This window comes from Serratia sp. HNCC26DJ244 (assembly GCF_057180565.1).
Window position 1 is genome coordinate 1 of sequence record NZ_JBXUGO010000025.1, and the last position, 57,671, is coordinate 57,671.

Below are 57,671 nucleotides of genomic sequence, written 5' to 3' on the forward strand. Positions count from 1 at the left end.
CGTCTGTAGCAGCCGGCCGTGATGCGAAGTGATGTAGTGAAGGGAGTCGCGCAGCGACCGACTGATTTGGCAAAGGCGCGGGTTATCAGGGGCCACGCCTTTGGCCCCTGATTCGGTCGCAAGCGCAATAAGTTTATAAGATGGAAAACGTAAGGCGACCGAAATTTGACACAGTAAATGCAAGATAATGAATTTTTTTTCTATTTTTATGCATTTTTCTTAAAGAATATGTTGTGGGGATTCCTCAGGTCAGGAACCGATTTGAACAGCGCTTTCGCTGATCCACAGAGTGAACCTCGTGGAAGATGTTTATTAATTTCTACGAGACATAGCCCACGATGTGACTAAGATGAGTGAGGGCAGCCCAACCCTACTGCTTGAAGGGTGACGGGAAGATGCCAAATGAGGCCAACAACCGTGTGGCAATGACTGTCGGACAATAACTGTGTGAGAGTAACTAACAGGAGCAACTATGTATAAGCAGGTATTGGATTTTTGGTTTGAAGAGATTGACCCGCGCATGTGGTTTAAGAAAGATGATGAGTTTGATCGCTTGTTGCATCAGCGCTTCGGCCAGTTGTGGCACGCGGCAGCGCAGGGGGAACTGGCCCATTGGCGTGAGACGATTACTGGGCGATTGGCAGAAATTATTGTCCTTGACCAATTTAGTCGGAATTTGTTTCGCAACACGCCACGCTCCTTTTCCTGTGACGCTATGGCGTTGGTGCTGGCACAAGAAGCGATCTCCAGCGGATTAGACACCACGTTGCCTGATGTACAACGCGGTTTTCTCTATTTGCCGTTTATGCACTCTGAATCTGCGCTGATTCACCAGCAGGCTTTATTGCTCTTTCGCCAATTAAATAATGCTAATCAGTTGGAGTATGAGATACGCCACAAAGCGATCATTGACCGCTTTGGTCGTTACCCCCACCGCAACGCGATATTAGGCCGTGAATCAACGCCTGAGGAACTGGAATTTCTACGCCAACCGGGGTCGGGTTTTTAACGGTTTTTTCAAGGAGGATAAACGGCTAGAGGTGTTGGTGCTACAGCGCCTAACCAGGTTGACTGCTTATTAACAGACTGATAATACGTTGTTTTTATTCTATTCAGTTATTTCAATGCACAAAAAATTCTAAGTAGACTCATTTTAACCCTTGCTGACAAGTTTGTGCTTTACATCCCTTGCCGCGCTAAATATAGTCGAAAAACGGCGAATAATTATTATCTCCCTGTTTCTCATAGGGCATTTAACCTGGCCATGGCGTTCACGACCAACGCGTTGGCGCTCTCATTGATATACATGTAATGGGTACCTACCACTGAACGTTTATCGGGAAAGGGACATGACCGACACCGTTATTTTACCATTGGGCACCAGCGAACTGATATTACCGCCACAGCGCGTGTTAGCAGTGAGTCATCTTGGGGTGCAATTTCGTCAGGAAGATCAAATCGTCGAGGCGGTTCATGATCTCTCTTTTGAGGTTGACCGTGGGGAGACCTTGGCGATTGTCGGTGAATCGGGATCCGGCAAGTCGGTCACTTCCCTGGCATTAATGCGCTTGGTGGAGCAGGGTGGCGGTGAGTTAACCCAAGGGAGTCTCTATTTCCGCCGTCGTAACGGGCAGGTGCTGGATCTGGCCAAGGCAAAACAAGGCACTTTGCGGACGTTACGTGGTGCTGATATGGCGATGATCTTTCAGGAACCGATGACGTCACTTAATCCGGTATTTCCGGTTGGCGAGCAGATCGCGGAATCCATACGTTTACATCAGGGAATGAATCACCGTAGCGCCCGGCAAGAAGCATTGCATATGCTTGACCTGGTGCGTATTCCTGAAGCAAAAAATGTACTGGATCGTTACCCACATCAGCTATCTGGCGGCATGCGTCAACGGGTGATGATCGCCATGGCATTATCGTGCAAACCGGTATTGTTGATTGCTGATGAATCCACCACGGCGCTGGATGTCACTATTCAGGCACAAATTCTGCAGTTAATCCGCGTATTACAGCAAGAAATGCAGATGGGGGTGATCTTCATTACCCATGATATGGGGGTGGTGGCGGAAATTGCTGATCGCGTCCTGGTGATGCGTCAGGGGCAGAAGGTGGAACAAGGGAATGTCGGTTCGCTGTTTGCTGCACCACAGCAACGCTATACCCGTGAATTGCTGGCGGCGGTACCTCGTTTAGGGGCGATGGCGCAGAAAGACTTTCCGGAAAAATTCCCTTTACTGGGGGACCAACAGGCAGAGCAGCCGCAAGATACCATACCGGCTGGCGCTACGCCGATCCTGCAGGTAAAAGCGTTAAGCACGCATTTCGATTTACGTAGCGGCATCTTCAACCGTGTTACACGCCGTGTCCATGCGGTGGAGAATGTCAGTTTTGATCTCTACCCTGGCGAAACCCTGGGGTTGGTGGGGGAGTCGGGTTGTGGTAAATCCACCACCGGCCGTTCATTACTCAAGTTAGTTGAGAGTCAGCACGGCACTATTATTTTCAATGGTCAGCAGATCAATCAATTGCAAGGTTCGGCCTTGCAGCATCTGCGGCGTGATATTCAGTTTATTTTCCAAGACCCTTACGCTTCCCTTGATCCGCGTTTGACGGTGGGCTTCTCGATTATGGAACCGTTGTTGGTGCATAACGTTGCTCGGGGGGAGAGTGCAGAAAAACGCGTCGCCTGGTTATTGGAGCGTGTCGGATTGAAACCTGAACATGCGCGGCGTTACCCGCACGAGTTTTCCGGCGGGCAGCGCCAGCGTATCTGCATTGCCCGAGCGTTGGCGCTTAATCCGAAAGTGGTGATTGCCGATGAAGCGGTGTCAGCATTGGATGTTTCCATACAGGCACAAATCGCCAATTTACTGCTCGATTTGCAGCGTGAACTGGGGATTGCCTTTCTGTTTATTTCCCATGATATGGCAGTGGTAGAGCGTATTTGCCACCGCGTGGCGGTGATGTATCTGGGGCAGATAGTTGAGATTGGCCCACGTCGTGCGGTGTTTGATAACCCACAACACGCCTATACCCGTAAGTTGATGGCGGCGGTGCCGGTGGCTGATCCGGCTTATGAACGTCAACCCCAGCCACTGCTGGTGGATGAAATACCCAGCCCGATCCGCGCGCTGGGGGATGAACCCGTTACTGCACCGTTAGTGCAGGTGGGGCCCGGGCACTTTGTGGCTCGGCACCCTATCGCCGGTGCATTTTAGCCTTGCTCAAGAGGAAGAGCCTTATGAATAAGCAAAAACTCCAGCGTCATCTTCTGGCCACGGTACTGTTGGCGATGACTGCGGGCCCAGCCTGGGCCGCCAAAGATGCGGTCATTGCTGTGGCGTCCAACTTCACCACCCTCGATCCCTACGATGCTAACGATACTTTGTCGCAGGCAGTAGCCAAATCCTTCTATCAGGGGCTGTTTGGCTTTGATAAAGACATGAAACTGGTGAATGTGCTGGCAGACAGCTATCAGGTGAGCAGCGATGGCTTGACCTACACCGTCAAGTTGCATCCCGGGGTGAAATTCCATGATGGCAGTGCTTTCGATGCCGCCGCAGTGAAAGTGAATCTCGATCGCGCCAGTAATCCTGATAACCACCTTAAGCGCTACAATCTGTTCAAAATGATTGATAAAACCGAAGTGGTGGACCCCAGCACGGTGAACATCGTGTTGAAAACACCATTTTCTGCCTTTATCAACAACCTGGCACACCCGGCAGCAGTGATGATTTCACCTGCTGCCCTTCAGCAGTATGGTAAAGAGATCGGTTTCCACCCGGTGGGTACCGGGCCATACCAGTTTGAAACCTGGAACCAGACCGATTTTGTCAAAGTGAAAAAGTTTGATGGCTATTGGCAAGCTGGCTTGCCGAAGCTCGATAGCATCACCTGGCGTCCGGTGGTGGATAACAACACCCGAGCGGCGATGCTGCAAACCGGTGAAGCCACCTTTGCTTTCCCGATTCCTTATGAGCAGGCCAAGGTGCTGGAGAAAAACGACAAGTTGGATCTGGTGGCCGCGCCCTCCATCCTGCAACGTTATATCAGCCTGAATGTGACGCAGAAACCGTTCGATAACCCGAAAGTACGTCAGGCGCTGAATTATGCCATCAATAAAGATGCGCTGATTAAAGTGGCTTTTTCAGGCTATGCGGTACCAGCAGAAGGGCCAGTGCCACCGGCCATCGATTTTGCTACCCGCTATCAGCCTTGGCCATACGACCCAGCCAAAGCGCGTGAACTATTAAAAGAGGCCGGTTATCCCGATGGCTTTACCACCACACTGTGGTCCTCCCATAACCACAGTACCGCGCAGAAAGTGCTGCAGTTTGCCCAGCAACAATTGGCGCAGGTGGGGGTGAAAGTGAGCGTTACGGCGATGGATGCTGGGCAGCGCGCAGCACAGGTGGAAAGCGTGGGGGTGAAGGATACCGGGGTGCGGATGTTCTATACCGGTTGGTCGGCTTCCACCGGTGAGGCGGATTGGGCACTTTCGCCACTGTTCTCTACCCAAGCGGCACCACCCAAACAGTTCAACACCGCTTTCTACAGTAACCCACAGGTAGATAAAGATTTGGCTGATGCCTTGGCCACCACCGATCGCACGCAAAAACAGGCGCTGTATAAAGATGCGCAGGACCATATCTGGGCAGATGCCCCATGGATATTCCTGGCCACTGAACGTTTGCTCTCGGCCAATAACAAGCAGTTGAGCGGTTTCTACGTGATGCCAGATACCTCATTCAACTTTGATCAGGCAGATATGAAATAGCGCAGGGCACTCCCTGTTGGGCTGGAAAGCCCAGAGGGAGTGATGGCCTGAATCTGGATATGCGTAATGCTTAATTATTTTATAAAACGCCTGCTGGGCTTGATCCCAACACTGTTGATCGTAGCGGTGTTGGTGTTTTTGTTTGTGCATCTGCTGCCGGGGGATCCGGCACGCTTGGTGGCGGGGCAAGATGCCGATGAAACCGTGGTCCAATTGGTGCGTCAGGATTTAGGGCTGGATAAGCCATTGCCCCAGCAGTTTGTGCATTTCCTGGCCAATATAGTGCGAGGGGATTTTGGTACCTCGATGGTTTCCAAGCGCCCAGTAAGTGAAGAGATTGCTTCGCGTTTTATGCCAACCTTCTGGCTCACGCTGGCCAGCATGATGTGGGCGGTTATCCTGGGTATGGCGATTGGTATCGTTTCTGCGGTATGGCGTAACCGTTGGCCAGATCGCTTGGGGATGACACTGGCCGTTTCTGGCATCTCTTTTCCGGCTTTTGCTTTGGGCATGCTGTTGATGCAGGTGTTTTCGGTTAATCTCGGTTGGCTGCCTGCCGTGGGGGCCGATAGCTGGCGACATTATATTTTACCCTCTATCACCCTGGGTGCGGCGGTGGCGGCAGTGATGGCCCGGTTTACCCGTGCTTCGTTTGTGGAAGTGATGCAGGAAGATTATATGCGTACCGCTCGTGCCAAAGGGGTGCGAGAGTCGTTGGTGATCGTCAAACATGGGCTGCGTAACGCCATGATCCCGGTGGTCACCATGATGGGGTTGCAGTTTGGTTTTCTGCTTGGTGGCTCGATTGTTGTCGAAAAAGTATTTAACTGGCCGGGGCTAGGGCGTTTACTGGTGGACTCGGTGGAAATGCGTGATTATCCGGTGATTCAGGCGGAGGTATTACTGTTTTCGCTGGAGTTTATTTTGATCAATCTGTTGGTGGATATGCTGTATGCGGCAATCAACCCTTCAATTCGCTATCAATAGGCAGGCCGCATGATGAAGTATTGGCGGCGTAATGCTGCACTTAAGGCCATGCCGACTATCAACCCTGATAGGGTGCGTACACCGTGGCACGAATTCTGGCGTCGTTTTCAGCGCCAGCCGCTGGCCATGTCGGCGGGGGTGTTTGTACTGTTAATGATTGTTGCTGCCTTGTTGGCACCTTATCTGGCCCCTTACGATGCGGAAAACTACTTCGATTATGACCGGCTCAACGAAGGCCCTTCGCTGGCCCATTGGTTAGGGGTTGATTCATTGGGGCGGGATATTTTCAGCCGCATCCTGATGGGGGCACGAATTTCCTTAACTGCCGGTATCTTCTCGGTATTGCTGGGGGGCGTGATCGGTACCGTGCTCGGCTTGTTGGCGGGTTATTACGAAGGCTGGTGGGATCGCATCGTGATGCGCATTAGCGATGTACTGTTTGCCTTCCCGGGTATTTTGCTGGCCATCGGTGTGGTGGCAATTATGGGGAGCGGCATGGCAAATGTGATTGTCGCGGTGGCTATCTTTAGTATCCCGGCGTTTGCCCGCTTGGTGCGTGGTAATACCTTGGTGTTGAAGCACCTGACCTATATTGAATCTGCCCGCAGTATTGGTGCTTCTGACTGGACCATTATGTTGCGGCATATTTTGCCCGGTACCATTTCGTCAATTGTGGTTTACTTTTCCATGCGTATCGGTACGTCGATTATCACTGCGGCCAGTTTGTCGTTTCTTGGGCTGGGGGCTCAGCCACCGACCCCGGAATGGGGTGCCATGCTTAATGAGGCGCGGGCAGATATGGTGATTGCTCCGCATGTGGCGATTTTCCCAAGCTTGGCAATTTTCCTTACCGTGTTGGCGTTCAACTTGTTGGGTGATGGCTTGCGAGATGCGTTGGATCCTAAATTGAAAGGGTGAGCCATTTGTTGTATTTCCCCTCTTTGCAGAGGGGAAACGCCATCATTTGATCAGATGCTCGGCATGAAAGCGCAGATGATCCTCGATAAAAGTGGCGATGGTGAAGTAGCTGTGATCATACCCAGGTTGCATGCGTAGCGTTAATGGCCAGTCAAGCTGCTGGGCCAGTTTAACCAGCGTGGCGGGTTGCAGTTGTTCGGCAAGAAACGGGTCGGCATCGCCTTGGTCGATCAGCACCGGTAGTTTCTCCGCACCATTGGCCAGCAGATGGCAACTGTCGTACTGCAACCACTGGCTTTCATCATCACCCAGATAAGCCGCCAATGCCTTGCGGCCCCAGGGCACCTGACAGGGATTGACGATTGGGGCGAAAGCGGACACGGAATGGAAACGTTGCGGATGGCGAAAGGCTATCATCAGCGCCCCATGTCCCCCCATCGAATGACCGGCAATCGACCGCCGATCACTGACGTTGAAATGCTGCTTAATCAACGCCGGCAGTTCGTCACTGATGTAGTCATACATGTGGAAATGCCGATCCCACGGAGCTTGGGTGGCATTGAGATAGAACCCCGCGCCTTGGCCCAGATCGTAGTTCTCATCATTGGGTACGTCATCACCACGTGGGCTGGTGTCTGGCATCACCAGGATCAATCCTAACTCGGCGGCAATACGTTGGGCACCGGCCTTCAGCGTAAAGTTTTCATCATTGCAGGTCAGCCCAGAAAGCCAGTACAGCACTGGCGCTGGGCTATTATCATACTGTGGCGGCAGATAGAGGCTGAAGTTCATATGACAATTCAGACTCTGCGCTGTATGACGGTAACGTCGTTGCCAGCCACCGAACAGTCGGTGCTCTTCAAGAAGTTCTAGTGACGTGTTCACCCTCAGCCTCCTGGCTTATTTATCGAAATGGCTTATTCATCGAAATGGATCACTGAACGGATCGATTTGCCTTCATGCATCAGCTCGAACGCGTGGTTAATTTCATCCAGCCCCATGGTGTGAGTAATGAAATCATTTAGCGCGAACTCACCGTCCAGATAACGTTGCACGATACCCGGCAACTGGCTACGGCCTTTCACACCGCCAAATGCGGAACCGCGCCACACGCGCCCGGTGACCAGTTGGAATGGGCGGGTAGCGATCTCTTCGCCCGCCCCGGCGACACCGATAATCACCGATTCACCCCATCCCTTGTGGCAGCACTCCAACGCGGAACGCATCACATTGACGTTGCCGATACACTCAAATGAGAAATCGACGCCACCGTCGGTCAGTTCTACGATCACTTCCTGAATCGGCTTAGGGTAATCGTTCGGGTTGATCAGGTCGGTGGCACCCAGTTTACGAGCCAAATCGAACTTACTGGTGTTGATGTCAATGCCAATGATGCGGCTGGCACCGGCCATTTGAGCACCGATGATCGCCGAAAGCCCAATGCCACCCAAACCGAAAATGGCCACCGTATCGCCTGCTTTTACCTTGGCGGTGTTGAGCACTGCGCCCATCCCGGTGGTGACCCCACAACCCAGCAGACAGACCTCTTCCAACGGGGCTGCTTTGCTGATTTTTGCCAGTGAGATTTCAGAGACTACCGTGCGTTCAGCGAAGGTTGAGGTGCCCATATAGTGGAAAATGGGTTTGCCATCTTTAAAGAAGCGGGTAGTGCCATCGGGCATCAATCCCTTGCCTTGAGTGGCACGGATCGCTTGGCAAAGGTTGGTTTTGCCGGATTTACAGAATTTGCACTCGCCACACTCCGGTGTATACAGCGGGATAACATGATCACCCACAGCGACGCTGGTGACCCCTTCACCAATCGCCTCGACGATACCAGCACCCTCATGCCCGAGGATCGCCGGGAATACGCCTTCAGGATCTTTGCCTGACAGGGTATAGGCATCGGTGTGACAAACACCGCTGGCCACAATCCTCACCAACACTTCACCTTTCTGCGGCGGCATCAGATCGACTTCTTCTATTGTCAGCGGTTGGTTTGGGCCCCAAGCCACAGCTGCACGGGTTTTGATCATGTCCATTCTTATTTCCTTGTGTAATGTACTTGGGTATAAACACCAGCTCACGTTGCTTGGCGTGGTGGTCGCTAACTAAAACAGGTTTAAGCGATAAGTATGCAGGGTATAGTGAGGTATTTCACGCTATAACATGATTCATTTTTTGCGTAATTTGCGCTGCGGCATGATGGCGGCAACTTTTTTAACCGATTAGGGATATTCATGGCGTTAAGAATTGCTTTGAGTGGTTTTATTGCACTGATTGTGGCAATGGGTATTGGCCGCTTTGCTTTTACGCCGCAGGTGCCGTTGATGATTGCAGAGCATCAGTTCAGCCTGACGGGTGCCGGGTTGGTAGCGGCCCTGAACTATCTGGGGTATCTGTTCGGGGCTTATGACGCCATGCGTGCCAGTCATCATGTGGAGCGCCGTTTGTGGTTAGGGATAGGGGGAGCGGTAGGGCTGACCTTGTTTTCTGCCGTGATAGATGGCGTATGGTGGCATGGTGCGGTGCGTTTTGCTGTGGGTTGGGCAAGTGGCTGGTCGCTGGTACTGGTGGCTGCCTGGGCTAACGAGCGCTTGGCTCATTATGGTCATCCGGCGCTGAGTGCTGTGGTATTCGCTGGTCCTGGTACCGGGATCTTTATCAGCGGTATGTTAGCAGTAGCAATCCATAGTTTGGCCCTGAGTGCTTCACAAGCCTGGTTGGTTTATGGCGGATTGGCTTTGGTATTGGCGGGGATGATTAGCGTTAATCTGCCACGGGCGGGCGAGTGGCACCGTCCTGATGAGCCTGTAGTTCTACTGGTATTGACCCCTGCGCTGAAGCGCTTGGTATGGAGCTATAGTCTGGCGGGTTTCGGTTATATCTTGCCAGCGACATTTCTCTCACAAATGGCTACGGTTCGTTTTCCTGGCAGTCTGTTTGCTCAGTTTGTTTGGCCAGTTTTTGGTGCTGCTGCGGTGTTGGGCATTATTATTGGTATCCTGACTCGTCATCAACTGACCACGCAAACCCGTTTGGCCATCACTTTATGGGTTCAGGCATTGGGAGTGTTGAGTGCGCAGGTCGTACCGGGGATCTCTGGCCTGATTCTGGGGGCGCTGTTAACGGGGGGAGGGATGATGAGTGTGGTACAACTGGCGATTCAACATGGCCGAGAATTGGCACCTAATCATGCCCGTTATATGGCTGGATTACTAACCACGGGTTATGCGGTTGGGCAACTGGTGGGCCCGATGCTTTCAGCACTGTCCACGGTCTTGACCCACAGCCTCGAGCCGGCCTTATATGTGGCAGTGGCCGGGTTGGTAATTGCTGGTCTGTTAGTGATTAATACACCAACACGTGCCATGGCATGCAAGTCAACATTGCCCTGATTGAATTCAATTCAATCAGAAGGGCTCATATCAATCTACTGTGAACTGATTGCAGAAATTTCATTCCAGGATGAAATACAATCACTGGATAAAAGACGCATTCTCATTTAGAGTGGAACGAAATATGATCGGGCTCACGTTCTATACCCAAATAATTCAAATGGAATTAACAAGCTGACAGTTTGGATCGAAATGAGTATAGGTAGGGTCAAGCCGTCTGCTGGAGAGATATCGCCATGACATTATTAAGCAAAGAAGCTGCACTGGTTCACGCTGCACTTGAGTCGCGTGGGTTGGAAACCCCACTGCGCGGGGAAATGCTGGACAGTGAAACACGCAAGCGCCGTATTCAAGAGCATATGACGGAAATCATGCAGTTGCTGAATCTTGATTTATCCGATGACAGCCTGGCTGAAACCCCGAAGCGCATTGCGAAAATGTATGTTGATGAAATATTTTCCGGTTTGGATTATGCCAACTTCCCGAAAATTACGCTGATCGAGAACAAGATGAAAGTGGATGAAATGGTGACGGTGCGTGATATTACGCTGACCAGCACCTGTGAACACCATTTTGTGACTATTGATGGTAAAGCCACGGTGGCTTATATCCCTAAAGATTCAGTGATTGGCTTGTCGAAGATTAACCGCATTGTACGGTTCTTTGCGCAGCGCCCTCAGGTGCAGGAGCGGATGACTCAGCAGATCCTGCTGGCGTTGCAAACCCTGTTGGGTACCAACAATGTGGCAGTATCGATTGATGCCGTGCATTACTGTGTTAAAGCCAGAGGCGTGCGTGATGCCACCAGTGCCACCACCACCACCTCATTGGGCGGATTGTTCAAGTCCAGCCAAAATACCCGGCAGGAATTTCTGCGTGCGGTACGCCATCATTAATTATGATGCTAGTATAAGGGTATAAAGTCAGGCGCCAATAGGCGCCTTTTTAGTGAACCTGGCACCGCGGTATACAATGAACACCACTAACCCCATCTCTCCGCGCCCCCGTATTGCCACGCTGGATTACGCACGCGGTATTTCTGTGCTCGGTATTTTATTGATGAATATCTCGGCCTTTGGTTTACCGAAAGCTGCCTACCTGAATCCCGCTTATCTTGGTACCCCCTCAACGCCTGATGCCTGGACTTGGGCGGTGTTGGATCTGCTGGTACAGGTGAAGTTTCTGACCTTGTTCGCGTTACTGTTTGGTGCCGGATTACAACTGTTACTGCCACGGGGTAAGCAGTGGATCCGTGCCCGCTTATCCTGGTTGGTGCTGTTTGGTTTGGTGCACAGCATCTTTATGTGGGATGGCGATATTCTGCTGATCTATGGGCTGATTGGCCTAGTGTGCTGGCGGATGGTGCGAGATGCCGCAGATACTTATAGCCTGCTGAAAACTGCTGTAGTGCTGTATCTGATTGGTGTGGCACTACTGTTGCTGTTGGGTTTACTGCCCCACGGTGAACCGAGTAGTTTCTGGTTGCCCAGTACTGCTGAATTGCAATATGAGAAATTCTGGAAACTCCAAGGGGGCGTGGAAGCCTGGCGCAACCGCCTCGATCAGCTCTCTTCTACCCTGTTGGCGATGGGGGTGCAATATGGTTGGCAACTGGCGGGTCTGATGCTGCTGGGGGCCAGTTTGATGCGCAGTGGTTGGCTGAGTCACGCTTATCCTCCTGCCTACTATTTACGTCAGGCGGCTTGGCTGATTCCCCTCTCATTGTTATTACAACTACCCGCTGTAGCGTTGCAATGGCGGTTAAATTGGGATTACCGTTGGAGTGGTTTTCTGCTGCAAGTTCCCCGGGAGCTCGGCTCACCCTTGCAGGCGATGGGCTATTTGGCACTGATTTACGGTTATTGGCCCAAGTTATCAAAATTGCGTATCAGCGCGGGATTAGCACTGGTTGGGCGCATGGCGTTGAGTAGTTACCTACTGCAAACCGTGGTCTGCACCACACTGTTCTACCGTTTAGGGTTTTATCAGCAATTCGACCGCTTACAACTGCTGGCGATCGTGCCCTTGGTCTGGTTGGTTAATCTGTTGTTTTCCGCATTCTGGTTACGCTATTTCAAGCAAGGGCCAGTTGAGTGGCTATGGCGAAAGTTGACTTCTCTGGCCGTGGGGAAGCCCGGCGCGCCCACAGTGGAATAAAAGCGTCGGTATGTGATGGAGTATGGCATGCATGGATGTTTTGGCTTGGCGCGTCAAAACGCCCCGCCCAATGTTTAGAGCGGGGGATGACGTTACAGCAGTGCTGTTGAATTCACCAGCGGAACCCGGGTGGAGACGGCATTTAAGGCGATCAGATGCAGTATTTCACTGACGGTGGTGCAGCAGTCCGGTAATATTGAAACCGCATATTTTTCCGCTGATTTTGAAATGGCAGTATGGGTGACACAGTTCTGCGTCATCATGCCGCAAATCCACAGATCTGTTGCGCCCAACTTTTGTAACTCTTGTTCCAACGTCGTGGCGAAAAAGCTATCGGCAAAGGCTTTCTTGACCACAATGGCATTAGGGGCCGCAGCAACAATTTCAGCATGATTATCGGCACCGGGGGTGTTTTCATTAAAGAATGGCGCAATCCCTTTACTGCTATCAGCAATATGTTGTACCACAATCACCGGAATATTTGCCTGATTGGCTTTATTGATGGCCGCTTTGATATTTTCCAATACCACTTCCGTGTTCCACAGCGGGAATTTACCCTGTGGGAAGTAATCATTCTGTAAGTCGATCACAATCAGTACAGGTTGGCTATGTGTAGTCATAAGAATCACTCTCCTTGGTGGGGAATAGCATTGCCATTAAAACTGGCGCAATGTGCGCTAATAATACCGACAATTAGAGTCTAGCCATAAAGGATCAAATGCTCAGTTCTTTTTTTCTACCGGTGCGGTGCTCTGCTTTTCTGCTGCTAGTTTTTGTTCTAATTCCACTAACTGTTCCGGCGATACGGCAGGGTAGCCCTGTGCGTTTTCAGGTACCTCGTGCAGAGCAGAGATGGGGATTAACGGGCCAAGGAAGCGTGGTTCACGCTTGAGGATATAGAGATCAGTCAATGCGCCCAAGCGAGCGAAAAGCTCCCGTGCACGTACCGTCATGATATTTTTGGGGGAGGGCACCGCATAGCATTGCGCTTGAATCCCCATATGCAAGGCAATAAACAGGGCGCGTTCGCAATGGAAGCGTTGAGTAATGATAATGAAATCGTTGGTGTCAAAAACTTTACGGGTACGCACAATGGAGTCGAGGGTACGAAACCCGGCATAGTCGAGCACGATATCGCTTGGGGGCACGCCGGCAGCAATCAGATCACGACGCATGGTCATGGGTTCGTTATAGCTTTGTTGAGCGTTGTCGCCACTTAACAGCAGGTACTTTACCTTTCCGCTGTTATAGGCGTTGATCGCCCCTTGAATACGGTAGCGGTAATATTGGTTGATCACCCCACTACGATAATATTTGGCGGTACCGAGAACCACACCCACCTGACGTGATGGGAGCGCTTGCAGTTCATCGTAAATATAAGGGGCCGTTTTCCAGCTTATCCAGCGATCGAGCGCAAAAGCTGCCAGCATCAGTATTGAAATGATGGATAACAAGCTAATTATTAGGCGTCTAAACATATCGATGCCTTATGCGCGGGGTTATCGGGATAATTTCAAGGCTACTGTACCTGTACCGTAGACGCAAGCGATGTGCAGCAGACAGCGGGCGTTATGCGTTATTTTTCAGCAATCTTGGATATCTCTCCGGGCAGAACCGATTGCCTGCCCAGAGATTCAGCGGATTGACTCTGCGACTAGTTAAAACGAAGTCCGCTTATAGTTGCGGTAGCGTGGGTGCCAATAGTTGTGTTCAATTGCATTGGTGAGGGCCTTTTCCGAGGTGACCATCGCGACGCCTTGTAGCTGGGCCGCTTTACCTACTGCTATGGCAATACACCGGGAGACCTGTTGAATATTTTCGATACTCGGCAGCAAGGCACCGTGGCCATCGGTTGCCAGTGGTGAACAACTGGCCAATGCGCGGCTGGCTGCCATCAGCATGGCATCGGTAACCCGTGTTGCCCCCGATGCCAGCACCCCAAGGCCGATCCCCGGGAAAATATAGGAGTTATTGCACTGGGCAATCGGGAATTGCTGCTCTTTATAGATAACTGGCGGGAATGGGCTACCGGTGGCTACCAGCGCCGCACCCTCTGTCCAGTTGATAATATCTTCTGGCCGGGCTTCCACGCGGGAGGTCGGGTTGGACAGCGGCATCACAATCGGGCGTGGGCAATGCTGATGCATTTCACGGATAATTTCTTCGGTAAACAGCCCTGGCTGACCGGATACACCAATCAGAACGGTAGGTTTAGCATTACGTACCACTTCCAGCAATGAGATAGCATCGCTCTCAGTATGCCACCCAGCCAGATTTTCGCTTTTTTGTACCAGCTTGCTTTGGAAATCGAGCAAGTTTGGCAGCTTGTCAGTTAACAGACCAAAACGGTCCACCATAAAGACCCTGGCACGGGCTTCTTCTTCGCTCAGCCCTTCGGATTTCATCTGGGCGATGATTTGCTCGGCAATGCCACAACCGGCGGAACCAGCCCCGAGAAAGGTGACAGTCTGGTCGCGTAATTGGCTACCCGCAGCGCGACTGGCGGCAATTAAACTGCCCAGCGTGACGGCAGCTGTGCCTTGGATATCGTCGTTAAAGCAGCATAATTGATCGCGGTAGCGGTTAAGTAGTGGTGTGGCATTGCTCTGGGCAAAGTCTTCAAACTGTAGCAACACATTCGGCCAACGGCGTTTAACCGCCTGGATAAACTCATCAACAAAAGCATAATATTCGTCACCTGAAATACGCGGATGACGCCACCCCATATACAGCGGGTCGTTTAAACGTTGTGGATTATTGGTCCCCACATCCAGCACCACCGGTAAGGTATAAGCTGGGCTGATCCCTCCGCAAGCCGTATAGAGCGAGAGCTTACCGATCGGGATCCCCATACCGCCGATACCTTGATCACCCAAGCCAAGAATACGTTCGCCGTCGGTAACGACGATCACTTTGACATTTTGCTTGGTGGCGTTTTGCAACATATCATCGATATGTTCACGATTGGGATAAGAGATAAATAAGCCACGAGCTCGGCGGTAGATATCGGAAAAATGTTCGCAGGCTTCCCCTACCGTCGGGGTATAGATGATGGGCATCATCTCGCTTAAGTGGCTGTCCAATAACCGATAAAACAGGGTTTCGTTAGTGTCTTGAATATTACGTAGATAGATGTGTTTATCGTTGTCGTTGGTGAAATCCTGATATTGACGATAAGCGCGTTCCATCTGCTCTTCAATAGTCTCTACCGCTTCCGGCAGCAGGCCGTGCAGGTTGAATTGACTACGTTCCTCTTCAGTAAAAGCACTGCCTTTGTTTAACAGGGGAAATTCCAGCAGAATGGGGCCAGCATAGGGAATATAGAGGGGACGTTTGCTTTCGTGTTCAAGTTCCATCAACTTTGCTCTTCAACGTATCAGATAGTTTTTTCGGTGCTGATCAGGTATCCGAGGATAAACACCCAACGTCGGGCTACCTTCAGCGCTAATTGAGGGGCACAGCTTAAGAGATACGAAAAATATGTACAGCAATTGTTAGTAAAGAGTGGGTAAATTTGTGGGTAATAGTGACATTTATTCAACTTGCAGGTGGATATTCACCTGCAAGTTGCAAAGGGATGTCGCTAGAAAGTGATCCGCTCTACCTGCTGACAGCCTAATGATGCCAAGGTTGCCCGGGTTGCATCCCATGGTGTCAGTAGGGCATTTTGGCCTTCAACCAATACGGCACGACGGATTTTTTGGCAATCAGCGCCGGAGAGGTTTATCTCGAATTATTTTGCGTATAACTGTAATTAATACCTATGCCCTTGAGGAGGGGAAGACCGGATAATGTGCGACGTCATCCCCATGAGCTAACCTGTACTTAAAGTCGACGAAGCTCTAACCCTTCCGCTGTGCGCTCGATTTCAAGGCGTTTATTACTTGGGTGTTGAGCGATACATAATTCACCAAACAATATGACTTCGTAACCTAAGTTTCTGGTCATTAAATTCATTAAACGGTTACGTTTGGCTATCATATCTTTCATGTAGTCTCCCCAAACCTCAAAGAGAATCGCTGGATGACCCGACTCGACTAACCATTTGCGAGCACCTTTAAAGACTTCGAGCTCTAGTCCTTCAACATCTACTTTAACCAGATTTGCTTTGGGTAATGACAATGAATCAAGCGTCGATATCTTTACCTGTTCGTACTCTTCAATAGTTGAACTGAGGAGATTTTGCTGCATGCGAATATTGGCATCCAGCGACAGTGCTCCTAGATTATTCTCGGTTAAAATATCCAGTACAGGGACATCGATCTCACCATCAATATCCCCAATGGCCATCTGGTAAGCAAAGCAGTTACTCAGATTGTTGTTTAATAAATTGGCGCAGAGTTGGTAGAACACCTGACGCTGTGGTTCAAAGGCGAATAATTTCCCTTTTTGAGCTAAGATACTCTTCCCCATAGGAACCGCGTAAGCGCCAATATTTGCCCCTATGTCGACAATAACTGGCTTTTCAATACCCTCAATTAAGAGCTGTGATATTTGTAATGTGGCGGGCTCCCATATCTTCCCTTCACGGAGATGTTCATTAATCATGTCGGGGCCAGCAGTGAGCAGGAAGTTTACATCACCGACGCGATAGAATGAGAGTAGGGAATCTGTTTTTTCTTGATTTTGAATAGCATCCATAACTATGGCCTTTAAGGTCAACGTGAGTAAAGAACCTGCCCACGGTATATTATTTAATGGGTCGTCTGCTTGATAGCGGTTACAGTTGCATGAACGGTGGGTGTTCTATACGTACCCAGCGATAGTCTTTTTCACGCTTAGTGACTTGGTCAATGGGGTGGCGAGCCAATGTGCATCGTCAACCCATAGCTGTTTTTACGCGATATCTGCAAAGGTTTTCAAGCGTCTGGTAACTGCTTGTTTGCGGTCGGAGCCGAACTCAAGTGGTATCTCAGATTTGATAAACGTTAGCGCACGATTATGCACTAGTTCTATCCAGAGTAAAATATGTTGACCTTCAGAGATGAACAGATGAACAGATGAACAGATGAACAGATGAACAGATGAACAGATGAACAGATGAACAGATGAACAGATGTGCAGTATGGCTTGGCGTATATCTTGGTGTTGCAAGCACTTCTATGCTTGGGAGCAACGTAGAATTTGGAAAATAAAACTTCAGACGACCCTGTGTTGTATAAGGAGCAATAGGCGTTTGTGCCAAGGTAAACGTGACTTTAATCACGCCCGATGTCTTGCGCATTTCTTCGTCTCTCGCCAGTAGTCATTTTCGGTTTTGGAGACATACAGGGTCGCGTTAGGAAAAAGTACCTTTCTCTATTAGTTAAGGCCGTATACGTTGTTAAAAATGTAAGGGGTTGCCTGTAACCATCGCTAATGATGGTACTAGAAAGTGATCCGCTCTACCTGCTGACAGCCTAATGATGCCAAGGTTGCCCGGGTTGCATCCCATTGTGACAGTAGCGCATTTTGGCCTTCAACCAATACAGCACGACGGATTTTTTGGCAATCAGCGCCGGAGAGGTTCATCAGCACCAGTGCTGCCTGTAGCGGCGGCAAGCTAGGGTTAAATGCGGCATTTTCTGCATAACGGCCGGCATAGATTGCGCCATCTTCACCCTCCAAGGCGACACCACTGTAGGCTTCGCTATAAGGGGCATGACAGCGGTTGGCGGCGTCCAGAGCAGCGTTGACCAATGGATCATTCAGTGCCAACTGGCAGCCATGATCAATCGGATCCATCAACAAATTGCTAATGGCAAGGTCGTTCGGCCCGAAAGAGTCCGGCAGGTAATCACCCAGTGTTGCAGCAGCCCGTGTCGGCAACAGGATTTGTAGTGTGCTGCCACTGTTTAGCTCATTCATAAACTGCCGGCAATGGCCACAAGGCGTGTAGTTAACCGTGATAGCACTTAGTTTGCTCTCCCCGCGCAGCCAGGCATGAATGATGGCTGATTGTTCCGCATGCACCGTTTGCTGCAAAGGCGCGCTGCTAAATTCCATATTGGCGCCAAAATAGAGATTGCCACTAATACCTTGGGCGATGGCCCCTACCTGGAAATGCGAAATGGGTGTTAATGAGTAGGCTGCAGCCAAAGGGAGCAGGGCAAATGCCAACGTGCTGTCATCTAACCCGCAAACTTGTTTGAGCGTCGCCACTTGGTCCGCCTTGAACATAGCAGAGAAATCTGCCGCATCAAGGTAGGGCAATAGAGCTGATTGCAAAACAGACGGTAGTTGCTGATAGGCAGCATGGAAGCGCGGGTGCATAGCAAGTCTCTCTACAAGTTGACGAGGCAACATTTTAGGCAGCTTGCCAACAACAAAATGTGACGATTATCATTATTTGTAATGAAATGAATGCAATGTAAATCGAAATTGCGAGAGCTATCGCAGGTTTTGTCGTTAAGCAGGCCGCCAGCAAACGCTGGGCTTGCATGGCGACGATGGGTATATACCCAAGTTCAATGGAGTTGCAGGACAAAACGCTACGCGTTTTGAACAGCGCTTGCGCTGGCCCTTTAGGGCGAGGCCTTGCGCCGAGTAACGCGACAAGGGAGCGAGTCCCTAGGAGCATAGATAACTATGTGACTAGGGCGAACGAGCGTAGTCAACACCCCTGCAGTTTCATTGGCGACGGATATATTAGCCAAATAGACGCAGCAGCACCGGGAATATAAAGGGTGCGGTCAACGAGGTGATGATCCCGCAGATAACCAATGCCAGTGAACTGAATGCCCCTTCCTGGTAGTCCATTTCCGCGCAGCGCGCAGTCCCTAATGCGTGCGAGGCGGTACCCATTACCAGACCGCGTGCAGATTTGGTATTGATTTTTAGCAGATTAAGCAGCGAGTGCCCCAAAACCGCACCAAACATACCAACAAATATCACACACACTGCACTGATGGCCGGGATACCGCCAATCGAGTCGGCGACGGCCATGGCAATCGGGGTCGTGACCGATTTAGGCAAGATTGAGGCGGCAATATCGGGTTTTGCTCCTAATAACAGGGCGATAGCTCCCCCGGTGATCATCGCGGTGATACTGCCGATAAAGCAGATGGTAATGATCGACTTCCAACGGGCACGGATTTGGTGGATCTGCTCATACAACGGAAAGGCGAGGGCAACCACCGCCGGTTGCAGCAGGTCATTGAGAATTTTGCTCCCTTGAAAATAGTCTGCATAGGGAATACCCGTCAGCAGTAAAAAGGGAATAATCACCGCCATCGAAACCAACAACGGGTTGAGCAGGGATATCTTCAGCCATTGTGATAACTTACGTGCGGCGAAAAAAACCAACAATGTCAGTGGCAGAGACCACCAGATAGTGTGGATCATTTCTCTTCCCCCTGGTTTGGGGATTGCCCGCTAATCGTGCGCTCCCGGTGGAAATAGTGTGAGCTATAGCCGACAACCACAAACACCAGCAGGGTACTGACCAGGCAAGAGACCACTAATGGCAGCAGGTCGTCAACGATCTGATTGTAATATTTCATCACGCCGACACCGATGGGCACAAACAACAACACCATATAACGGATAAACAAATGGCAACCGGGCTTGAGCCAGTTGGCAGGGAGAACTTGCCAGGAAAGCAGGACAAACAGCACCAGCATACCAATAATGCTGCCGGGAATGGTGATTGGTAACAGTGATGAGATGGTATTACCGATAAATAGACAGAGGTAGATCAGCGCGATGGCTCTGATGTACTTCCAGCCCACGAGAAGAAGGTTGCCCATAGTATTTCCCAGCTAACGCGAAACATTCATCATACAATTAAAATGTGAGCCACACCACAACATGTACTAGGCGTTTTCTGATTGCACCGTATTGTGCCTGGCAAGGGGCTGCTGCTGTACCGCCAACCGATGGCCAAAAAAGAAAAACAGCAGGCTGAGTAACGCTGTGGCAATCAGCATCATAAACATCACTGCGGGTGAGCTATAACTGAGCAAGAAACCGCAGATCACCGGGTTGATGGCTCCCCCAAGATTACCGAGGCTTTGCACCCCATAGTAGCTGCCTTTCAGGTGGGCTGGGGCGATGAAATCGATGAACATATATTCCACCGGGATAACGATGATTTCCCCAAGGCTGAAAATCGCCATCGCCACTGCCCAAAACAGAATGGATTGCCCGGCCAGCCAAAAGCCGATCAATCCCAGCACAAAGAACAGCGTACCCAGCATTAGCCAGCGCAACATATTGTCTTGGCGCATACCACGGCTGAACAGATATTGCAGGGTGATAACGATACCGGCGTTGACGATCATCACCACGCCAATCACTTGATAGGCAAACTCCGCATTGGCAACCGTAATCAGATATTGCGACAGATAGCCGGCGAACTGACCGTATACCACTGCCCCCAAGGTGCCGCCAATGGTGAAGTAAATCAGCCGTTGGTCACCACGCAAAATAGCGATGGTCTGGCGGAAACTGGGTATGGTCAGCGGAGCGCCGCAGATTTCTGCTGACGGAGGGGACTGATAGTATCTCAAACGCAAACTCAGTGTGATCACCACCAGTAACGCCAGGCCGCCAGACAAGTAAAAAGGCAACAACAGTCCATAACCGGCGACCATCATCCCCAGTGATGAGCCAATCGCCCAACCCACATTGACTAGCGTGTAATTAAGTGAAAACGCTTTGATACGTTGCGTGACCGGTAGCCAACTGGCGAAACAGGCTTTGATAGCGATGCCGAGGATGGCATAAGCGGCGTGCAGAATGGCCATCACCATAATGACGCCAACTGAACCTGGCGCCCAGGGAATAGCAAAAAAGCTCAGGGAAAATAGCAGAATGGCCAACAGTATCAGGTAGTTTTTATTGAAACGGTCTACCAGATAACCACCATAAAAACTGCTGATAATGCCAATGCCCAGGCTGATACCTAGCACTGCACCTACGCTTTTCGGTAGCAAGTGGAAATGTTCGGTGAGGTAAATGGTGATAAAAGGAAGTGTAATACCACGGCCAATGGTCAGCACTAATGAACTGGCCAGTAAGAACTTAATTTGCGCGGGGAATCCTTTCATAAATCATCCTGTTTAAATGTACCTTTCACCATTCAACTTCAAGCGGCACATCAACCATGGGCGCACACGCCGGTGCGCCCATCACTTGGGTAACAGGAGTAAAGTTTACTTCACCTGCATACCTGGCTGCGCACCACTATCTGGGCTCAGTAAGAAGATCTCTTTATCGCCTGGGCCTGCGGCCATCACCATCCCTTCCGAAACACCAAAGCGCATTTTACGTGGTGCCAGGTTGGCCACCATGATCGTTAAACGGCCCACCAGTTGTGCTGGGTCTGGGTAGGCAGAACGGATACCAGAGAAAATCTGGCGTGATTCACCACCCAGATCAAGTTGCAATTTCAGCAGATTGTCGGAACCTTCTACCAATTCGGCACTTTTGATCAGCGCAATACGCATATCCACTTTAGCGAAATCATCGAAGCTGATGGTTTCCTGAATCGGAGCGTCGGCCAACGGCCCAGTGACCACTTTGGGGGCTGCCATATCTTCTTTAGACGCATTAACCATATCATTAACTTTATCGAGGTCGATACGATTAAACAGTGCCTTGAAGGGATTAACCTGATGGCTCAGTAACGGCTGCTGGATACTGTCCCAGCTCAGTTCACAGTTAAGAAACGCTTCGGTCCGTTCAGTTAAGGCAGGCAGTACCGGTTTCAGGTAGCTCATCAGCACGCGGAACAGGTTGATCCCCATTGAGCAGATGGCTTGCAGGTCAGCATCGCGCCCTTCTTCTTTTGCCACAACCCAAGGTGCTTGCTCATCAACATAACGGTTGGCCAGATCTGCCAACGCCATAATTTCGCGGATGGCCCGGCTAGTTTCACGGCTGGCATAGGCTTGGGCAATACTTTCCGCCGCATCAACAAAGGTCTGATACAGCGCAGGATCCGCCAGATGGTCAGCCAATTGCCCGGCAAAACGTTTATTGATAAAGCCAGCGTTACGGGAAGCCAGATTGACCACTTTGTTGACGATATCGGTATTAACACGTTGCACGAAGTCTTCCAGGCTTAGGTCGATATCGTCAATGCGTGAAGAGAGCTTGGCGGCGTAATAATAACGCAGGCAGTCCGCATCCAGGTGCTGCAGGTAGGTGCTGGCTTTGATAAAGGTGCCGCGTGATTTTGACATCTTGGCACCGTTCACCGTGACATAACCGTGAACAAACAGATTAGTTGGCTTGCGGAAGTTGCTGCCTTCCAGCATGGCTGGCCAGAACAGACTGTGGAAATAGACGATATCTTTACCGATAAAGTGATACAGCTCGGTGGTGGACTCTTTACGCCAGAATTCGTCAAAATCCAGGTCATCACGTTTGTCACACAAGTTCTTGAACGAACCCATATAACCGATAGGGGCATCTAACCAGACGTAGAAATATTTACCGGAAGCATCCGGAATTTCGAAGCCGAAATAGGGCGCATCGCGGGAGATATCCCACTGCTGTAAACCCGATTCGAACCACTCCTGCATTTTATTGGCGACCTGCTCTTGTAATGCACCCGAACGAGTCCAGGCTTGCAGCATATCGCTGAACGCGGGCAGATCGAAAAAGAAGTGTTCGGAGTCACGCATGACCGGCGTAGCACCGGACACCACCGATTTGGGTTCGATCAGTTCTGCTGGGCTATAAGTAGCACCGCATACTTCGCAATTATCGCCGTATTGATCCGGCGCTTTACATTTAGGGCAGGTACCTTTGACAAAACGATCCGGCAGGAACATGCCTTTTTCCGGGTCGTAAAGCTGTGAAATGACGCGCTGCTTGATATAACCGTTTTCTTTCAGACGGCGATAGATCAGGCTCGACAGTTCACGGTTCTCTTCGCTATGGGTGGAGTGATAGTTTTCATAGCTGATGCCAAAACCAGCGAAGTCCTGCTGGTGCTCACGCTTCATTTCCGCAATCATCTCTTCCGGCTTGATCCCCATCTGCTGTGCTTTCAGCATGATTGGGGTACCGTGCGCGTCATCCGCACAGATAAAATGAACCTCATGGCCGCGCATTCGTTGGTAACGCACCCAGATATCTGCCTGGATGTGCTCGAGCATGTGGCCGAGATGGATGGAACCATTTGCGTATGGTAGCGCGCACGTCACCAGTAATTTTTTCGCGACTTGAGCCATAGTGAGAACTTGCTTTCTGTAGTGAGTAATAAAAGGGTCTTTGATGTTACCTGATCATGCTGTCTGCTGCTAGGGTGGTTTCTTGCTGTTATATGCGCGAGTTGCTACTGAGTTCTGTTATGCTTGTCATCATGCTATCCATATAAAAAAATCAAGGAGCCGGGATGAACGCAAAATCCCCTGAGCAGAGCAATCCTGAAGTTCTGCGTGCCCTGGTGACCGGCGTATTGGCCACCTTTGAACACCCAACACTAAAAAACAACCTGACCACACTGAAAGCCATCCACCATTGTGCGTTGCTGGACCATGTATTGCACATTGAGTTGACCATGCCTTTTGCCTGGCAGAGTGGTTTCGCCGCTTTGCAAGAGAGCGTTAGCGATGAACTGCTGCGCGTGACCGGTGCCAAGGCTATCGACTGGAAACTCAAGCATGATATTGCCACCTTAAAACGTGCCAACGAACAGGCAGGTATTAACGGCGTACGTAACATTATCGCGGTTAGTTCTGGTAAAGGTGGTGTCGGTAAATCCAGCACGGCGGTGAATCTGGCGTTGGCACTGGCGGCAGAGGGCAGCAAGGTGGGCATTCTTGATGCGGACATTTATGGCCCGTCGATCCCCAATATGCTGGGCACCGAGCACCAGCGGCCCACCTCGCCAGATGGCCAACATATGGCCCCAATTATGGTTCACGGCCTGGCTACTAACTCCATTGGTTATCTGGTGACTGACGATAATGCCATGGTTTGGCGTGGTCCAATGGCCAGCAAGGCACTGCTACAACTGTTGCAGGATACTATATGGCCTGACCTGGATTACCTGGTGTTGGATATGCCGCCGGGTACCGGGGATATTCAGTTGACGCTATCACAGAACATCCCGGTGACCGCTGCATTAGTGGTGACCACACCGCAGGACATTGCTTTGTTGGATGCGGCAAAAGGCATTGTGATGTTTGAGAAAGTGCATGTGCCGGTGTTGGGTATTGTGGAGAACATGAGTGTGCATATCTGCAGCAACTGTGGCCACCATGAACCTATTTTTGGTACTGGCGGCGCCGATAAGCTGGTGAAGAAATATAACAGCACCCTGTTAGGGCAAATGCCGTTACATATTTCGCTGCGTGAAGATCTCGACCGTGGTCAACCGACGGTGGTCAGCCGCCCTGATAGCGAGTTTGCCGAGATTTACCGGCAACTGGCTGGGCGCGTTGCTGCACAGATGTACTGGCTAGGGGACACGATCCCCACGGAGATCGCTTTCCGCGCGCTGTAACTGTCTTTAAGTCATCAAGCTGCAGTTCTGATGGCTGCAGCTTGTCTTGCCCCATTATCGACTATTAAATCAGGTTGTTAAGTTATGACTGACCAGTCACATCAGTGTGTCATTATTGGTATTGCGGGTGCATCGGCTTCGGGTAAAAGCTTGATCGCCAGTACCTTGTATCGTGAGTTGCGTGAACAAGTGGGTGATCAACATATCGGTGTGATCCCGGAAGACAGTTATTATAAAGACCAGACGCATCTGACCATGGAAGAACGGGTGAAAACCAACTATGACCACCCGAGTTCCATGGACCACAATTTGTTGTTTCAGCATCTACAAATGTTGAAAGCAGGTCAATCGATTGAATTACCGCTCTACAGCTACAACGAGTATACGCGCAAAAAAGAGACTATCCATCTGGAACCGAAAAGGGTGATTATTCTGGAAGGCATTCTGCTATTGACGGATAGCCGCTTACGCCAGGAAATGAGCTTTTCGATTTTTGTCGACACGCCATTAGATATCTGCCTGATGCGCCGTATGAGGCGTGATGTGAATGAGCGCGGGCGTTCGATGGAGTCCGTTATAGCGCAGTATCAGAAAACGGTTCGTCCGATGTTCCTGCAGTTTATTGAACCTTCCAAACAGTATGCCGATATCATCGTCCCGCGCGGGGGTAAAAACCGCATTGCAATTGATATCTTGAAGGCTAAAATCAGCCAGTTTTTTGAGTAACTGATTAAAAATTCAGTGATCTTTGGTGAAGTATTTACAACCTGGCATAGACCTTTTAGTGATTATATGGCAGTTTTTGTAGCCGATTACGCACCCATACTCAAGAAAGATGAAGAGTATGGAATGGAGATAAAATAATGAGACTCTGCGACCGCGATATAGAAGCCTGGTTGGACAATGGCAAATTGGTAATTTCCCCACGCCCACCCATGGAGCGTATTAATGGGGCCACTGTAGATGTCCGTTTGGGCAACCAGTTTCGTGTATTTCGTGGCCATACTGCGGCATTTATCGATCTTAGCGGGCCAAAAGATGAAGTTAGCGAGGCACTTGATCGCGTCATGAGCGATGAGATTGTCCTGCCGGAGGGGGAAGCCTTTTTTCTGCACCCCGGTGAACTGGCCTTGGCCGTGACACTGGAGTCGGTGACACTGCCAGACGATCTGGTGGGTTGGCTTGATGGCCGTTCTTCCTTGGCACGCCTGGGTTTGATGGTGCACGTAACGGCACACAGAATTGATCCCGGCTGGCAGGGCCGAATTGTGCTGGAGTTCTATAATTCAGGTAAGCTGCCGTTAGCATTGCGCCCAGGTATGCTGATTGGTGCACTGAGTTTTGAGCCGCTTTCCGGGCCTGCAGCACGCCCCTATAATCGTCGCCAGGATGCGAAATATAAAGATCAGCAAGGGGCAGTGGCCAGCCGTATTGATAAGGACTAACAGTGCAGAAATGCAGAAAGTAAGCCAGATCATACTCAAGTTTAATGGAGTTGCAGGTAGACGGCAAAAGAGTGAGTCCCCGGGAGCATAGATAGCTATGTGACCGGGGCGAGGGAGTGCAGCCAACACCCCTGCAGCTTCATTGGTGACGGGTATAGTATAGACAAGGGGTTGGTATGAGAAGATTGCTAACAACATTGGCCATTTTGCTGGTGGTACTGATAGCTGGGATGGCTGCATTGGTGCTGTTGGTGAATCCGAACGATTTTCGTGCCTATATGGTCAAGCAGGTTGAGCAGCGCAGTGGCTACCATTTGACGCTAGAGGGTGACCTGCGTTGGCATGTTTGGCCGCAATTAAGCATTCTTGCCGGGCGGATGACGGTGACCGCGCCCGGTGCTGCGCTACCGCTGGTCAGTGCTGACAATATGCGCCTGGATGTCCGGTTGCTACCGCTACTTTCTCATCAGCTTGATATCAAACAGGTGATGCTTAAAAATGCGGTGTTCCGGTTGACCGCTGACAGTGAAAAGCAGAACCAGCCCAATGCGCCAGTTGCCCCCGGTGCAAATCAGTTGGATGAAATCAGTGAATCACTGTGGAAGTTTGAAATTGATAATCTGCAGATTGTAGATAGCTTGCTGATTTGGCAGCGAGCCAACAATGAGCAGATTAATGTTCGTGACATTAATTTAAACTTGCAACGCACTGGGCTGCATCAGGCAAAAATGGATCTTTCCAGCCGGGTGAATCGTGACCAGCGTGATTTGGCCTTTACCTTGGCTGCAGATATTGATTTGTTGCAGTACCCTCAGCAGATTACTGCCAAGGTTAGCCAGTTCAACTACCAGTTGGAGGGGGCAGATATTCCCACTGCAGGGATCCAGGGGCAGGGTAGCGTACAAGCGGTTTATCACCAGCCTACACAGCAGTGGGTGCTTAGCCAATTGTTGCTCAGCGCCAATGATAGCCAACTGACTGGTGATGCCAGTGCTCAGTTTGGGCTGATACCAGCCTATAAATTAAACCTCAGCGCGGCGCAACTGAATATGGATGCACTTTCCGGTTGGCAGACTGCGGTTTCTGATAACACGGCGCCGCAACAAGCGGTGGCCGCCGCACCAGTTATCGCCAATCAGATTGATGGGCCGCAACAGAGTCTGCGGGCATTACGCAATTTCAAGGCACAAATTAACCTGCAGGTGGATCAGGTTACTTACCGTGGAATGAACATCACTCAATTGGTGGCGGACGCCAACAATCAGCAGGGGTTACTGACAGTAAACGTGCTGTCTGGCAAGTTGGCGGCGGGGGATTTTGCCCTGCCAGGTTCGTTAGATGCTCGAACAAACCGGCCATTGATCAAAGTCCAGCCGGTATTGCGGCAAATTGAGTTAGGTGATTTGCTTAAAGCGTTTGATATGCCTTTGGCATTAACTGGCGCATTCAGTATGCAAGGTAATTTAAGTGGAGACCAATTAAACGCTGCTTCTTTCGAGCATAACTGGCAAGGCACCGCAGAGTTGAGTTTGCAGAATGCCCAACTGAAACAATTTAATATTCAGCAGTTGATCCAGCAAGCAGTAGCACGTAATGACAACAGTGTACGTGGGCAAGACAACTACCAACGCCATACCGAAATCAAACAGATGACGGCCAAAGGCAGTTTGAGCAAAGGAACACTGACACTCAGTACGCTGAGCGCAGAATCGCCATTGCTCAGCTTGACTGGAGAGGGCCGGCTGGATATAGCGGGTCGGCAGTGTGACATCATGATGAATGTGCTGGTAAAAGAGGGGTGGCAAGGTAATAACGACCTGATCGCCCAACTGATTAAAACACCTATCCCACTACGTGTTTATGGTCCGTGGCAACAGCTCAATTACCAGATACAGCTCGATAAACTGCTGCGTAAAACGTTGCAGGATCGTGCCAAAGAGGCACTGAATAAATGGGTGGAAAAAAATAAATCCAATCAGACAGGCCGTGATGTGAACAAGCTGTTGGATAAGCTGTAATCGTTGTTATTTAGACTTATTGCCATGCAAGTTGCAGACAGACTGCAACTTGCATGAGCCCAACTTTGCCTAAGCTGAAACTGTTACTCCCGCCATAAATTTTAATTATTTCCTGATGACGCCGCGTGCGAGCTTGATTGATGTCATAATAATTTATGCTGACTTTCGGCAAGGTATGGCGTTATTGGGCAGAAAAGCATTGAACTTAAATAAATAATAAGCAGAGGAATTATGATCGAACTTCTAATCGGTGCTCTGGTGGCCGTGGGCGTAGGCCGATATATTATCAAAGGGTACTCAGCGACAGGGGTATTGCTGGTTGGCGGATTACTGCTATTGGCAGTGAGCGCCATTATGGGTAAAAGCGTATTACCAGCCAGCGCCGCGTCAACTGGCTGGCGAGTTACCGATGTCTTTGAATACGTTAAAATCCTGCTGATGAGTCGCGGTGGCGACCTCGGCATGATGATTATGATGCTATGCGGTTTTGCTGCCTATATGTCACACATTGGTGCCAATGATGTGGTGGTCAAGCTGGCATCACGCCCATTGCAGATGATCAACTCCCCCTATTTACTGATGATTGCTGCTTATTTTGTGGCTTGCCTGATGTCATTGGCGGTGTCTTCTGCCACCGGGTTGGGGGTGCTGTTAATGGCGACCCTGTTCCCACTGATGGTGAATGTGGGCATCAGCCGTGGCGCGGCAGCAGCTATCTGCGCTTCTCCAGCGGCAATTATCCTTTCCCCAACTTCAGGTGACGTGGTACTGGCGGCCAAAGCAGCGGAAATGCCGTTGGTGGATTTCGCATTTAAAACCACACTGCCCATTTCCATTGCGGCCATTATCTGCATGGCGATTGCTCATTTCTTTTGGCAACGTTATCTGGATAAGAAAAGTAATGAACAGCACCACATTATGGATGTGAGTGAAATCACCACCCATGCGCCTGGTTTCTACGCTATTTTACCGTTTACGCCGATTATTGGGGTGTTGGTGTTTGACGGTAAATGGGGGCCTTCACTGCATATTATTACCATACTGGTGATCTGCATGTTCCTGGCGGCGGTGATTGAGTTTATCCGCACCTTCAATGGCAAAACGGTGTTTACCGGGCTGGAAGTGGCTTACCGTGGCATGGCAGATGCCTTTACCAGCGTGGTGATGTTGTTGGTTGCGGCTGGGGTTTTCGCGCAAGGGCTAAGCACCGTGGGCTTTATCAGTGCCCTGATTAACACTGCACAGTCGTTTGGCACCGGCGGCATCATTATGATGTTGGTATTGGTGGTGATTACCATGCTAGCAGCCATGATGACCGGTTCCGGTAATGCGCCGTTCTATGCCTTTGTGGAGTTGATTCCAAAACTGGCAACACAGATGGGCGTGAACCCGGCTTATTTGGTGATCCCGATGCTGCAAGCTTCTAACTTGGGCCGCACCATTTCACCGGTTTCTGGTGTGATAGTAGCGGTTTCCGGGATGGCGAAAATCTCCCCATTCGAAGTGGTAAAACGCACTTCAGTACCGGTAATTGTGGGGTTGATTGTGGTGGTAGTGGCGACTGAGCTATTGGTGCCAGTGCAGTAAGTTTTTTAACTAACCTGAGGGAGTACTATCAAACATAGCGGGTCAGCAGACAAGACCACTATTGAGGTGAGTACGGTAGTTGACGCCATTGAAGGAGCCGAACGTAGGCACGAAGCATAGGCAAAAACGCCAGGGATAATGAGATGGACGCTCCAACTTTTACGGCATCAAAGTGCCAATATGTGAGCGTGAAAACTCAAAAGAAGGAGCGTCCAAATGAAAGTATCTACCCTCGGTATCGACTTGGCCAAAAATGACTTCCAGCTTTATGGTATTGATCACAATGGCAATACGGTCCTGAAAAAAACTGACTCGCGATAAATTCGTGCCTTTCGTTATGCAACTGGAACCTTGCCTTATGCCGTACGTGCAGCATCATGCAGTGTGGGTTTGTTACCTTTAACCGCCAACAAGTAATCACCACCGCCCTTGATTATGGTTGAGGCGATCTCGGTCTGGCAGCTCATTGTATTTGTGGATAACAGGTAGCCTTATCGGGAGCGTCCATATGTCTGTAGCAGCCGCCGTGATGCCTGGCTCCGAAATTCGCTATTAGTATTATTCTGAAAAAGCATTTAATGCCTATTTAAGGCTTGTTTTACTAGAACAATGGTATAATATTATTTTGGCAACCTCTATTAGCAATAAAATCCGGGTTTATTAAAGCTTTCACGGCTTGTCTTTCGTAAAATCCCGAACAGACCCCGGTTCATCTGCATTAGTGGTGATTGCCACAATTCTTCGGGTTCAAACATCGTGTACAGTGCATTGGTAGCTGAAAGCCAAGGGCGGTAGCGTGCCTGAAGCATTTCAATACAGTGGTAATCTTTGTGACCAATGGTTTATGGCAGCCAACCTGGGGCAAAGCCTTCCGTCAATGGGCCGAGCTCTTTAGCAATTTTTGCTGCAATCAAAATAAATAATCTTTATAGTTATGGTCCTGCGCAAAATGATCTGCGGGCCTTTGACGTACCAAAATAACCCGCATATGATTACAGCCATAGTGCAAGCGGCAATACATTTCGACTTTGACAATAGTATATTTGCAAGCTCAGTCTTAACGTTTGCTCTATGAGTGTGTTTATATTCAAAATAATTTGAGTTGCATCTAGGCGCCCAGGCTGAGAGCCAGCAGAAGCAAGGTCCACTATGTAACAGGTGCGAGCGTATACAGCCAACACTCAGGCGACTTGAATTATAACGAATATAAAGGTGTGGAGATAACGGCATACCTACCCCAAAATAAAATTTGTTAAGCATGTTACTAGGCGACCATGGTCGGCCAGTTGCTTAGCGTTAAAGATTGACTACATTGGAAGTGATAAAACTCGATGGCAAAGAAACAATGGAAACTGATACCACTACTGGTATCGTTCGCTGCGATCAGCGGTTGTACTATCGTTCCTGGAACCAACCTTTCCACCAGCGGCAAAAACGTTATCCGCCAAGACGATAGCGATTTTAACCTTAACCGACTGGTGAATATCTACCCTATGACGCCGAGCCTGGTTGAAAAATTGCGACCAAAACCGGTAGTAGCACAGAACAACCCCGAACTGGAACTGGCCTTGCAGAACTATGAATACCGCATTGGGGTGGGTGATGTGCTGATGGTTACGGTTTGGGACCACCCTGAGCTAACCACCCCTGCAGGCCAATACCGCAGCGCCAGTGACACCGGTAACTGGGTTAATGCTGATGGCACCATCTTCTATCCGTATATTGGCAAGGTGTCCGTCGTTGGCAAAACGGCAAGCCAGGTACGCAATGATATTGCTGGCCGTTTGGCGCAGTATATCGAAAGCCCGCAGGTGGACGTGAGCATTGCAGCTTTCCGTTCACAAAAAGCCTATATAACTGGTGAGGTTGCCAAATCTGGCCAGCAGCCAATCACTAACGTGCCGCTAACCGTTATGGATGCTATTAATAATGCCGGTGGCCTTGCTGAAAATGCAGACTGGCGTAACGTGGTACTCACACACGATGGCAAAGAGCAGCGTATTTCTTTGCAGGCGCTAATGCAAAAAGGTGACCTGACGCAAAACCGCCTGCTTTCCCCAGGTGATATTCTCTACATTCCACGTAACGACGATCTAAAAGTGTTCGTGATGGGTGAAGTTAAAAAACAAGCGACCTTGAAAATGGATCGCAGCGGTATGACGTTAACTGAAGCCCTAGGAAATGCAGACGGTATAGACCAGTTAGTCGCTGATGCAACGGGAATATTTGTGATTCGCCCTCTACGTGGCAGCGAGGGAAGCAAGCTGGCCAGCATCTATCAGCTAAATGCCTCTGACGCAACGGCATTAGTGATGGGAACTGAGTTCCATTTAGAGCCTTATGATATTGTGTATGTTACAACCGCGCCTATTACGCGTTGGAACCGTGTAGTTAGCCAACTAGTACCTACAATTTCAGGGTTTAATGAACTTACTGAAGGTATCTTACGTATAAGAAACTGGCCTTAGGATTTTATGATGTTTAGCTCGATACTCGTTGTCTGTATTGGCAATATATGTCGCTCCCCAACTGGGGAACGCCTACTAAAAAAACATCTACCCGAAATAAAGATTACTTCAGCTGGATTAGGGGCACTGGTTGGCCATTCTGCAGATGAGAAGGCGGCATTAGTAGCTGACCAGCATGGTATTTCTTTAGACGGGCATGTTGCAAAACAGCTGACATTAGAATTATGTCGAGAATATGACTTGATTCTTGTAATGGAGAGAAAGCATATCGAAGCTGTTTGCCGACTATCCCCAGAGTCTAAAGGAAAAACAATGCTTTATGGACACTGGATGGATAGTGTAGATATCCCTGACCCGTACAAGAAGAGTAAAGAAGCTTTTGTTTTTGTTTTTAAACAATTAAATGATGCGACTCATAAATGGGTCAGAGCTTTGAATCGATAATTAGAGATTGCTATGTCAGAAAAAAAACGTGAGTCCGTCTTTCATCAAGAAAATGACGGTATTGATATAGGTAGAATTTGGGGAAGTTTGGTCGATTATCGTTGGATGATCTTGAGTATGACCGCATTACTTACAGTAATCGGTATACTCTATGTGGTATTTTCCACACCAATTTACAGAGCAGATGCTCTAATTCAAGTAGAGCAAAACTCGGGCAGTTCGATCTTAAGCAATTTATCAGATATTCTGCCCACAAATCAACCTGCATCAGCTGCTGAAATAGAACTTATTAAGTCTAGAATGGTTTTAGGTAAAACAGTAGATAACTTAAAACTGAATATAATTGCTGAGAAGAAGTATTTCCCCATTTTTGGGAAAGGTTTCGCAAGAATTACAGGCAGCCCTAAATCAGAAATTTTATTAAGTCGTTTTGATATTAGTGATGATTATTTTGACCAAGAGTATGAAATTGAAATATTAGCCAACTCACAGTTTTCAGTCAAGAAAGATGGTGAATACCTAGCTGAGGGGAAAATCGGCCAACTATTGACAAAGGGTGATTTGGATATTCTCATTAGTGACACCAACTCACCAGAAGGAACCGTTTTCTTAGTAAGAAAGGTTTCTATGCTTCAAGCTATTAACGATATTTTAGTAAACCTAACTGTTACAGATAAGGGAAAAGATACAGGAGTATTATCATTAAGCTTAACTGGGAGTGATCCTTCAGAAATCAAGAAAATAATAAACTCGATTAGTCAAAATTATTTGCTCCAAAATGTCGAGAGAAAATCAGAGGAGGCTGGGAAAAGTTTATCTTTCCTCAAAGAACAGTTACCCAAAGTACGGAACGCTCTTGATGAAGCTGAAACAAAGTTAAACAAATTTAGACAGCAGAATGACTCCGTTGATTTATCACTTGAAGCGAAAGCAGCTTTAGAGTCAGGGGTTGCTCTAGACACACAGCTTAATGAACTCACATTCAAAGAGGCTGAAATATCTAAACTTTACACTAAAGAACATCCTTCGTATAAAGCATTGCTTGAGAAGAGAAAAACCTTAGAGGATGAAAAAGGTAAGCTAAATAAAAAAATTGGTAACTTACCAAAAACTCAGCAAGAAATTTTGAGATTAACTCGAGATGTAAATGCTGGGCAAGAAGTATACATGCAGATGCTTAACAAGCAACAAGAATTGAGCATTACAAAGGCTAGCACTGTTGGTAATGTGCGTATAGTGGACTCTGCAGTTACACAGCCAAAACCTGTTAAACCTAATAAATTAGTTTCTGTTTTGCTTTTTGCGATGTTTGGGTTCGTAATTAGTGCCGGTTATGCAGTTTTTAAAACTATAATGCACAAAGGTATTGAAAATGCGGATCAGCTCGAAGAGATTGGCATAAATGTTTATGCGAATATTCCATTATCCGAATGGCAAATTAATGAGGATAAGAAAATCATTGGCCGTTCAAAGTCGGCTAAATCAGGCATGCTTCTAGCAGTCGGAAATCCTGCTGATTTAGCGATAGAAGCTATCAGGAGTCTTAGAACAAGTTTACATTTTGCTATGATGGAAGCCAAGAATAACATTCTTATGATTTCTGGTGCTAGCCCTAGAATTGGTAAATCTTTTGTTAGCACGAATTTAGCTGCTATAATAGCTATGTCTGATAAAAAAGTTCTTGTCATCGATGCAGATATGAGAAAGGGCTATTTACACAATATACTGCATTCAGAACACAAGAATGGTTTATCTGAAACCCTTAGTGGAGCTATTCCGCCAAGTGATGCAGTTAGACGAACACAGATATCAAATCTCGACTTTATACCTAGAGGTATAATCCCGCCCAACCCATCAGAACTTTTGATGAATAATAATTTCTCAGTACTTCTTGATTGGGCAAGCAACAATTATGACTTTGTAGTTGTTGATACACCACCGATTTTAGCTGTCACAGATGCTGCGATTATAGGTCGTCATGCAGGAACGACACTTATGGTTGCTAGATTTGGTGTGAATACTGTTAAAGAGATAGAAGTTGGTATCCGACGTTTTGAGCAAAATGGAATTAATATTAGAGGTGTTATTATTAATGCTATTGTTAAGAAAGCGTCTACATATTATGCATACGGTAATTATCAGTATGAATATAAATAGTAAAAACTAATGCTTTAAAAGTAGGTTCTTCCATTTCAGCACCTACATAAATTTTGTGGTAATAATTTTTATGAATGTAGTAACTATATTCGAACGCGCGGAAAATGTGCATCTTAATAAAGATGTAGGTCAGTTATTATATTATATAAGCAAAAAAACTAAAGGTAGCGCTGAATTATGGACGTTTAATGAAGTTAAGAGTAAGTTATCAGGAGTTGAGGTTGTAAAAGTAGTAACGAATTGGACTCGGTTTAAGTTGAATTTACAGTTATTAAGAAAACTTATTTCAGAGTCAAGAGATATTGATCTACTAAACTTATATCATCTTAGGTCATATTCACTCATTTATGCTAATATATATAAAATCCTTAATCCTGCTGGTATCGTTTTCATAAAAGGGGACTTTGACCTTAATCAAGTAAAGAAAGAAGGCTTACTATATAACAAGAAGAATAAAAGCATTCTGAATATCCTGAACAATTATCTAGTAAGAAAGGTTGATTTTATTACTTTTGAGCACAGATATATTGGTGCTGAGTTATCCAAGCAATATGTAGAAAGCTTATATCTTCCCAATGGTATTTCGGAAGGAATAAAAAAAGAGTTAGATAAGTGTCCAGAAATAACTAACTATCATCAAGGTTATCTTAAAATCCTTGTTGTAGGTCGTATAGGAACGTATCAAAAGAATACAGAAGAAGCATTAGAAATAATTTTAAAATTGAATGAGAAAGGGCTTATATTTCATGTTGATTTTGTAGGGCCAATTACTTCAACCTTCAATAAGGTCATCGAAAAGTTTAAGAATGACAACCCTACTGCATACAAAAAAATTACTTTTGTTGAGGAGGTTAATGACGTTAAAATATTAGCATCATATTATAGTAGCGCAGATATCTTTTTACTGACATCACGTTTTGAAGGATACCCACTATCTATAATTGAAGCCGGGTATGCTAATTGTATACCAGTAGTAAGCATGAATTCAGGTGCTGATGATTTGATAGAGAATAATGTTAACGGATATATATATTCTGATGTGGAGGATGCAGTATGCTTCATTAAGAATCTAGCAATATCTGAAGGAAATACTAATATTCAAGCAATGAAAAACAAAATAAGAAAAAAAATCATTGAAAATAATAGTTGGGAAAGTAATGTAGATTTATTACTTGATAAGGTCAATAGACTGAAGGTACGGCGTGAATAGAAGAATTGTGAGTAGCGCTGCGGCATATGCGATAAGCAATATGACAGTGCAGGTGCTGAATTTTATCTCAACGTTGCTTTTAATGCGCATGTTATCTGTTGTGATATTTGGGACGGTGGGAGTTCTTACAGAAGTATTTGCCCTCTTTATGGTAATTGGTGAGTCTGGAGTAAGAAATTTTTTAATTAACAAGTTGAGGGAAAACTCAAAAACATTTCTGAATAAAATATTTTCTTTCCAGTTTCAGATATATAATGGTTTAATATTGGCTTTGTTATTTTATTTAGTATTCTCTTTTATACTGAAAGATACAAATCATATAGATCTCGCTATAACATTGTTTTTTTCTGTTGTTTATATTCTCACTGCACCAGCGCAAGCTTATTTTCTTTTCGAAGGCAAGAAAAATGAAATGATATTTAAGGATCTAATAACGGCGATTTTAAGACTGTTATTTATTCTAAGTACATTCTTTTTAGGACTTGAAAATGATGCACATACGATTTTGATTCTCTGGTTGTTACCTGCTGCTATTAGTAGTTTATACCTTAATATAAAATGGGGAAAAAGCACAAACAGACATGAGGAGATTTATCCAAAATTAGACTTTTCTCTATATATAACTAATGTTACTTTATTGTTGCCATTTATTACCATATCTATTGTTAATGGTATTTATAATAGAGTCGGTGTGTTTATCCTTCAATATGTTGGCTCAGTTAGTGCGGCCGCTTTATATATTGGAGCTGCCAAATTTGTATTACCCTGTGTGTTTATATTATTTGCATTTTCAAATTCGCTTACTCAAACATTTACAAGTAATCAACGTCCCTCATTCAATGCAAAATTTGCACTATTATGTATTTTGCCTGCCATCTTAATTTACTTATGTCTTAACTTGTTTGTACCAATTATGTTCACACACTTCTTTGCTGGTAAATATGATGGCTCAGTTGATATATTGAGAGTCTTATCATTATATGTTCTTGTTGTGTTTTCGTATGGCTTATTTTCAAGCTATTTAATTATGAATGGCTACCAAAAAATAATTTTAAAAGTGAATATAATATCATTAATAATGATTATTATATTATCATTATTAATTGTCCCTAAATATAGCGCTATGGGCTTAGCCTATACATTTATCTTTGTGGAAATTTGCATTGCATTATTTTATTTCACATTAATGATAAAAAAAGGTTTAAAGCCGACATTTTTCTTTATTTTACCGTCTTTGTATGCAGTGGTTTTTTGTCTTAATAATGTTATTTTTAGTTAATGCTAGGTAAGGGTAAAAACGGTGGAAAAAAGTGATATCTGCGTACTAATAGTTACTTATGGTAGAAGGCTTGAGTTAATTGGTAAGGTTATACACTCATTGATCATCGATGACGTGAAAAGTATAATCATTATTAGTAATGGTCAAGATATAGAAACTAGAGATTCGCTATTAAAAATCTGTATTGATGCTCGGATAAAAATTATTTGGAATGATGAAAATCTAGGATCCGCTGGAGGTTACTCTCAAGGATTGGATTATTTTGTCAGTAGTATGAAAGAGAAGTTCATACTATTACTAGATGATGATAATGTATTGTCCAGTAATGGACTTTCAAGAATAGCAGAGCAGTATAAAGAAAATAATAATGAAAAAATCATAATCTGTGCGAAAAGGAATGATCGTACTGCACAATTGACGGCTATAAGAAATAACGAGAATATTATTTATTTTAGCGATAGCTTTCTAGGTTATAACGTTTTGTCACTGTTCATGAAAAAATCATCAGATAATGATAAATACATATATTCTGATATTGTTCCATATGGTGGTATGGTATTAGATCGCACTATAATTGAACATGTTGGTTTGCCGGATAAAGGATTTTTCCTATACTCTGATGACTATGAGTATTCGCTAAGAATAAGAGAGAAAGGATATTTTTTAACTATTCTAAAGGATGTTTCAATAACTGATATTGACACATCCTGGCATGTAAGTCGTAAGGGAGCTGCTATTATTGATCCTGAATCAAGTAAAATGAGAGTATACTATACCGTACGAAATGGTGTGATAACCGATATCCGTTACAAGAAAAAATCATACTTATTCTATGTAAACATGTCCTTCTTCATATTAATTCAGATAGCTAAAGATATTAGAGCCGGAAAAATGAATTTTGTTTACCCTCGAAATTGGTCACTTTTTTATAAAGCTTACACTGATGCAAAAAAAAATAAACTAGGTAAGGTTGATTTCTTATGATTTTAAGTGTTGTGATACCGTGCTTCAATCGTGAGGCGTCGATACGGAATGCTGTGAAGTCAGTACTAACGCAGTCTAATACAAATGTTCAAGTTGAAGTCATTGTTGTTGATGACGGTTCAACTGACAAAAGTATGGAAGCAATAGCCGATTTAGATATAAAAATATTGTCTACAGGCGGACGCAAGGGCGCATGTGCAGCTAGAAATATCGGTATAACTTCCGCAACTGGTGAATGGATAGCATTTAATGACAGTGATGATCTTTGGCGCATTGATAAACTTGAAAAAATATTCACTGAGATTGGTAACAAAATTGATAATGTGGATTATATAGTCCACCCATTCATTCGAGGTGCTCAAAGCGTTTTCACTATTCATGGTAATATAAAGGGAGGATGTCAGTATCTATGTAAGACCGCAACACTATCTAGATTATTGAAAAAAAACTTTGTTAGTACACAATGTTTATTAGTAAGAAAAAGTGTTTTGAATTCAATTGGTAATTTTGATGAGAATTTATCTAGATTTCAGGATTGGGAGGTTGCAATCCGGCTTGCAGAAAAATCTAAAGGTTACTACATAGATGACATGCTGACTATCTGTATAGAAACCAGCGGTTCAATCTCTACGGGATTCAGTAAAGGTATTATTTCTCGTAAATACATTCTTAATAAACACTCCGATAAATATAAAAGAAACATTATAGCTAAGCTAAAATTTCGTATTGATCTGTTATTAAGGGTGTCGGTTTTCTCTTTAAGAAAACTATTGAGGGGAAAATAGTGATGTACAATGAAAAGACGTTCGAAATTGAAATTTATAAAAAAAAGATTTTTATAAACCCATCATTAATGCTTGCATGGGCATGGGGTTTGGTTTCTTTTTTATATATTTTATCTTTATCACCAAGATTGTATTTTTCGATAGGTGATGTTTTAAGCGTCTCTATCGCTGTAATTATACCTGCTCTGGTTTCATATTACGCTATTATTATAATAATAAAATTGCTTGGCGGAAAAAAAACAGTAATGGTATTACGTTTTGGTGAGTACGAGCTAAGCCGTGTTAAATATTTATTTTATTTATTAATTTCACTGTCAATACTTGAGTTTGCTATTGAGGGATATATTCCTTTGCTTGCTAAGATAAGAGGGGCAAATGTCAGTCACTTTGATTTTGGAATTACTTCAGTACATGGTTTATTGATGGCTGGGTTTCTCAGTTTATCAACTATATCTATAGTTTTGTTTCAGAAAACTAAAGATAAATTATATTTGTGGATTATAGGGTATACATTTCTGTGGGCTGTTTTAATAGTCAGTAGAAAAATATTTATGGTTGGCATTACACAGTGGGTATTTGTATATTTAACATTAAATTATGTTAATTTTTCTAAGTTTATGAAGGTGTTATTAATTAGTTTGATAGTTATTGTGATTTTTGGTGTTGTTGGTGATATCAGAAGTGGTGCAGGGCATATTAACGAGCTAGGTGGATTTGCTAGTGACAGTATTATAGAAATGGTACCAGGGTTTAACTGGGTATATTTGTACATGACGACACCCCTGCATAATATAGTCTATGTGACCCAAAATGTACTACCTGAGTATAACTTATTTTTTAGTCGTACATTTAGCTCATTAGTACCGAGTGTTGTACTAGACATGATTAATGGCGGAAATTCTCGTTATGATTTTGCAGCTGCAGCCTCAAAGACAGGATCTTGGTTTGAAAGTGAAGCTTTCAACGTATCAACCGGGATGTTGAAACCCTATATTGATAATGGCTGGCTCGGTATAAATATTTTGATGGCATTTCTCGGTCTAGTCTCAGGAATTATCTATTCTAGAGGGAAAACTGCACTTGCATTCTTTTCTTTAATTACTATATCTACAGCAAGCGTATTATCAATATATTCTGATAATTTTACAAATTTGAATTTTATAGGGCAGTTTATCTTTTACTTCTTTATTTTTGTGAAGATTAAAATTAACGGGAAAGTGATTTTTAGCTAGTTTTTAAGGTCTGTTTATGAAAGTAATGCTATTTATACCAACTTATAATGCAGTAAACGGTGGTCATTGGTTAGAGCTTTTAAACTCTATACAGCAGCAAGCGATTACACCATATAAAATTGTCATTGTTGATTCGGACTCCGAAGATGCAACTTGTGATATTGCATTAAATTATTCTATTGATGTGGTGAAAATAAAAAAAGAGGAATTTAATCACGGAGGTACAAGGAATCTTGCATTACAAATAGGAGATGAAGCTGATATTATAATTTTTATTACGCAAGACGCTATTCTCAATAACGAATATTCCCTAAAAAAATTAATCGATGCCTTTACTGAAACTGATATTGCTGCTGCGTTTGGAAGACAACTTCCTCATCTTGATGCTAACCCACTAGCTGCACATGCCCGCTATTTTAATTATAAAGAAAATAGTTATATAAGCGAGAAAAAGTCCATTCCAACTATTGGTATTAAAGCTGCCTTTATATCTAACTCTTTTTCAGCTTACCGGTCTTCAATTTTCAAAGAGCTTGGTGGTTTCCCGGACAACACAATCCTTTGCGAAGATATGTTTTTTGCTGCCAAATTAATCATGGCGGGATATAAATTAGCTTATATAGCTGATGCTGAAGTACGTCATTCACATAATTACTCATTTGCAGAAGAGTTTAAGCGTTATTTTGATATTGGTGTTTTTCATTGCAATGAAAAATGGATAAGGGAGTCATTTGGAAGTGCAGGTGGTGAAGGGAAAAAATTCATTATTTCTGAATTTAAATATTTATTAAAGAACTCTCCGAGATTTATACCTAATGCAATAGTCAATAATTTTGCAAAAATATTGGGTTATAAGCTAGGGCAGAATTACACTAGATTACCAGCTAGATTAAGACGAGCATTTAGTATGCATAAGCGTTATTGGGGCTGATTATTTCTATAAAGGAATATCGATATGAGTGCTCATAGTTACTCAAAGAAATTAAATGTTGTTAAGTTTTGTTTGGCACTATCAGATTTTGTATTTTTTGTATTATCTTTAGTTTTAGCGATAGTAATTATTAATGTGCTAGAACCAGATGCAAGTAAGTATCTACCAATATCTGAAATGCCAGCAAGAATACTAACCCACGTTATGCTTGCTTTACTTTGTGTTACTTGGTTTTGGGTTCGCCTACGCCATTATAGTTATAGAAAACCTTTCTGGTTTGAATTAAAAGAAATACTTAGAACACTCTTAATCTTTTCCATTCTTGATCTAGCTTTAGTCGCATTCTCAAAGTGGGAATTCTCTCGTTATGTTTGGTTCTTAACGTGGAGTTCAGCCTTAATATTAGTTCCTCTTTCTCGATCTATAGTTAAGAGGTTGATAAATAAATTTGGAATGTGGAAGAAACATACCATAATTATTGGCTCAGGAAAAAATGCTCGTGATGCTTACTCTGCGCTTCAAAGTGAAGAAGTACTTGGATTCGCAATTCGGGGCTTTTATGCCTGTCAGCAGAAATGTGAAAATGAAATTTTTGGTGTTCCAGTAATTTCTGATGAAGATGAGCTATGGAATAAGTGTGATCCTGAAACCACACAATTTATTGTTGCACTCGAGTATGAAGAGCATGCTTTGCGGGATTTATGGTTGAAGAAACTGGCAAGCCGTACATGCCGTTCTGTTTCTGTAATACCTTCATTACGAGGAGTTCCTCTCTACGGAACTGAAATGTCTTTTATTTACAGTCATGAAGTAATGATTCTACGTGTTAATAATAATTTGGCTAAGAGAACGTCACGCTTTTTAAAAAGATCGTTTGATATTTTGGGGGCTATTTCAATTATTATTTTATTGTCGCCAATTCTTCTTGTTTTAACTTATTTAGTTTCTAAAGATGGTGGAGCGGCTTTTTATGGTCATGAACGAATAGGCCGAAATAGAAAGAAATTCAAATGTCTTAAGTTCCGCTCGATGGTTACTAATTCTCAAGAAGTATTACAGAAACTGTTAGAAAATGATGCTGAAGCTCAACTAGAGTGGGAAAAAGATTTTAAATTGAAAAATGATCCACGTATTACACGTGTTGGAAGTTTCATACGGAAGACCAGCTTGGATGAGTTACCGCAGCTTTTTAACGTCCTAAAAGGTGAGATGAGTTTAGTTGGCCCTCGTCCGGTTATCGAACAGGAATTGGAACGCTATGCTGGCGATGTAGAATATTACCTGATGGTAAAACCAGGCATGACTGGGTTATGGCAAGTTAGTGGCAGAAATGATGTGGATTATGACACTCGTGTATATTTTGACGCTTGGTATGTGAAAAATTGGTCTTTATGGAATGATATTGCAATATTGTTTAAAACAATAAATGTCGTCTTGAAAAGAGATGGAGCATACTAATTGTAAACATCCGGGCAACTCACCTTGCTGGCGTGTTTATCAAGCTTGCTCAATACGTTGCGTTTGTTATCGGAGTATACCTGGGAGCTGACCCAGCAAGCGGCAAGCGCGCTGGGCCAGCTTAGAGATGTGTAGATACCTATCTTCCCTGGGGAGGATCAAAGATCCTCGTCTTCATTGACCGGGAGTTGCGGCGTAATTTTTACTTTCACAATACGATGACTACTAATTTCTAACGGTTCAAATAGGTAATCACCAATTTTGAATTGTTCCCCTTTATTTGGGATGCGTTGGCAGTGTTCCATCAACAACCCCGCCAGGGTGTGATATTCGCGCTTTTCTTCAAGGGGGAGTGGAACATACAGCACTAAATCTTCCATCGGCATATGCCCATTGGCAATCCAACAGCCCTCGGTGGTTTGTTGAATATCGTGGCGGGCATCAATTTCTTCATCCGCTTCTGGCAAATTACCGGCAATGGTTTCCATCACATCCGTCAACGTTACCACCCCTTCGACAGAGCCAAACTCATCGACGACAAACGCAAAATGGGTTTTAGCCTGGCGGAACTGCTCCAGTGCGGAGAGTAACGTCAATTGTTCAGGGAAAATCAGCGGTTGACGTACCAGCGTGCGTAAATTCAACTGAGGTTGCTGCAACTGCTGCTTTAATACATCAATAGTATGGATCACCCCGAGTGGTTCATCTCTGGCACGGTTTTCAGTGACGACAATGCGCGTATGTTGGTTCTTTTCCAGCAGTTTGGTCAGTTTATCTTGCGGATCGTTTAGTCCAAGATACACAACATCATGGCGTGAGGTCATGATGCTACTGACAGTACGCTGGGCCATACCCAGCACACGCTCAATCATATGGCGCTCTTGCTGGTTAAAGATTTCGCCATTGTCGCTGTTGCTGTCCGCCAACAAGTTAGCTGAATGGTTGTCGACTTCTGCCTCTTCATGTTTGCCACTTAACATCCGTAACACGGCTTCAGCTGTACGTTCACGCAGCGGCCGCACTTTTGACAGAAAACGGCGGCGATTAAATTGGGCAAGCTGATTTAATGCTTCGATCATTACCGAGAAACCGATGGCCGCATAGAGATAGCCTTTGGGAATAGAGTAACCAAACCCTTCAGCAACCAGACTAAAGCCAATCATCAGCAGAAAACTCAGGCAGAGAATAACGATGGTGGGGTGAGCATTGACAAAACGGGTCAGTGGTTTACTGGCCAATAACATCAAGCCGATGGCGATACAGACGGCAATCATCATCACTGCCAATTCTTCCACCATGCCGACAGCTGTAATGACGGCATCTAGTGAAAATACTGCATCCAGCACCACAATCTGTGCCACGACCGGCCAGAAACGCGCACCTTTCTGTGGGCCGTGGTGGTTATCATCTTTGCCTTCTAGCCGCTCGTTTAACTCCATAGTGGCTTTAAACAGCAGGAATAGCCCACCAATCAGCATAATCAGGTCGCGACCACTGAAATGGTGGCCGACAGCAAAAAAGAGTGGTTTGGTTAGCGTAGCCAACCAGGAGATTGAGGCCAACAGCGCCAAACGCATCAGCAGCGCCAGTAATAAACCGATGACACGAGCTTTATCACGTTGTTTTTTGGGTAATTTTTCCGCCAGAATGGCGATGAATATCAGGTTGTCAATCCCTAAGACAATTTCCAACACAACCAATGTGGCTAAGCCAGCCCAAATTGTTGGATCTGCGATCCATTCCATACGCCTAATTTCACCTTGTAGTTAAACGGTAAACAGTTAAACGGCAAATGCCGCACTCAGCATGATGGAGGTTGAAGGCGGGGATTTCAACTTTTAATCACAGATTAACGACAGTGGTTAAAAACGTGGAATATCACTCATTGTCGCTCAAGATACAGGCGGAAACATTGTATATTGAGCTAACGTAGTTTCTTAAATCGAAGAACGGTATATACTTGTTGCCTTGCATGTGTCAGGTCGATAGGTCTCAGCCAAAACAATGGGGATCTCACGCTGTTTATGGGCTACATGTAACTTGTTGTATGACAAGCCGGTAATTAAATATTTCTACAGCGCATTGGTAGCTGAAAGCCAAGGGCGGTAGCGTGTGAAAATCAGTATAAGCTTACGAGCAAACGGAAAATTTTAGCCGAAGTGGGTTCAAAGGGTTGTCCGGCGACAACATGATTCCACTTAGGCGTAGGGCGCTACAGGTTCTTGCATCTAGACCTCGGAAAGAGAGATTAAGGAGTAACAATGGCGATTTTAGTCACTGGGGGGGCAGGTTATATTGGTTCCCATACTGTTCTGGCATTGCTGGAACGAGGTGAGGACGTTGTGGTCCTGGACAACCTCTCTAACTCCTCAGAAGAGTCACTGCGGCGAGTAGAACAACTCACCGGCAAGGCGACGATCTTCTATCAAGGCGATGTTCAAGATGCCGAATGTTTAAACCGTATTTTTGATGGACACAGGATCTCATCCGTGATCCACTTTGCCGGGCTAAAAGCTGTTGGTGAGTCAACCCGCAACCCTTTGGAATATTACCAGAACAATGTCACTGGGACATTGGTACTGCTGAATGAAATGCGCCGTGCCGGTGTACACAAATTTATCTTTAGCTCTTCAGCTACGGTGTATGGCGCTAATGCCCCTGTCCCCTATGTTGAAACCACCCAGATTGGTGGTACCACCAGCCCTTATGGCACATCTAAACTGATGGTTGAGCAGATCCTGCAGGATTTCGCCAAAGCTGAACCGCAATTCTCCATTATTGCCTTACGCTATTTTAACCCGGTGGGCGCGCATGAGTCCGGCCTGATTGGTGAAGATCCGAATGGCATCCCTAACAACCTGCTGCCCTACATTTCACAGGTTGCTATTGGCAAATTGGAGACGCTGGGTATTTTTGGTGGTGATTATCCAACCCAAGATGGCACCGGCGTGCGTGATTACATCCATGTAATGGATTTGGCGGAAGGGCACTTGATGGCGATGGACCACCTACGCAAAATCAGCGGCTTTAAGGCCTACAATCTTGGTGCTGGGGTAGGGTACTCAGTACTTGAAATGGTTCATGCGTTCGAAAAAGCCTCAGGTGTAACGATCCCTTACCAGATTTTGCCCCGCCGTGACGGCGACCTGCCAGCATTCTGGGCGGATGCCACACTAGCCGAGAAAGAGCTCGGTTGGGCGGTATCCCGCGGTATTGCCACCATGATGCGTGATACCTGGAACTGGCAGAGTAAGAATCCTAGGGGTTATGGAAGTGTTTGAATGTGTTATTAGAAAACCATTACATGGTACTTGGCTAATGAATCTTGGTGGCATCGAGTAAAAGATGGCTTCTATACACTAAATAATTCGAGTTGCAGGAAGGCAGCACCGCAGACAATTTCCAGGAGCTTACACTGGTAAGTGACTGGGGGGAGCGACAAATCCGCCTAGAGCGGATTTGAACGCCGCTTGCGGCGGCCCCGAAGGGGCGAGGGCCATGGATGGACCTCATAATAATGCCAACACACATGCAACTTGAAGTATCATGAGTATATGCAGCTGAGCGTTTGGGTTTAACCCACTAATTTGGTGATATAAAAATGAAAGGTATTGTTCTAGCGGGGGGGAGTGGTACACGTCTTTACCCTATTACTCGGGGTATATCAAAGCAGTTATTGCCTATATATGATAAACCGATGATCTATTACCCGCTTTCAGTATTGATGCTGGCGGGAATTCGCGACATTCTGATTATATCCACCCCGGAGGACTTGCCATCGTTCAAGCGACTGCTTGGGGATGGCAGTAGGCTAGGTATTTCGTTAAGCTATGCAGAACAGCCAAGCCCGGATGGTTTGGCACAAGCCTTCTTGATTGGTGAAGAGTTTATCAATGGTGATAGTTGTGCCCTAGTGCTGGGGGACAACATCTTTTTTGGTCAGAGCTTTGGGCCAAAACTAACAACCGTAGTGGAGCGTAACCAAGGTGCGACAATATTCGGTTACCAGGTGATGGACCCTGAACGATTTGGTGTTGTGGAGTTTGATGATAATTTCCGTGCACTTTCACTGGAAGAAAAACCAGTAAAACCTAAATCTCACTGGGCTGTAACTGGGCTCTATTTCTATGACCATAATGTTGTCGAATTGGCGAGACAGGTTAAGCCATCTTCCCGGGGAGAATTAGAAATCACCACACTCAACCAAATGTATCTGGAAAGAGGCGAACTTAATGTTGAGTTGCTCGGTCGCGGTTTTGCTTGGCTGGATACCGGTACCCATGACAGCCTGATTGAAGCATCGCAGTTTATTCATACTATCGAAAGCCGCCAAGGCTTGAAAGTGGCTTGCTTGGAAGAGATAGCTTACCGTAAAGGGTGGTTGAGTCGAGAACAAGTTGAAGCTGAAGCTAAATTGCTTGGAAAAACCCTGTATGGGCAGTACCTATCACAACTAATTATGGAGAAGTAGGATGCAAGTCTTGGATACCAAAATCGATGGTGTGAAGATTATTCAACCAAAGGTATTTGGCGATGCGCGCGGTTTTTTCTTGGAGACCTTTGAAAAAAAACGCTATCAGGAAATGCTAAATATTGAACTGGATTTTGTGCAGGATAACCATTCGCGCTCTTCCCATGGTGTGTTGCGTGGGCTGCATTTTCAAAAGGTAAATCCCCAGGGTAAACTAGTGCGAGTAGTGCGTGGTGAAGTGTTTGATGTGGTGGTAGATATACGCCAGGATTCACCCACGTACGGTGTTTGGGAGGGTGTGCTCCTTTCTGAAGAAAATAAAACCCAGTTCTGGGTTCCACCGGGTTTGGCACATGGCTTTGTTGTACTTTCTGATATGGCAGATTTTGAGTATAAGTGCACCGATTATTATAACCCAGCACATGAAGGGTGCCTGCTATGGAATGACCCTGCTGTAGGTATCGAGTGGCCAATTAAGAGCCCGACACTGTCTGAAAAAGATAAACTGGGTAGATTATTTAAGGAGTTAGGCCAATGAAAGTGTTATTGACCGGTTCTAAAGGGCAATTAGGTAATTGCTTTTGTGACCGCCTTCCGGCAGGGTGGCATGTACTGGCAACTGATGTTGATACTCTCGATATCACAGATTTGGCTAAGGTTAAACAGCAGGTAATTGAATATCGGCCAGATGTGATTGTCAATGCGGCAGCTTACACTGCGGTTGATAAAGCTGAGTCTGACCAGCAAATTGCTACCTTGATTAATGAAATTGGCCCTAAAAACTTGGCATTAGCCGCGAATGAAGTTGGTGCTCGTTTGGTCCATGTCTCTACGGATTATGTTTTTGATGGTGAGGCCAAAACACCCTATATAGAAACAGCCATAACTAACCCACTAGGAGTTTATGGCAAAACCAAGTTAGCCGGTGAAATTGCCGTTAGCCAGATTCAACCTGATGCCTTGATTATCCGCACCGCTTGGGTATTTAGTGAGTATGGTAATAATTTTGTGAAGACCATGCTGCGCTTAGGGAAGGAGCGGGATGAGTTAAATGTGGTGGCGGATCAGTTCGGCTGCCCAACCTATGCGGGTGATATTGCCGTAGCAATCATAGAATTATTAAAAAAGAATGCTGATGGGGGAATTTATCACTTCTGTGGTGACAGCCAAGTCGCATGGAATGAGTTTGCAGAGGCAATATTTACATCTGCATTAAAGATGAAGCAATTGCCTAAATTGCCTGTGGTGAAAGCGATAGGGACAGAGCAGTACCCAACACCAGCGAGAAGACCTAAATACTCAGTACTTAACTGTGACAAAATTAAGCAACAGGGTATCGCTCTATCTTGCTGGCGAGACAGAATTGATGCTATTGTGCGCGCAAACATGCAACCCTAAGACCATATCCGTCATACTTTGAGTTGGTTGGCTGCGGTCTACATTCGCAGAAATTTGTTATATAACCAAGCAACTTGGAGTATGAAGAGTATAGAGCAGGCTTACGAAAAACGATGCGCTGAGCGTCGATATCTCGCTCTGTTGGTGTCATTAGATTGCTTACTATTTGGGGTGGTTAGTGTCAGAGCAACAAACTTGTAGTGAACTCCCTTCCGTAACTGAATTTTCCCCTATGCATTATAAGATTTCTGCAGTGATTGTGTCTTATCACCCTGAGTTAGGCAACCTTACCAGGCTGATCGACAGTCTAACTCAGCAACAAGTTTCTTGTGTCTTGGTGGATAATGGCACGTTAGCGCCAGAGGTGGTTGAGCAGTTGTCGCGTTTGGCAACCGTTATCAGACTTGAAGAAAACGTCGGGATTGCGAAGGCGCAGAACATAGGTATTGAGCAAGCATGTCAATGCCATCAGGCTGATATGATTGTATTTTTTGATCAAGACAGCAATGTGAATGATGGTTTTATGGCAAATCTGTCGCATGATTTCCACGTTATTGCCGCGACCCAAAAACTGGCTGCGATCGGCCCCATCTTTACCGATTCACGTTATGGATTTCACTATCCACTCATCAAAGTCAATGCATTGGGATGGCGTACAAAATTACGGCCGGAGACACAACAGGCCCCATTTGAAGTCAGTATGCTCATCTCTTCTGGTTCGCTGATTCCTGTCAGTGTATTGCGCGACGTAGGTTTGATGAATGAATCTTTCTTTATTGACTATGTTGATACCGAATGGTGTCTACGTGCCGTCGCAATGGGTTACAAGATTTATGCTTCAACTTCGGCAAGAATGTCCCATGCTATTGGTGATAGGACGATGAAAGTCTTAGCTTGGCATGTTCCTATGCATTCTGATTTCAGAAGATATTATCGGATACGTAATGGTTTTTTATTAACCAGAATGACGCATATTCCTCCGCTGGTAAAAATTCGTGAAAACGTTTTTAACACCATTCACCAGTTGCTATTGATTATGTCCCAACCAAATAAAAAAACGCACTTCAGAACATGGTATCGTGCTTTTAAAGATGGAATAAGCACAAAATGAGTGAAGGGAATCAAATGGAAAAAAAAATGCCTGTTGTAGCGTCTATTGTGTTGTATAAACATACGCAACAAGAGCTACAACCTACAATAGATTCATTATTAAGTGAAGCTTTAGTAGAAACCATTATTTTAGTTGATAATGCTGATTGTGAATGGGCAGCACACATCAATAACCCGCGTATCGTTTACATCAAGTCTGACAAAAATGGCGGATTTGGCCATGGCCATAACCAAGCGATGGCTGCCTTCCTTGATAAATGTGAATATTTTATTATCTGCAATCCAGATATTGAATTTGATGTCGGCACGGTAGAGACGTTATATCGTTTTGCCAAACAAAACCAACATGCCTTTCTTGCACCGAATGTCATCTACCCAAACGGTGAAAAACAGCGTGTTTGCCGGCTGCTGCCAACACCAGCAAACCTTTTATTACGCCGCTTTGTGCCTTTTTTTGCAAAATTTTTTGATAAAAAGTATGAACTGCATGGTGTCGACGATACACAAAATTTCTTTGCCCCATTTATTTCCGGTTGCTTTATATTTGCGCAAACCGATTTACTGAAGAAAGTACAAGGGTTTGATTCACGATACTTTATGTACCTTGAGGATGTTGATTTGTGTCGTAAAGTATTGGCGTACACTAAGCCAATATTTTGCGCAGGCGCAACGGTGAAGCATGGTTTCGCAAAAGGCTCCTATAAAAACTACAAACTGTTAGGCTACCATATTCAATCTGCCATCCATTATTTTAATAAATGGGGATGGTTCATTGATTCAGAACGCAGTCATATTAATAAAAAATGCTTGGACCAATTACCATCTATTACTGTTCAAGTGAGAAAGGAAAATCAGTAAAATGTTGACAAGTGGATTTGTGAATAAAACTTTTCTAGCTCTATTTTGTACGATTTCTATAATTGCTATTTTATTATTGCCGGTTAATGCTGTCAGTAAGTCATTTGCAGTAGCCGCAGTAGTTAATTTTGCATTTTTCACCTACTATTTCAAAAATTTTTATAATCTACCATCCATCTTTATGAGTATGTTTTTATTTATGATCGGATGCAGTCAAGCACGTTTGACACTAATTGAACAGGATAGTTTCAGCCAATCAACCTGGAATGCCTTGATTAGTGTCATTGTTGTTTGTTACGCAGTGGTATTCTGGTTTATGCTGCGCTATGGGCGGATCGAAAATAGTAAAAAGATGAATGGTGAGTATCGGATCTGTGGTAGGACACTGTTCTGGGCTAACCTAATCTGTATTATTGTGGAAACTGGGCTTTACTGGTTTGCAATTGATAAAATTGGCGCAATACCTCTTTTTGATGACAATGCACGCGCAAATATCATGCCTAAAGTGATTAGTAACTATCTTATGGTATTGCTAGTGCTGCCTATTTTCTTTATTATTTTTAATACAATATATGTCACCGAAACACGGAAATATGGTTATCTTATTTTCAGTGCATATTATTTGCTGTTACTGCTGTTACTGGGTGGACGCATCAATATTTTTATTCCCGTGGTGACTAGTCTATTTTACATACTTATTCAATATTATTTTTTTGAAAAAAATAAATTATCACTTTTGTTTACGGGCTTTTTAACTTTAATGGCTGTCATCATACTGATGGTTTCTATACCGATCATTAGAACTCAGGTTTATTTAAATAATCAACAGCCGGGAGTTAGCAGCACAGATTATTACAAGGCTATTTATAATACTCCAAATCAGAATAGTAAGCCTTTAAATAATGATGTGGCGGTAAATTCAAAAGCTCATGATTCAGAAGCCACAAAAGAATCAGAGCCCGAGTTAGAGAAGGAAGAATTCAAACCCACGATGGTATTGCCGCCTAAAATAATGTCCATTTGGATTAATTTGAGTACCGAGATGCATGCCTTTAATAAATTGGTTATCTATCTTGATAATACAGGAGACTTCCGTAATGGGCGCATGTTATTAACAGGAACCTTCCGCTTTGCGACTAAATTTTTCATGCCGGATGAAACCCTTGATCTGGAAAAAATGGGAGGATATAACTGGATCAACATCATGACCTTTATGCAAAAACCTTATATGGATTTTGGTATGTATGGGGTGGCGGGTTTTATGTTGTTATTTACCAGTATTGGTATGACATTATATAAACGTATGCAGCAGCAGAAAACAGTGGCTAACACACTATTTTATAGTTATTTCTGTATGGCAACGGTATTTATGATTTTTGATAATCACTTCTATTATTCTACGATAATCGTCAATGTTGTGATTTTACTTCTCTTCTTGAGTTTTATGCGCCGAGATTGGTTAGCTATTTTAAAGATATCCAGCCCGCAGAGTGGCCATATAAAGCAGGAAGCGTCGGATGATTAAATACGTTAATCACCCCGTTGTTCGTAACTACCTTTCACTGCTGATGGTACAGGGCGGGAATTTTATTTTCCCGCTGCTGGTTTTTCCTATAATTGGCCGTAATATTGGTGTCGCTCTATTTGGCGATATCATGTTCTGCTACATGATAGCGTTTTATCTTTCCATATTTGTTGATTATGGCTTCAACTTTTCAGCAGTGCGTACTATTGCAAAAATGGACAATCACTATGAGTTATCACGTAGCTTTTATGCGGTAGCCTTTAGTAAACTGTTTTTAACACTGGTGGCCCTATTAGTTATCTCATTGATGACATTCAATTGGGAGAAACTTGCAGTATTGAGTGATTACATACTGATCTCCTCGTTACTTATTGTTGGCTCAATGCTTTCACCTTATTGGTTATTGCAAGGGGTGGGCAAGATGGCCTGGGGAGCGATGATCACGCTGTTGGCAAGGGTTGTCACGTTAGTAACTTTTTTGCTGTTTCCTATCACCGCTACAAGCGCGGCACTGCTGCTTGCTTTCCCCAATTTTTTGGCAGCAGTCGTTATGCTAATGTGGGTTATCAAACGTTATCAGTTGGGTTACCCAAAACTCGTGATACCAAGTGTTGTGGCTAATTTACGTGAAGGTTGGCCAGTATTCATCGCCAATTCAATAACGATGGTGTACTCAGCCAGTAATACTATTTTGTTGGGAATAATTGCTGGTCCAGTTTCTGCTGGGTTATACGGAGCAGCAGAAAGATTAGTGCGTTCTGGTCTAGCAGTGATGGCCCCTTTATGCCAAGCTGCTTATCCGATTATTTGCAGCTATCGCGAGAACGAAAGTGTCAAGCGCAATCGACTGATAAAAAGAGTGCTTGTCTTCAGCACACTTTTTGGTGTCTGCGCTTTTTGGTTTATTAACCAGTTTTCAGCTCAAATTATTACTTTACTATTTGGTGAAAAATTTATTGAAGCGGCCCCTATTCTTGCCGTACTTTCAATGATGCTGTTGATTATCCCGCCGGCAATTGTGCTAGCCCAATTGTTCTTGCTGGCTAATCATCATGATCGTACTTTGCAACGGATTTACATCTGTTGCGCTGCAACTCATTGCATGCATATCTATTTTACGACATACATGTTCGGTGCAATTGGAGCGTCATATTCATTGGTGTTTACTGAATTTTTGGCTACAGCACTGATTATTTACATGAGTAGCAGACTATTAAAAGGTTGATTAATACCCGCCATACTTCAAGTTGCTTGAAACGCTCGTTAAGACCGAGATACCTTGGGCAATCGTTCTGAGGGGCTATGATGAGATACATCCCTGTATCACAACCTACGGACTGACTTAATGTCGTTCATATTCGCTTCTGGCAAATTTGTCGGTGGCTGACGCCGCAACACACCCTTTCCCTAATATCAAGATTGGTTAATCAACTTGAAAGATCGCGGGTATATACGCGGCAAAAATTCGATTTATTCCGCAAAGATCTCACATCACTGAACAATCCCTGACCCGCTAATTTATCTGTACAATACTCATCTTCACGTTATGATATGGTTTTATATTTATTAACTTTAATCAATTATCTCTTTTGTTTTCAACGTTAAAGTTTTTTAAAACAGGAGTTCCTAATGTCCAAACAACAAATCGGCGTTGTCGGCATGGCGGTGATGGGCCGCAATCTGGCACTGAACATTGAAAGCCGTGGTTATACCGTTTCCATCTTTAACCGTTCCGGTGACAAGACTGATGAAGTGATTGCCGAGAATCCAGGCAAAAGTTTAGTGCCATACTACAGCGTGGAAGAATTTGTCGAATCGTTGGAAAAGCCACGCCGCATTTTGCTGATGGTAAAAGCGGGGGATGCGACGGATAAGACCATTGCTTCTTTGACCCCGCATCTGGAAAAGGGCGATATCCTGATTGATGGTGGCAACACCTACTATAAGGACACCATTCGCCGTAATCGTGAACTGTCTGCTCAGGGCTTCAACTTTATTGGTACCGGAGTGTCCGGTGGTGAAGAGGGAGCTTTGAAAGGGCCTTCTATCATGCCTGGCGGCCAGAAAGAAGCCTATGAACTGGTTGCTCCTATCCTGAAGAAAATCGCCGCTGTAGCTGAAGGCGAGCCCTGCGTTGCCTATATCGGCGCTGATGGTGCCGGGCATTATGTGAAGATGGTGCATAACGGTATCGAGTATGGCGATATGCAACTGATCGCAGAGGCTTACTCGTTGCTAAAACAAGCATTGAACTTGAGCAATCAACAACTGGCGGAAACCTTTAGTGAGTGGAATAAAGGCGAATTGAGCAGTTATTTGATTGATATCACGAAGGATATCTTCACCAAGAAAGATGACGAGGGTAAATACCTGGTTGATGTGATCTTGGATGAGGCTGCTAATAAGGGTACCGGTAAATGGACCAGCCAGAGCTCGCTGGATCTGGGCGAACCACTGTCGTTGATCACGGAATCAGTGTTTGCGCGTTATCTCTCTTCATTGAAAGACCAGCGTGTTGCGGCATCTAAAGTGCTAACTGGCCCTAAAGTAACGCCATTTAGCGGTGATAAAGCCGAGTTTTCGGAAAAAGTGCGCCGGGCGCTGTATCTAGGCAAAATCGTGTCTTATGCGCAAGGCTTCTCTCAGTTAAAAGCAGCCTCTGAGGAAAATAATTGGGATTTACATTACGGTGAAATTGCCAAGATTTTCCGTGCTGGGTGCATCATCCGCGCTCAGTTCCTACAAAAAATTACTGATGCTTATGCTGAAAATGCCGACATTGCTAATCTATTGCTGGCGCCTTACTTCAAACAGATTGCCGATGATTATCAGCAGGCACTGCGTGATGTAGTTTCCTATGCGGTGCAGAATGGCATTCCAACGCCAACCTTCTCTGCCGCTATCGCCTACTACGACAGCTACCGCTCTGCTGTGTTACCTGCCAACCTGATCCAGGCGCAGCGTGACTACTTTGGCGCGCATACTTACAAGCGTATTGATAAAGACGGGGTATTTCATACCGAATGGATGAAGTGAACATAAACTGAGGATTTAATTTGCACTGGATTAAATCCAATACTTTTTGAATCTAGCATCCATTATTTTATATTTATTAAACCACTTCGTTGCACGAAGTGGTAATTATTACACCAAGGTAATCCTCCTATCAATCGCTGAACAATCTGACAGAGAGATAGTATTGGCTGAGAAATTATAGTGTAGGATTCTTAATAACAACATGGACTTTAAATTTCTGTATTTACAAATATAGCAGAGAATTTATCAGAAATAAAATATATTGTAGTTAATATATTAACGCAAAAAAGTCGTTTAAAGCAGGATTACGAAAAAAGATGCACCGAGCAAGGATAGACACTGAGTACCTAGCGTCTGTCCTTGGCGGGGCGGTGTTTCGTAATCTTGCCCTGAGTATTAATCTGTACAGTTTATATCATTAATATATTTAGCTGGTACCTTCATTTTAAATTTAGGTACAGGCGGTTCAATTTGTATTAATAAAAACCCGTCAGTTGCTATTTCTGGGTGACATAAACTACTTTTAAATTTATTTGAAGAATTATATTTTAGTGTCGAATTATTTATAACGGAGCCGTTCAGCACATTCATTATATGGAGAATTAAAATAATTATAACCAATGCATATGAAATTTTATTTAAAAAACGTATATTAGATAATTGAGACAATACTATAACGAAGAGAGTGGATGAAATTACATTTATACCCATAAAATATCTATCAGGATATGTTGCCGTATAATCATTAAGAATGCCCGTTAATCCATACCGTCCACTTATAGTGGCTATAGTGTACACTGCCATTACAGAGAATAGAAATATTATAGCATTTTTAGCTTTATCATTTTTAGTGCTTATATATGCAAAGATACACATTGAGAGGAATAGAAAGCTAAACAAAATAGAAGCTAAATCATTAAATTCACTGTACCAAGGGAATATGAAATTATATAATATAGATCTCGCCGTAACCATTTCAATAATATTTTTCGGATTTGGAGTGCCTAATATGCCTCCGTGTCCATCCATATTAGGAATAATGATTAAAAAAAGTAACGATAATGATGTAATTAAAGGCAGAAATTCAAGCAGGGCATGTTTATTTTTTATAAAATATTTTATCCGCAAAGCCAAATAAATACCAGTAACAGCAAAACAAACTGGATTTGTTGCAGCTGCAAGAAATATAAATATATCAAAAATGTATTTGCAATATTTTACCCTGCACTCGCCTCTTAATAAATGGAGGCATACCGAGATGATTGGCATGTAAAATCCAACTTGGACTAAAGTGCCTATACTCTCACTGGTAGATCCGCCAAGGGGAACTAATATAGAAAATAGAAACCCTGCCATTGAAAAGAAACGATTAGAATACATTCTCAAGCATTTATAGATTAATATAGCAACAACAGAATAGAAAGAATATGAAACTATCGCTATGGCTTGTGGTAAAAAATAAAGAGGGCTGCCACTGACTATATAACTAATTTTTGAGGAAATAAAAAGTAAAGCAATGTTGAAGAAAACATAATAATCTGAGCGTGCATGTAAAAATGTGGATATCCAGCCATCACGCAATGCTTTTGCTGTCCATATACCATCTTCTGCATAAACGTTAGCATCTAGGAATGCATAAGGTTCGCGAAAAAATAGGATTGAAAAGCCCAAAAAGAATAGGAATAATATTTTCATTACGTCTTTCATATTATCATCTCTAAGCTCTAGTACTGTCTGAGACAGTTTGTGACTGTTAAAATAATGAATCATTGAATATTTACTTACATCAAAACTCACCTACTAACCTATATTGCTTTAATGTGGAAATGTTAATTATTTTTTTAACTTTATATTATATAAGCCAAAACTTGCCTTAAATAATACGAGAAGAACAGAAATATTACCTTTTACACTACTTATCTTAGTTGGTACTTCTCCTTTAGGATAGCGGCGTATTGTTGCTAGTTCAATGCAACGGTACCCCAACTTCGGTGCGCGATAAGATAGGTAAGCTAATAATTCATATGTCATAAATATATCTCGGAATATAGACATATTCGGGTCAAGTAACATTTTTTTACTATAGGCACGGAAGCCTTGGGTAGTATCTGTCCATTTGAAACCTGACGCGATACTTAATACCGGAGCATGCATAAAGCGTATGGCTAAATCACGTGATTTAGGTGTGTTCTCTGCAATACCACCGTTAAGAAAGCGTGAGGCTTGAACAAAATCAAATCCATTTTTTAATGCAGCAATGAAATTTGGAATGGCTTCGGGATCATCTTTATCATTTCCATCGATCGTGATAATACCTTCATAGTCCTGTTCCAAGGCAAATGCATATGCACAACGTAGTTGGGCACTTAATTTTCCTTCCCCAGTTTTCAATAATAACCCACGAACACCCAAATCTCGTAAGCTGGTCAGTTCTAAAGAACCATCACTACTACCGCCATCAACGATAATAATATCTGCCATATCAGCAATTGCCAGTGCAGCCATACGGCTGAGCAGGCTTTTAATTCGTTCTCCTTCATTGATGACTGGAATAATGACACAATAGTCACTCTTTTTTCCAAGCCATAAG

Annotated in this window: 46 protein-coding genes and 2 pseudogenes (1 of these 48 running past the window's edge); 33 read left to right on the forward strand and 15 right to left on the reverse strand. The window is 45.1% G+C overall.

Translation table 11 applies throughout. The features are described from left to right. The first annotated feature begins 472 nt into the window (after window positions 1-472). The 5 genes from AC2A06_RS16515 (at window position 473) to gsiD (ending at window position 6,691) form a co-directional block, all read left to right on the forward strand. Window positions 473-1,009: a DUF924 family protein gene (locus AC2A06_RS16515; RefSeq protein ID WP_484380988.1), complete on the forward strand. Its 537-nt coding sequence runs from the start codon at window positions 473-475 to the stop codon at window positions 1,007-1,009. 340 nt (window positions 1,010-1,349) lie between these two features. After that, a complete protein-coding gene (locus AC2A06_RS16520; protein ID WP_484380989.1) occupies window positions 1,350-3,227 on the forward strand; it encodes a dipeptide ABC transporter ATP-binding protein in 1,878 nt (625 codons plus the stop codon). 23 nt (window positions 3,228-3,250) lie between these two features. Continuing rightward, window positions 3,251-4,786 carry a glutathione ABC transporter substrate-binding protein GsiB gene (gene gsiB / locus AC2A06_RS16525; protein WP_484380990.1) on the forward strand — a complete coding sequence of 512 codons (1,536 nt, stop codon included), beginning with the start codon at window positions 3,251-3,253 and terminating at the stop codon, window positions 4,784-4,786. 66 nt (window positions 4,787-4,852) lie between these two features. After that, complete coding sequence (gene gsiC / locus AC2A06_RS16530) at window positions 4,853-5,773, forward strand: glutathione ABC transporter permease GsiC (RefSeq protein WP_484380991.1); 921 nt, start codon at window positions 4,853-4,855, stop codon at window positions 5,771-5,773. A 12-nt stretch (window positions 5,774-5,785) separates the two neighbouring features. Next, on the forward strand, window positions 5,786-6,691 hold the full coding sequence (gsiD, locus tag AC2A06_RS16535) for a glutathione ABC transporter permease GsiD (RefSeq protein WP_484381030.1): 906 nt from the start codon (window positions 5,786-5,788) through the stop codon (window positions 6,689-6,691). Window positions 6,692-6,733: 42 nt separating this feature from the next. Here the strand turns inward: gsiD and fghA are convergent, their stop codons facing one another. Next, window positions 6,734-7,576 carry an S-formylglutathione hydrolase gene (gene fghA, locus AC2A06_RS16540; RefSeq protein ID WP_484380992.1) on the reverse strand — a complete coding sequence of 281 codons (843 nt, stop codon included), beginning with the start codon at window positions 7,574-7,576 and terminating at the stop codon, window positions 6,734-6,736. A gap of 32 nt (window positions 7,577-7,608) precedes the next feature. Next, window positions 7,609-8,733 (reverse strand): S-(hydroxymethyl)glutathione dehydrogenase/class III alcohol dehydrogenase, encoded by a 1,125-nt coding sequence (locus AC2A06_RS16545; RefSeq protein ID WP_484380993.1) that lies wholly within the window; start codon window positions 8,731-8,733, stop codon window positions 7,609-7,611. Window positions 8,734-8,931: 198 nt separating this feature from the next. Here AC2A06_RS16545 and AC2A06_RS16550 point away from each other — a divergent pair, with 198 nt between their 5' ends. The 3 genes from AC2A06_RS16550 (at window position 8,932) to yeiB (ending at window position 12,246) form a co-directional block, all read left to right on the forward strand. Continuing rightward, window positions 8,932-10,089 carry a YbfB/YjiJ family MFS transporter gene (locus AC2A06_RS16550; protein ID WP_484380994.1) on the forward strand — a complete coding sequence of 386 codons (1,158 nt, stop codon included), beginning with the start codon at window positions 8,932-8,934 and terminating at the stop codon, window positions 10,087-10,089. 236 nt (window positions 10,090-10,325) lie between these two features. Next, window positions 10,326-10,985 (forward strand): GTP cyclohydrolase I FolE, encoded by a 660-nt coding sequence (gene folE / locus AC2A06_RS16555; protein ID WP_484380995.1) that lies wholly within the window; start codon window positions 10,326-10,328, stop codon window positions 10,983-10,985. Between the two features lie 76 nt (window positions 10,986-11,061). After that, window positions 11,062-12,246 (forward strand): DUF418 domain-containing protein YeiB, encoded by a 1,185-nt coding sequence (gene yeiB, locus AC2A06_RS16560; protein ID WP_484380996.1) that lies wholly within the window; start codon window positions 11,062-11,064, stop codon window positions 12,244-12,246. A gap of 92 nt (window positions 12,247-12,338) precedes the next feature. Here yeiB and AC2A06_RS16565 read toward each other — a convergent pair whose 3' ends face one another. The 10 genes and pseudogenes from AC2A06_RS16565 to metG all read right to left on the reverse strand — a co-directional run bounded on the left by AC2A06_RS16565 (window position 12,339) and on the right by metG (window position 23,408). Then, window positions 12,339-12,866 carry an isochorismatase family protein gene (locus AC2A06_RS16565; RefSeq protein WP_484380997.1) on the reverse strand — a complete coding sequence of 176 codons (528 nt, stop codon included), beginning with the start codon at window positions 12,864-12,866 and terminating at the stop codon, window positions 12,339-12,341. Between the two features lie 102 nt (window positions 12,867-12,968). Then, window positions 12,969-13,724, reverse strand: coding sequence for an outer membrane permeability protein SanA (gene sanA, locus AC2A06_RS16570; protein ID WP_484380998.1), 756 nt, complete (start codon window positions 13,722-13,724; stop codon window positions 12,969-12,971). Window positions 13,725-13,904: 180 nt separating this feature from the next. Further along, the gene (locus tag AC2A06_RS16575) at window positions 13,905-15,602 is read right to left on the reverse strand and encodes an NAD-dependent malic enzyme (protein ID WP_473195624.1); all 1,698 of its coding nucleotides are present in this window, start codon (window positions 15,600-15,602) and stop codon (window positions 13,905-13,907) included. Window positions 15,603-15,829: 227 nt separating this feature from the next. Further along, window positions 15,830-15,973, reverse strand: a pseudogene (locus AC2A06_RS16580) (cytidine deaminase); the annotation flags it as partial. 98 nt (window positions 15,974-16,071) lie between these two features. After that, window positions 16,072-16,887, reverse strand: coding sequence for an FkbM family methyltransferase (locus tag AC2A06_RS16585; RefSeq protein ID WP_484380999.1), 816 nt, complete (start codon window positions 16,885-16,887; stop codon window positions 16,072-16,074). Window positions 16,888-17,613: 726 nt separating this feature from the next. Next, window positions 17,614-18,498, reverse strand: a complete 885-nt coding sequence (cdd, locus tag AC2A06_RS16590; protein ID WP_484381000.1) for a cytidine deaminase — start codon at window positions 18,496-18,498, stop codon at window positions 17,614-17,616. Window positions 18,499-18,873: 375 nt separating this feature from the next. Next, window positions 18,874-19,569 carry a CidB/LrgB family autolysis modulator gene (locus AC2A06_RS16595; protein WP_484381001.1) on the reverse strand — a complete coding sequence of 232 codons (696 nt, stop codon included), beginning with the start codon at window positions 19,567-19,569 and terminating at the stop codon, window positions 18,874-18,876. Next, complete coding sequence (locus AC2A06_RS16600) at window positions 19,566-19,973, reverse strand: CidA/LrgA family protein (protein ID WP_484381002.1); 408 nt, start codon at window positions 19,971-19,973, stop codon at window positions 19,566-19,568. The genes AC2A06_RS16595 and AC2A06_RS16600 overlap by 4 nt, the downstream gene beginning before the upstream one ends. A 66-nt stretch (window positions 19,974-20,039) precedes the next feature. Then, entirely contained in the window at window positions 20,040-21,275 is a 1,236-nt protein-coding gene (locus AC2A06_RS16605) for an MFS transporter (protein ID WP_484381003.1), read from the reverse strand. A gap of 105 nt (window positions 21,276-21,380) precedes the next feature. Continuing rightward, on the reverse strand, window positions 21,381-23,408 hold the full coding sequence (gene metG, locus AC2A06_RS16610; protein ID WP_484381004.1) for a methionine--tRNA ligase: 2,028 nt from the start codon (window positions 23,406-23,408) through the stop codon (window positions 21,381-21,383). A 164-nt stretch (window positions 23,409-23,572) separates the two neighbouring features. On the opposite strand from metG, the gene apbC reads away from it, so the two are divergent. The 16 genes and pseudogenes from apbC to wbaP all read left to right on the forward strand — a co-directional run bounded on the left by apbC (window position 23,573) and on the right by wbaP (window position 42,683). Beyond that, a complete protein-coding gene (gene apbC / locus AC2A06_RS16615; protein WP_473195616.1) occupies window positions 23,573-24,685 on the forward strand; it encodes an iron-sulfur cluster carrier protein ApbC in 1,113 nt (370 codons plus the stop codon). A gap of 84 nt (window positions 24,686-24,769) precedes the next feature. Further along, window positions 24,770-25,411 (forward strand): uridine kinase, encoded by a 642-nt coding sequence (udk, locus tag AC2A06_RS16620; protein ID WP_023490068.1) that lies wholly within the window; start codon window positions 24,770-24,772, stop codon window positions 25,409-25,411. Between the two features lie 137 nt (window positions 25,412-25,548). Further along, window positions 25,549-26,130, forward strand: a complete 582-nt coding sequence (dcd, locus tag AC2A06_RS16625; RefSeq protein WP_023490069.1) for a dCTP deaminase — start codon at window positions 25,549-25,551, stop codon at window positions 26,128-26,130. Between the two features lie 176 nt (window positions 26,131-26,306). Beyond that, window positions 26,307-28,148, forward strand: coding sequence for an outer membrane assembly protein AsmA (gene asmA, locus AC2A06_RS16630; protein ID WP_484381005.1), 1,842 nt, complete (start codon window positions 26,307-26,309; stop codon window positions 28,146-28,148). 231 nt (window positions 28,149-28,379) lie between these two features. Then, entirely contained in the window at window positions 28,380-29,735 is a 1,356-nt protein-coding gene (dcuC, locus tag AC2A06_RS16635; protein ID WP_484381006.1) for an anaerobic C4-dicarboxylate transporter DcuC, read from the forward strand. A 216-nt stretch (window positions 29,736-29,951) separates the two neighbouring features. Then, a pseudogene (locus AC2A06_RS16640) lies at window positions 29,952-30,096 on the forward strand (IS110 family transposase); the annotation flags it as partial. A 970-nt stretch (window positions 30,097-31,066) separates the two neighbouring features. Beyond that, window positions 31,067-32,203 (forward strand): polysaccharide export protein, encoded by a 1,137-nt coding sequence (locus AC2A06_RS16645; RefSeq protein WP_484381007.1) that lies wholly within the window; start codon window positions 31,067-31,069, stop codon window positions 32,201-32,203. 9 nt (window positions 32,204-32,212) lie between these two features. Further along, window positions 32,213-32,647, forward strand: a complete 435-nt coding sequence (locus AC2A06_RS16650; RefSeq protein WP_484381008.1) for an arsenate reductase/protein-tyrosine-phosphatase family protein — start codon at window positions 32,213-32,215, stop codon at window positions 32,645-32,647. A 12-nt stretch (window positions 32,648-32,659) separates the two neighbouring features. After that, on the forward strand, window positions 32,660-34,804 hold the full coding sequence (gene wzc / locus AC2A06_RS16655; RefSeq protein ID WP_484381009.1) for a tyrosine-protein kinase Wzc: 2,145 nt from the start codon (window positions 32,660-32,662) through the stop codon (window positions 34,802-34,804). Window positions 34,805-34,874: 70 nt separating this feature from the next. Next, a complete protein-coding gene (locus AC2A06_RS16660; protein ID WP_484381010.1) occupies window positions 34,875-36,014 on the forward strand; it encodes a glycosyltransferase family 4 protein in 1,140 nt (379 codons plus the stop codon). A 7-nt stretch (window positions 36,015-36,021) separates the two neighbouring features. Beyond that, window positions 36,022-37,293: an MATE family efflux transporter gene (locus AC2A06_RS16665; RefSeq protein WP_484381011.1), complete on the forward strand. Its 1,272-nt coding sequence runs from the start codon at window positions 36,022-36,024 to the stop codon at window positions 37,291-37,293. Between the two features lie 21 nt (window positions 37,294-37,314). Further along, a complete protein-coding gene (locus AC2A06_RS16670) occupies window positions 37,315-38,277 on the forward strand; it encodes a glycosyltransferase family 2 protein (protein ID WP_484381012.1) in 963 nt (320 codons plus the stop codon). Beyond that, on the forward strand, window positions 38,274-39,062 hold the full coding sequence (locus AC2A06_RS16675; protein WP_484381013.1) for a glycosyltransferase family 2 protein: 789 nt from the start codon (window positions 38,274-38,276) through the stop codon (window positions 39,060-39,062). The genes AC2A06_RS16670 and AC2A06_RS16675 overlap by 4 nt, the downstream gene beginning before the upstream one ends. Window positions 39,063-39,064: 2 nt before the next feature. Further along, window positions 39,065-40,294: an O-antigen polymerase gene (locus tag AC2A06_RS16680; RefSeq protein ID WP_484381014.1), complete on the forward strand. Its 1,230-nt coding sequence runs from the start codon at window positions 39,065-39,067 to the stop codon at window positions 40,292-40,294. Between the two features lie 16 nt (window positions 40,295-40,310). Beyond that, a complete protein-coding gene (locus AC2A06_RS16685) occupies window positions 40,311-41,225 on the forward strand; it encodes a glycosyltransferase family 2 protein (RefSeq protein WP_484381015.1) in 915 nt (304 codons plus the stop codon). Window positions 41,226-41,249: 24 nt separating this feature from the next. After that, window positions 41,250-42,683: an undecaprenyl-phosphate galactose phosphotransferase WbaP gene (gene wbaP, locus AC2A06_RS16690; protein ID WP_484381016.1), complete on the forward strand. Its 1,434-nt coding sequence runs from the start codon at window positions 41,250-41,252 to the stop codon at window positions 42,681-42,683. Between the two features lie 158 nt (window positions 42,684-42,841). Here wbaP and AC2A06_RS16695 read toward each other — a convergent pair whose 3' ends face one another. Further along, window positions 42,842-44,428 (reverse strand): TerC family protein, encoded by a 1,587-nt coding sequence (locus AC2A06_RS16695; protein ID WP_484381017.1) that lies wholly within the window; start codon window positions 44,426-44,428, stop codon window positions 42,842-42,844. 516 nt (window positions 44,429-44,944) lie between these two features. Here AC2A06_RS16695 and galE point away from each other — a divergent pair. From galE to gndA, 9 genes are all read left to right on the forward strand, one after another. Beyond that, on the forward strand, window positions 44,945-45,964 hold the full coding sequence (galE, locus tag AC2A06_RS16700; protein WP_473195599.1) for a UDP-glucose 4-epimerase GalE: 1,020 nt from the start codon (window positions 44,945-44,947) through the stop codon (window positions 45,962-45,964). A 320-nt stretch (window positions 45,965-46,284) separates the two neighbouring features. Further along, on the forward strand, window positions 46,285-47,154 hold the full coding sequence (gene rfbA / locus AC2A06_RS16705; RefSeq protein WP_484381018.1) for a glucose-1-phosphate thymidylyltransferase RfbA: 870 nt from the start codon (window positions 46,285-46,287) through the stop codon (window positions 47,152-47,154). A 1-nt stretch (window position 47,155) separates the two neighbouring features. Beyond that, window positions 47,156-47,692, forward strand: a complete 537-nt coding sequence (rfbC, locus tag AC2A06_RS16710; protein WP_473195597.1) for a dTDP-4-dehydrorhamnose 3,5-epimerase — start codon at window positions 47,156-47,158, stop codon at window positions 47,690-47,692. Continuing rightward, window positions 47,689-48,552, forward strand: coding sequence for a dTDP-4-dehydrorhamnose reductase (gene rfbD / locus AC2A06_RS16715; RefSeq protein WP_484381019.1), 864 nt, complete (start codon window positions 47,689-47,691; stop codon window positions 48,550-48,552). Before rfbC ends, rfbD begins: the two co-directional genes overlap by 4 nt. Before the next feature lie 178 nt (window positions 48,553-48,730). Then, window positions 48,731-49,663: a glycosyltransferase family 2 protein gene (locus AC2A06_RS16720; RefSeq protein ID WP_484381020.1), complete on the forward strand. Its 933-nt coding sequence runs from the start codon at window positions 48,731-48,733 to the stop codon at window positions 49,661-49,663. Between the two features lie 14 nt (window positions 49,664-49,677). Then, the gene (locus AC2A06_RS16725; protein WP_484381021.1) at window positions 49,678-50,520 is read left to right on the forward strand and encodes a glycosyltransferase; all 843 of its coding nucleotides are present in this window, start codon (window positions 49,678-49,680) and stop codon (window positions 50,518-50,520) included. 1 nt (window position 50,521) lies between these two features. After that, the gene (locus AC2A06_RS16730; protein ID WP_484381022.1) at window positions 50,522-52,045 is read left to right on the forward strand and encodes a hypothetical protein; all 1,524 of its coding nucleotides are present in this window, start codon (window positions 50,522-50,524) and stop codon (window positions 52,043-52,045) included. After that, window positions 52,038-53,270: an oligosaccharide flippase family protein gene (locus tag AC2A06_RS16735; RefSeq protein WP_484381023.1), complete on the forward strand. Its 1,233-nt coding sequence runs from the start codon at window positions 52,038-52,040 to the stop codon at window positions 53,268-53,270. The genes AC2A06_RS16730 and AC2A06_RS16735 overlap by 8 nt, the downstream gene beginning before the upstream one ends. Window positions 53,271-53,674: 404 nt before the next feature. Continuing rightward, window positions 53,675-55,081: an NADP-dependent phosphogluconate dehydrogenase gene (gene gndA / locus AC2A06_RS16740; RefSeq protein WP_484381024.1), complete on the forward strand. Its 1,407-nt coding sequence runs from the start codon at window positions 53,675-53,677 to the stop codon at window positions 55,079-55,081. Window positions 55,082-55,477: 396 nt separating this feature from the next. Here the strand turns inward: gndA and AC2A06_RS16745 are convergent, their stop codons facing one another. Beyond that, the gene (locus AC2A06_RS16745; protein ID WP_484381025.1) at window positions 55,478-56,878 is read right to left on the reverse strand and encodes a hypothetical protein; all 1,401 of its coding nucleotides are present in this window, start codon (window positions 56,876-56,878) and stop codon (window positions 55,478-55,480) included. A gap of 36 nt (window positions 56,879-56,914) precedes the next feature. Next, on the reverse strand, window positions 56,915-57,671 hold the 3' portion of the coding sequence (locus tag AC2A06_RS16750) for a glycosyltransferase family 2 protein (RefSeq protein ID WP_484381026.1). The gene runs 56 nt beyond the window's last position; only the last 757 of its 813 coding nucleotides appear in the window; the start codon falls outside the window, past its right edge; it ends in the stop codon at window positions 56,915-56,917.

Excerpts from the sequence above, each read along its gene's own strand:
- wbaP (WP_484381016.1), top strand. The coding sequence starts at position 41,250 with ATGAGTGCTCATAGTTACTCAAAGAAATTAAATGTTGTTAAGTTTTGT.
- AC2A06_RS16515 (WP_484380988.1), top strand. The coding sequence starts at position 473 with ATGTATAAGCAGGTATTGGATTTTTGGTTTGAAGAGATTGACCCGCGC.
- folE (WP_484380995.1), top strand. The coding sequence starts at position 10,326 with ATGACATTATTAAGCAAAGAAGCTGCACTGGTTCACGCTGCACTTGAG.
- AC2A06_RS16600 (WP_484381002.1), bottom strand. The coding sequence starts at position 19,973 with ATGGGCAACCTTCTTCTCGTGGGCTGGAAGTACATCAGAGCCATCGCG.
- AC2A06_RS16550 (WP_484380994.1), top strand. The coding sequence starts at position 8,932 with ATGGCGTTAAGAATTGCTTTGAGTGGTTTTATTGCACTGATTGTGGCA.
- galE (WP_473195599.1), top strand. The coding sequence starts at position 44,945 with ATGGCGATTTTAGTCACTGGGGGGGCAGGTTATATTGGTTCCCATACT.
- udk (WP_023490068.1), top strand. The coding sequence starts at position 24,770 with ATGACTGACCAGTCACATCAGTGTGTCATTATTGGTATTGCGGGTGCA.
- AC2A06_RS16545 (WP_484380993.1), bottom strand. The coding sequence starts at position 8,733 with ATGGACATGATCAAAACCCGTGCAGCTGTGGCTTGGGGCCCAAACCAA.
- rfbA (WP_484381018.1), top strand. The coding sequence starts at position 46,285 with ATGAAAGGTATTGTTCTAGCGGGGGGGAGTGGTACACGTCTTTACCCT.
- AC2A06_RS16575 (WP_473195624.1), bottom strand. The coding sequence starts at position 15,602 with ATGGAACTTGAACACGAAAGCAAACGTCCCCTCTATATTCCCTATGCT.
- sanA (WP_484380998.1), bottom strand. The coding sequence starts at position 13,724 with ATGTTTAGACGCCTAATAATTAGCTTGTTATCCATCATTTCAATACTG.
- AC2A06_RS16645 (WP_484381007.1), top strand. The coding sequence starts at position 31,067 with ATGGCAAAGAAACAATGGAAACTGATACCACTACTGGTATCGTTCGCT.
- AC2A06_RS16585 (WP_484380999.1), bottom strand. The coding sequence starts at position 16,887 with ATGGATGCTATTCAAAATCAAGAAAAAACAGATTCCCTACTCTCATTC.
- metG (WP_484381004.1), bottom strand. The coding sequence starts at position 23,408 with ATGGCTCAAGTCGCGAAAAAATTACTGGTGACGTGCGCGCTACCATAC.
- asmA (WP_484381005.1), top strand. The coding sequence starts at position 26,307 with ATGAGAAGATTGCTAACAACATTGGCCATTTTGCTGGTGGTACTGATA.
- AC2A06_RS16675 (WP_484381013.1), top strand. The coding sequence starts at position 38,274 with ATGATTTTAAGTGTTGTGATACCGTGCTTCAATCGTGAGGCGTCGATA.
- AC2A06_RS16520 (WP_484380989.1), top strand. The coding sequence starts at position 1,350 with ATGACCGACACCGTTATTTTACCATTGGGCACCAGCGAACTGATATTA.
- AC2A06_RS16660 (WP_484381010.1), top strand. The coding sequence starts at position 34,875 with ATGAATGTAGTAACTATATTCGAACGCGCGGAAAATGTGCATCTTAAT.
- AC2A06_RS16595 (WP_484381001.1), bottom strand. The coding sequence starts at position 19,569 with ATGATCCACACTATCTGGTGGTCTCTGCCACTGACATTGTTGGTTTTT.
- AC2A06_RS16565 (WP_484380997.1), bottom strand. The coding sequence starts at position 12,866 with ATGACTACACATAGCCAACCTGTACTGATTGTGATCGACTTACAGAAT.
- AC2A06_RS16725 (WP_484381021.1), top strand. The coding sequence starts at position 49,678 with ATGGAAAAAAAAATGCCTGTTGTAGCGTCTATTGTGTTGTATAAACAT.
- cdd (WP_484381000.1), bottom strand. The coding sequence starts at position 18,498 with ATGCACCCGCGCTTCCATGCTGCCTATCAGCAACTACCGTCTGTTTTG.
- gsiB (WP_484380990.1), top strand. The coding sequence starts at position 3,251 with ATGAATAAGCAAAAACTCCAGCGTCATCTTCTGGCCACGGTACTGTTG.
- dcd (WP_023490069.1), top strand. The coding sequence starts at position 25,549 with ATGAGACTCTGCGACCGCGATATAGAAGCCTGGTTGGACAATGGCAAA.
- yeiB (WP_484380996.1), top strand. The coding sequence starts at position 11,062 with ATGAACACCACTAACCCCATCTCTCCGCGCCCCCGTATTGCCACGCTG.
- AC2A06_RS16685 (WP_484381015.1), top strand. The coding sequence starts at position 40,311 with ATGAAAGTAATGCTATTTATACCAACTTATAATGCAGTAAACGGTGGT.
- AC2A06_RS16650 (WP_484381008.1), top strand. The coding sequence starts at position 32,213 with ATGTTTAGCTCGATACTCGTTGTCTGTATTGGCAATATATGTCGCTCC.
- gsiC (WP_484380991.1), top strand. The coding sequence starts at position 4,853 with ATGCTTAATTATTTTATAAAACGCCTGCTGGGCTTGATCCCAACACTG.
- AC2A06_RS16680 (WP_484381014.1), top strand. The coding sequence starts at position 39,065 with ATGTACAATGAAAAGACGTTCGAAATTGAAATTTATAAAAAAAAGATT.
- AC2A06_RS16735 (WP_484381023.1), top strand. The coding sequence starts at position 52,038 with ATGATTAAATACGTTAATCACCCCGTTGTTCGTAACTACCTTTCACTG.
- AC2A06_RS16730 (WP_484381022.1), top strand. The coding sequence starts at position 50,522 with ATGTTGACAAGTGGATTTGTGAATAAAACTTTTCTAGCTCTATTTTGT.
- rfbC (WP_473195597.1), top strand. The coding sequence starts at position 47,156 with ATGCAAGTCTTGGATACCAAAATCGATGGTGTGAAGATTATTCAACCA.
- wzc (WP_484381009.1), top strand. The coding sequence starts at position 32,660 with ATGTCAGAAAAAAAACGTGAGTCCGTCTTTCATCAAGAAAATGACGGT.
- AC2A06_RS16605 (WP_484381003.1), bottom strand. The coding sequence starts at position 21,275 with ATGAAAGGATTCCCCGCGCAAATTAAGTTCTTACTGGCCAGTTCATTA.
- apbC (WP_473195616.1), top strand. The coding sequence starts at position 23,573 with ATGAACGCAAAATCCCCTGAGCAGAGCAATCCTGAAGTTCTGCGTGCC.
- AC2A06_RS16695 (WP_484381017.1), bottom strand. The coding sequence starts at position 44,428 with ATGGAATGGATCGCAGATCCAACAATTTGGGCTGGCTTAGCCACATTG.
- rfbD (WP_484381019.1), top strand. The coding sequence starts at position 47,689 with ATGAAAGTGTTATTGACCGGTTCTAAAGGGCAATTAGGTAATTGCTTT.
- gndA (WP_484381024.1), top strand. The coding sequence starts at position 53,675 with ATGTCCAAACAACAAATCGGCGTTGTCGGCATGGCGGTGATGGGCCGC.
- dcuC (WP_484381006.1), top strand. The coding sequence starts at position 28,380 with ATGATCGAACTTCTAATCGGTGCTCTGGTGGCCGTGGGCGTAGGCCGA.
- gsiD (WP_484381030.1), top strand. The coding sequence starts at position 5,786 with ATGAAGTATTGGCGGCGTAATGCTGCACTTAAGGCCATGCCGACTATC.